The following is a 53,886-nucleotide window of genomic DNA, read 5'->3' on the forward strand; positions in this document are numbered from 1 at the left end:
ATTCGAGGTCTTCGTCGTTGCGGATGGGTCGAATGTTGTCCATCACACCTTCTCCACGTCAATCTTGTCGTAGTCGGCATGTGTGCCGACGAACTTGATCAGCACCCGCTTGAATGTGTAGCTGACATGCAGGACCAGCCGATATTTGTTGCCGGCGATGTCGAAGACGATGCGGTTGTCGGCGACAAAGTCCACACTTGGGCCGAACATTGCCTTGACGTCAGCCGGTCCTGTCCATGCGGAGGCATCGACTGCCTGATACCATGCCGTGAGCGGACGCTGCGCTTGCGGATGCTTCTCCCAGAAGTCGCGCAACGTCTTCTTGCTCAGTATCTGCATGTCTTCATATAGCGCTTTCCCAATTTGGGAACAAGGTCAATTCTCCCAATTTGGGAAATCGATAGCGGGCCACTACCTACCCCTTGGTAAAGTAATAAAAGGCCAAAAACAGGCCGATTGCGACGACGAGCGCGCGAACGATGCCTTGCGGCACGCGGCGGGCGGTCCAGACACCTGCATAGCCGCCGAGTGCCACGCCTGGCACCATGGCGGCCGCGGCCGTCCAGGTCACCACGCCGCCGGAGGCGAAGATGACTATGGCGACGGCGGCGATGACGATCGAGAGCAGGTTCTTGAGCGCGTTGAGGCGGTGGTAGTCGCCGCCCTCGGTGAGACCGAGCGTTGCCAGCATCATCACGCCCATGCCGGCACCAAAGAAGCCGCCATAGATCGAGGTGAAGAACTGGACGATGCGGCCGACGAGCGATGCCGGAGCATCGGGCGCGCGCTCGGCGAGCTTTTTCGGGCGCAGCCACGGGCCGGCGGCGAACAAAGCGGTTGCGGCGAGCAGCAGCCAGGGCACCAGTGCCCCGAAGGCGGCATTATCGAGCGAAAGCAGGATCAGGGCGCCCGCCAGCGCGCCCACCGCCGAGATGATGGCGAAGACGATGGCCCCGCGCCACATCACCCTGATGTCGTCGATATATGCCCATGTCGAGGTGATGTAGCCGGGGAACTGTGCGATGGAGGAGGTGGCGTTGGCCGAGATCGGCGGGACGCCGAGCATGGTCATGGCGCCGAAGGTCAAGAAGGTGCCGCCGCCGGCGATGGCGTTGACGACGCCTGACAGGAAGCCCGCGAGAAAGAGAATGCCGACTGTAATGAGGGACACGGGCTGCCTGCCTTGATCGGTTGCTTGCCCGGTCTGTAGGAAGCAAGGGCGCCGGATGCAAGCCATGGCTTGCCGTTGCCCGTCGCGTGGCCCAAGGTGTCTTTGGCAGCATCGAAAGTTTGCCAGCAAGCCGTCGTTGCAAAAAAGAAGCGGCGAAGGCGTGACAAATGGCCGAAATAGCGCTATGTGCCCGCCCGAACCGGACGAATAATCGACCGGACCCGTCAACAGTGACGGTGTAGTCGCCCCTGCCGGAAGGCCCGCAAGGGAAGAAGGCATACCCAAGCGGTCATTGGAACTGCAAGGCGAGCGTTGGGCGCTCTGGCTGTCGGAAGAACAAGAAGTGGATTTTTGAGATGGATATCATCCGCCAGCTCGAGGCCGAACAGGCCGCCAAGATCGAAGCCAAGCGCACCCTGCCTGAATTCCAGCCCGGCGACACCGTCCGCGTTCAGGTGCGCGTCACCGAAGGTTCGCGTACCCGCGTCCAGGCCTATGAGGGCGTCGTGATCGCCCGTTCGGGTTCGGGCTTCCAGGAAAACTTCACCGTCCGCAAGATCTCCTATGGCGAAGGCGTGGAGCGCGTGTTCCCGGTCTACTCGCCGATGATCGAGGGCGTCGAGATCGTCCGCCGCGGCAAGGTGCGTCGTGCCAAGCTGTACTACCTGCGCGACCGTCGCGGTAAGTCGGCTCGTATCGTCGAGAACACCGGCGTGCGCGCCCGCAAGCTGAACGAAGCCGAGCGCGCGGCGCTGGCTGCCGAGAAGGCGCGCATCGAAGCCGAAAAGGTTGCCGCAGCCCAGGCGCTGGCCGCCGAGAAGGCAGCTCAGGAAGCAGCCGAGAAGAAGGCAGCCGCCGAGGCCGCCAAGGCAGCTGAAGCCGCCGCCGAATAATCTCCGGCGTATTGATTTCGAAAGGGCGGCTTCGGCCGCCCTTTTGCGTTCTGGGAACTACCTGGGGCCTTTGTGGGAGCTCAGCGAAGGGCGGCCAGCATCCAGCTTGCTTCGTTGCCGGAGCCATGGCCGCGAGGATGATCGACGACAGCCGAAGGGCATGCGGCAAGCCGTCTGGTGCCTGGTGCGGTCGCATAGGTTGCCGCGCTGGAGCAGATAACCGGTTCGGACCGGGTCGCCAACTGAAGGCCCCAAAGCGCGAGGATGAACGGCCCGCAGACGGCGACCGCCAGTGCCGACGACAGTAACCTGTTTCGCATCATTGCCCGCAATCCCAATTGCGTCCTTGCCGATGGACGGTCAAACCCGAACATCAAGATAAGGCATCACCGTAACGGCGAGACGCCGTTGACCGAGCCGATTGTCTCCAGCGTGTTTCACGGTCGAAATACCTCCCCACCAGGCAGGTGGCCGAGAGGCACTTTCGTTTCGGCCGGCAAAGGCGCAACTAACAACTGTGGGATGGGGGCACAGTAGAGCAAGCATGCTTGCAACGGCGTGGGGGGAGTCTAAAGTCTGCCGCAAATGGACCGGTGAAGCCGGTCTTGAGTTTTTGGGGAACGCATGATGAAGAATTTCAAGCTGTCATTGGCCGGCGCGCTGGCCGTCGTGCTCATGCCCATTGCCGCCATGGCCCAGAGCTTGCCGGATCTCGGTGGCAAGACCGTGGTCGTGGTGACGGAAAACGCCTACCCGCCGCTGCAATTCGTCGATCCCAAGACCGGCAAGCAGATCGGCTGGGAATATGACGCCATGGACGACATGGCCAAGCGCCTCAACTTCAAGGTCGAGTACCAGAACACCTCGTGGGACGCGATGATCCAGGCAGTGGCCGACGGTCAGTACCAGATCGGCATGACCGGCATCACCATCAAGGACGACCGCAAGGAGAAGGTCGACTTTTCCGATCCCTATATCCATTCGGAAATGCGCATGCTGGTGCGTAGCGATGAAAGCCGCTTCACCGACCACAAGGGCTTTGCAGCGCTGAAGGATGGCCTGATCGCGGCACAGCCGGGCACGACCCCGTTTTTCGTTTCGGTCTACGACGTGCTCGACGGCAACGAGCAGAACCCGCGCATCAAGCTGTTCGAGACTTTCGGCGCGACCGTGCAGGCGCTGAAGACCGGCGACGTGGACCTGGTGCTGACCGACGGCGTGGCAGCGCAAGGTTATGTCGACGCTTCCGAAGGCAAGCTCAAGATCATCGGCGAGCCGCTCGGCGGCGAGGATTTCGGCTTCATCTTCAAGAAGGGCTCGGACCTGGTCCAGCCGATCAACGCGGCGATCGCGGCGATGAAGGCCGACGGCACGATCGACGCGCTGAACAAGAAGTGGTTCCTCGACTACAAGATGGGCCAGTAAGCGGCCGACATGGCTTTGGCGGGCGGCCTAGGCGCCGCGCGCCGCGCCGTAGAGGCTGGCGCCGACATGGTCGACGACATAGAGCCATGTGCCGTCGGCCTGCCTGCGCACGATTTCGGCGGTGAAGCCGGAATAGAGGGTTGTGCCTTCCTCATTGACGATTGCGAAATCGGCGCGCAGCAGCGCCAGGTCGCCATGTTCGACGCAGAAGGTGTTTCTGGACGTCATGGTGCCGGGAATGCGCACCAGCCGTTCGAATTCCTCGGCGATCGCAGCCTTGCCCGTGAAACCAGAACCGCTGGCATCGACCAAAAGCTGGCTGTCTTCCTCGTAAAGCGCCAGCAGGCCTCCGACATCGCCGCTGTTGCGAATGGCGGCGAAGGTTTCGTTCATTTCGGTTGGCCGATAGACTTTTGATGACATTGGCTTTCTCCTGTTTCGGCGACAGAAACATGCCGATTCAGAACTATCCAAACGGGTATCTCGAATGATTGCCGACATGACTACCGAGATCGAGCGCGAAGCGCCCACGCCACGGCGGCCGGAAATTTGCCCCCTCGAGGATTGGCTGGCCTTCCTCGGTCACCGCTGGAATGCGCTAGTGCTGTGGCAGCTCTCGATCGGTGCGAAGCGCCATGGCGAGTTGATGGCGCACCTGCCCGGCGTCACCGCCAAGGTGCTGTCGGAGCGGCTGGACGGATTGCAGCGGCGCGGGCTTGTCGAGCGTGACGCGGTCGCCGCCTTCCCGCGCGGCGTTTTATACGCGCTGACAGACGGCGGACGCCGGGTCGTTGCACTGCTCGATCAGTTCGAAACGCTGCCGTCCAGCTTTGCCGCGCCGCGACAGGATGCGGCTGCGGCATGAGCCAGTATCCGGTCAAGAAGGACGATTTTCCCTGGTGGCTGGTGGCTGCCGCGACGATCGCTGTCGTGGCGGGCGTGGCCATCGCCGCCAACGATCTCTACAGCCAGGTCTTTTCGGTTGTCACCAAGGGCCTCGGCATCACCGTATTCGTCACCATCGTCGGCTTCGCGCTGGCGTCGGCGCTGGGACTCGGCATTGCCCTGATGGGGTTGTCCGGCTCGATCTGGTTGCGCCAGTTCTCGCGCTTCTATGTCGAGATCATTCGTTCGGTACCGATCCTGGTGCTGCTGTTTTGGGTGGCCTTTGTCGGTGCACCAGCCTGGGTGGCATTCTGGAACTGGGCGACTACCCCGTTGCAGGCGGCGGGGCTGGTCGAGCCGATGCAGGTGCGCGACTTTTCGCTGTTGTGGCGGGCGATCATCGCCTTGATGATCGCCTATTCGTCGTTCATCGCCGAAATCTTCCGCGCCGGAATCCAGGCCGTCGACATAGGCCAGATCGAGGCCGCCAAGGCGCTGGGACTGTCGCGCTACCGGCGCTTTCGCCACATCGTGTGGCCGCAGGCGTTCAAGACCATCCTGCCGCCCTACAGCAACGACTTCATAGCCATGGTCAAGGATTCCTCGCTGGTCTCGGTGCTCGGCGTCGCCGACATCACCCAGATGGGCAAGGTTTATGCCTCGGGATCGTTCCGCTTCTTCGAGACCTATTCTATCGTGGCTTATGTCTACCTGATCTTGACGGTCAGCCTGTCGCTGGCGTTGCGTGCGCTGGAAAAGCGCCTGAGGCGGAGTTCCGAGCCGCGCGGATAGAGGAGTGGGGTTGTGGGTTCCAATAGGGCGGAGGCGGCACTTCACGCGGTTTATTCGGCCGAGACGCCACAGGAGCTTGAGGCGGCCTATGCCGCCTGGGCAGCGACCTATGACAGCGAAACCGCCTCGCTCGGATATCTCCTTCCCTTCTTGATCGCGGCCTGGGTGGCGCGCCATGTGCCGGTGGGCGAAGGTCCGCTGCTCGATGCCGGCTGTGGCACTGGCCTGTCGGGCCCCTCGCTCACGGCACTCGGCTACACCGATCTCGCCGGGCTCGACCTGTCGCAGGAGATGCTGGCGGTGGCAAAAAGCCGCCAGAGCTATGGCGAGCTGAAGCAGGCTGAACTGGGTGGGCCGTTGCCGTGGCCGGACGGGCATTTCCGCGCCTTCTTTTCGACAGGCGTGTTCACCATCAGCCATGCTCCGGCATCAGGCCTGCACGAACTGGTGCGCATCACGCGCAAGGGCGGCCACGCCATCTTCACGGTGCGCGACAAGGCGCTCGAAATCGGCGGTTTTCCGGCTGTCTTTGCCGAGCTGGAACGGCAGAAAAAGTGGCGGCCGATCGAGGAAAGTGCGTGGTTCCGCTGCTACGCGGTCGCTGAACCGGAAGCGATGGTGAGGACTTTCGTGTTCGAGATCGTCTGAGGCTTCCGCGACAATCGGCCCTGCGACAGGGTGGACGATTGCGCGCCGTCAAGGCTCTGACAATCTCCAGACATGACACATATCAGCAGATTCCTCACCGACCCCTTGACCCGCTTGCGCTGCGCCGGACTGTTCGAGGGGACGACGCTGCTCTTCCTGCTTTTGATCGCCGTGCCGCTGAAACACCTCGCCGGCTATCCCGGGATCGTCAGTGCCGCGGGGCCGGTTCACGGCCTCGCCTTCGTGCTCTACATCGTTGCCCTGGTCGACAATTTCTCCGGCGGTGGTTGGTCGCGCAAGGAGATGCTGCGCACGGGACTTGCCTGCCTTGTGCCGTTCGGCACCTTCATCAACGACCGCTACCTTGGCGTCAGGGCTGCCGCCCAGGCGGGTGGCCAATGAGCTATCTCGTCATCAAGACACTGCATGTCGTGGCGATGGTGGTTTGGCTGTCGGGCATGATCTTCGTGCCGCTGACCCTGTCGCGCATGGCGGCGGGCGGCGGCGTCGACGCCAAGCAGGTCGCGCACCTGCGGGCTGGCTTTGCCATGCTGGTGACGCCCGCGATGCTGGCGGTCTGGGGGCTCGGCCTCTACCTCGCTTATGACGTCGGACTTTTCGGCGACGCCTGGCTGCATGCCAAGCTCACGCTGGTCGTGGCGATGTCGGGCCTGCATGGCGTGTTGTCGGGCCAGCTCAGGCAGATGTCGGGGGCTAGGCTGGCGAAGCCGGCGCCGCTTGTCCTCAAGCTGCACTGGCTCGTTGGCCTGCTGTTGGTTGGGATCGTCGGCCTGGTGATCGTCAAGCCGTTCTGAACGACATGGGCGTGTTTCGTCGCTTCTCGGCCTAGGACTGCGGGAACCACCTCGGTCATGGCGCGTTGGGGGCCGAACCAGCTTGAGGGCCCCATGGAACAACTCGTCGAAGAATTCGGCCATCCCACCTACACTTCGTTTCCGGTGATCGTCGCCAGGCTCTTGCTGGCAACGATCTTCGGCGCGGTCATCGGTTTCGAGCGCGAATGGCGCAATCGGCCGGCGGGCCTCAGGACACATGTTCTGGTGTGCGTTGCCGCGGCGACCTTCGGCATCCTCACCATAGAGATCGTGCATGCGCCGATGTTCGCGGCGGACGGGATGACAGAGATGATCAAGGTCGATCCGATCCGTGCCGTCGAGGCGGTGACGGCCGGCGTCGCGTTCCTTGCCGCGGGCACCATCTTGTTCGCGCGCGGCGAGTTGCAGGGCCTGACCACCGGTGCCGGCATGTGGCTGGCAGGTGCCATCGGCCTCGCCGCGGGACTCGGTTTCTGGCAGATCGCCGGCTTCGGCACCTTCATGGTGCTTGTCGTCCTGGGGCTGATGCACACGCTCGAGGTCAGGTTCAACCTCAGCGAGGACAAGAAGGACGAAAAACCCGCCGCGCGGAAATCGCAGGCCAGGCCGAGGCGCGGCTAGCTCTCGGCAGATGGGTTGAAAGGGCGCTTCCACTGCAATTGCCGGAAGCTCAAAAGATTGATATGAGCAGGCCATGGAAGAGCTCTTTGGAGATCCGGCCTACAAGGGTTTCGTGCTGCAGGACCACAAGCGCCTGCCGTCGCGCTTCTTTGCCCGGATTTCAGGCGCGTTGACCAGCCGACTTATCTAGTCGTTTTCGCCGAGCCGACGGGCTTTCGGCGCCTCAGCCTTCCCCAGTTCATATCGACGGATCCAAGATCATGAGCGCACCGCGCACCCTCTACGACAAGATTTTCGACGACCACGTTGTCGACCGCCAGGACGACGGCACTTGTCTGCTCTACATCGACCGCCACCTCGTGCACGAAGTGACGAGCCCCCAGGCCTTCGAAGGCCTGCGCATGACGAACCGCAAGGTTCGCCATCCCGAGAAGACGCTGGCCGTTGTCGACCATAACGTGCCGACCTCGCCGGACCGCAAGAACGGCATCAAGAACGAGGAAAGCCGCATCCAGGTCGAGGCGCTGGCCAAGAACTCGGCCGATTTCGGCGTCGAGTACTACTCCGAGAACGACAAGCGCCAGGGCATCGTCCATATCGTCGGCCCCGAGCAGGGCTTCACGCTGCCGGGCATGACCATCGTCTGCGGCGACAGCCACACCTCGACGCATGGCGCGTTCGGCGCGCTGGCGCATGGCATCGGCACCTCTGAAGTGGAACACGTCCTGGCGACCCAGACGCTGATCCAGAAGAAGGCCAAGAACATGCTGGTGCGTGTCGACGGCCAATTGCCGGAAGGCGTGACCGCCAAGGACATCGTGCTGGCCATCATCGGCGAGATCGGCACCGCCGGCGGCACGGGCTACGTCATTGAATATGCCGGCGAGGCGATCCGCGCGCTGTCGATGGAAGGCCGCATGACGATCTGCAACATGTCGATCGAGGGCGGCGCCCGCGCCGGCCTGATTGCGCCTGACGAGACCACCTATGCCTACGTCAAGGACAAGCCGCGCGCGCCCAAGGGCAAGGCGTGGGACATGGCGCTCGACTACTGGAAGACGCTGCACACCGACGAAGGCGCGCATTTCGACAAGGTGATCGTGCTGGACGCCGGCAAGCTGCCGCCGATCGTCACCTGGGGCTCGTCGCCCGAGGACGTGGTCGCCATCACCGGCGTGGTGCCGGATGCCGAAGTGATCGAGGACGAAAACAAACGCAACTCCAAGAAGCGCGCGCTCGACTATATGGGGCTGACAGCGGGCACCAAGATCACCGACATTTCGGTTGATCGCGTCTTCATCGGCTCGTGCACCAACGGCCGCATCGAAGACCTGCGCGCCGTTGCCAAGGTCGTCGAGGGCCGCAAGGTTGCTTCGACGGTCAGCGCGATGATCGTGCCGGGCTCGGGCCTGGTCAAGGAACAGGCGGAAGCCGAGGGTCTGGACAAGATCTTCGTTGCCGCCGGCTTCGACTGGCGCGAGCCGGGCTGCTCGATGTGCCTGGCCATGAATGACGACCGGCTCAAGCCACATGAGCGCTGCGCCTCGACCTCGAACCGCAACTTCGAGGGCCGCCAGGGCTTCAAGGGCCGCACCCATCTGGTGTCGCCGGCGATGGCTGCAGCCGCAGCGATTGCAGGTCATTTCGTCGACATCCGCGACTGGCACTAAAAGCCAAGCCGGTGAGCCGGCCGACTGCAGAGAAGGCGGCGGAGCATTGTTCCGCCGCCTTTGCCATTTGTTGAGGATGACTTGAAACGGGCCGCTGCCACGAGGTCACGTTAACGTCTTTTTCTCGCTGGTGTGTTTTGGTCTCACGAGGGAAGAGACGGCGTCAAACGATGAGCGGTGCAGAGTTCATTCTCACGATCAACGTGTTCGTCGCGGGCCTGCTGGCCAGCGCGTTTATGGCGATTGCGATCTATGACCCCAAGCGCGTCGCGGCGCGCTGGTTTGCGTTCTGCTACGTCATGGGCATCGTCTATATCGGCACGGAATTTTCCATTCCGCTGTTCGAAGACACGCGGCTGATCACGGCGATAAACTTTGCTGCATTCCTGGCGACGCTGCTGGTGATGAATGTCGGGCTGGCGCGCCGTTACGACGCTGCGCCGCCATGGCGGTCGATGACGGCGTTCTTTGTCATGGCGATCGGTGCCGTCTACGTCACGCAAGGGTTCGAGCGCGACTCGCTGCTGCGCATGATGACCTTCCAGACCCCCTATGCCATCGCCCAGGTGATCGGCGCTGTATTGGTCTTGCGGTCGCGCCAGGCGCTCAGCCAGTTCGACTACGTGCTGTCAGGTGTGTTGCTGGCAAGCGCGCTGCAATTCTTCTCAAAACCCTATCTGGCGCTCGCCGTCGGTGGATCCGGTGCCGACCCGCATTATTACCTGCAAAGCACCTATGCGATGGTCTCGCAGGCGCTCGGCACGGTGTTTGCACTGTCGATCGCGCTGTTGCTGCTGGTTATCCTGGTGCGCGACATCCTTGCCGATGTGACGCAGAAATCAGAGACCGACGCATTGTCGGGCCTGCTCAATCGGGGCGGTTTTGAGCGCCGGGCCGAAACGGCGTTGCGCGAAGCCGCGCGGCAGGGACTGCCGGTGACACTGATCATCTCCGATCTCGATCATTTCAAGTCGATCAACGACAATTATGGCCATGCCTCGGGTGATCGTGTCATCGAGGCGTTCGCGCGCTTCATCAGCGAATCCAAGGCTGGGCACCATGTCGCCGGGCGCATCGGCGGCGAGGAATTCGCCATCATGCTACCCGGTGCGCATCTGGCTGCGGCGCGGTTGTTTGCCGAGGGCGCGCGCAGCGCCTTCTCCGGCCTGCCGATCGAGGGTCTGCCGCCACATTGCCGCTTCACGGCAAGCTTCGGAGTCGCCGAGCTCGCAGCAGGCGAGGGCATAGATCACCTGATGATCCGTGCCGATGCAGCACTCTACGAGGCCAAGAAGGACGGGCGCGATCGCGTCAGGGTTTCGGGAACGGCGGCACTGTTCAGCGATTCGACCGTGGTGCCGTTCGGCGTCAAGCCGCCGAACCGGTAGTCGTTGCAGCTGTCGATCAGCGGCAGCGCAGACCGGGTTGCGGAATCACACCCTCCGAAAAGCCGTACATGTAGCCACGGCCTTTCAGCAGCGTCGGCGGACGATAACAATTGCTGACGATGCCTTGGTCCTGCTGGTCGAGATAGACGACCTTGGGTGCGCCAGCGTTCAGGTAATTCGACATCTTGCGGGCCGAGCCGCCCTGGCCGACGAGGATGCGCTTGTAGCCGGCTGCGCCGTCGACGACGAGGTTTCCGAACGAATCAGCATGGACGCGATCGCGGTCCCAGCCACCGGCCGTTGCGGGTGCCGAAAAGCCAATGATTGCGGCGAGCGATGCAGTTGCGGTCAAGGCCAGTGCCAGACGCATGACGCCATCTCCGTGGTTGGTCGAATCGGAGATTAATCGTTTCTTAATCTTTGTTAAGGCTTGGGCGGCAAAGATTAAGAAACATGGTTAATTTTACCTGAAGGATCTGGCTTCTGACCGTGCCAACGGTCGGGTAGGGCGCAATTGCGCTATCGGGGAGGCGTTTGCCGCCGGTTTTGCCTTGTCGATCAGGCGCCGGCATACCCATCCGGGTGGTGGCTTGGGGCTTCAATCGATTGAAGGCGAGCTTGGTCATCGGCTGCGACTAAATAGGTGCGCCAGAACGGTTTTCCGACTTTGACGCGGTGCAAAAAGAGCATTAGAAAGCGCGCAGTCCGACGTCGCAAAACGGTGCGGCGGCGCCGTATTCAAACATAGCCACGCTCGGATGCAGACCGGGGGAGCCATGAGCAAATCACAAGCAACCCAATCAACGGCACGAGCGCGGCCTTTGTCGCCGCATCTGACGATATATCGCCCGCCGATCACCATGACGACGTCGATCCTGCACCGCATTACCGGCGGAGCGCTCTATTTCGGCACGCTCCTGGTCGCCTGGTGGCTGATCGCGGCGGCGACCTCGCAGCATTATTTCGAATTCGTCAGCTGGGTGTTCGGCACCTGGATCGGGCAGCTGGTTCTGCTCGGCTACACCTGGGCGCTGATGCTGCACATGCTGGGCGGCATCCGCCATCTGGTCTGGGACACTGGGGCCGGGCTTGAGAAGCACACGGCATCGAAGGTCGCCTGGACGTCGCTGGTCACATCGGTGGTGCTGACGGCGCTGGTCTGGATCGTCGGCTACATGGTGCGGGGAGCCTGAGATGAGCGGCAGCAACAACAACGACATGCGCACGCCGCTCGGCAAGGTGCGCGGCCTCGGCTCCGCCCGCGAAGGCACCGAACATTTCTGGCGCCAGCGCCTGACTGCGGTCGCCAACATTCCGCTGATGCTGTTTTTCGTCGGGCTCTTGATCGCGCTCAACGGCGCGGATTTCGAGACCGTGCGCGCCTCGCTCGCCAATCCGTTCGTGTCGCTGGTGACGGCACTGATGCTGATTTCTGGCCTGTACCACATGCGGCTCGGCATGCAGGTGGTGATCGAGGACTACATCCATGGCGAGGGTCTCAAGGTGATCCTCATCATGCTCAATACATTCTTTACCGTAGCGGTCGGCGTCGCCTCGCTGTTCGCCCTGCTCAAACTGGCATTTGGAGGCTGACAAGGTGGCCAAGGACGGCAAGACCAGCGGAGCTTCCGCCTATACCTATGTCGATCACAAGTTCGACGTCGTTGTCGTCGGTGCCGGCGGTGCCGGCCTGCGCGCCACGCTCGGCATGGCCGAGCAGGGGCTGAAGACCGCCTGCATCACCAAGGTGTTTCCGACCCGTTCGCACACGGTCGCAGCACAGGGCGGTATCGCCGCCTCGCTGCAGAACATGGGCCCTGATTCCTGGCAGTGGCACATGTTCGACACCGTCAAGGGCTCCGATTGGCTCGGCGATGTCGACGCGATGGAATATCTGGTGCGTGAAGCACCCGCCGCCGTCTACGAGCTTGAGCATTACGGCGTGCCGTTCTCGCGTACCGAAGAAGGCAAGATTTACCAAAGGCCCTTCGGCGGCCACATGATGAACTATGGCGATGGTCCGCCCGTGCAGCGCACTTGTGCTGCGGCCGACCGCACCGGCCACGCCATCCTGCACACGCTGTATGGCCAGTCGCTGAAGCACAACGCGCAGTTCTTCATCGAATATTTCGCCCTCGACCTGATCATGGAGCCGGACGGCACCTGCACGGGCGTGGTTGCCTGGAACCTCGATGACGGTACCATCCACCGCTTCTCGGCGAAGATGGTGGTGCTGGCGACTGGCGGCTATGGCCGCGCCTATTTCTCGGCGACCTCGGCGCATACCTGCACCGGCGACGGCGGCGGCATGGCCTCGCGTGCCGGCCTGCCCCTGCAGGACATGGAGTTCGTGCAGTTCCACCCGACCGGTATCTACGGTTCGGGCTGCCTGATCACCGAAGGCGCACGCGGCGAAGGCGGCTATCTCGTCAATTCCGAGGGCGAGCGCTTCATGGAGCGCTATGCGCCGTCGGCCAAGGACCTGGCCTCGCGCGACGTGGTTTCGCGTTGCATGACGTTGGAGATCCGCGAAGGACGCGGCGTCGGCAAGAACAAGGATCACATCTTCCTGCACCTCGATCACCTCGATCCGGCGGTGCTTCACGAGCGGCTGCCCGGCATTTCGGAATCGGCGAAGATCTTCGCCGGCGTCGACGTGACCCGCGAGCCGATCCCGGTGCTGCCGACGGTCCACTACAACATGGGCGGCATCCCGACCAATTATTGGGGCGAAGTGCTGAACCCGACCAAGGGCAATCCCGACCGCGTGTCGCCCGGCCTGATGGCCGTCGGCGAGGCGGGTTGTGCTTCGGTGCATGGCGCCAACCGCCTCGGCTCCAATTCGCTGATCGACCTGGTGGTGTTTGGCCGTGCAGCGGCGATCCGCGCCGGCGAAGTGGTCGACCGCAACGCGCCGATCCCAGCGCCGAACGCGGCCTCGGTCGAGAAGATCATGGACCGTTTCGATCGCTTGCGTCACGCCAATGGCGGCACGCCGACGGCGGTGTTGCGCGAGAAGATGCAGAAGGCGATGCAGGAAGACGCTGCCGTGTTCCGCACCCAGGACTCGCTCGAACAGGGTTGCAAGCGCATCTCCAAGATCTGGAGCGAGATGAAGGACATCAAGGTCTTCGACCGCTCGATGATCTGGAACTCGGATCTGGTGGAGACGCTGGAACTCGAAAACCTGATGTCGAACGCGATCGCCACCGTCTACGGTGCGGAAGCGCGCAAGGAAAGCCGCGGCGCGCATGCGCGCGAGGACTTCTCCGCCCGCGACGACGAGAACTGGCGCAAGCACACGCTGGCAACCGTCGCCGAGGACGGCAAGGTGACGCTGACCTATCGGCCGGTGCACACCGAGCCGCTGCTCAAGGAAGAAGACGGCGGCATTTCCCTGGCCAAGATCGCACCCAAGGCACGGGTGTACTGAGCCATGGCGCTGGCGGCGGCCGGATATTCGCTTGTGCCGCTTGCGGCCAAGCTCGGCCTCAAGGACGGCCAGAGCGTGGTGTTCGTCGACCTGCCGGAAGAGCTCGGCGAGCTGGCTTCGTCGCGCGATTTCGCGGCGAAGCGGCTGACGGGCTGGCCAGCGCTTGCCGAAGCAGGCGAGGGCCATGACGTGGTTCACGCCTTCACCAAGCGCCGCTCCGATCTCGACGGCAATGTCGAGACATTCAAGAAGATGATCGCGCCCGACGGCGCTGTCTGGATTTCCTGGCCCAAGAAGGCGTCGAAGATCGCCACCGACATCAGCGAGGATGTCATTCGCGACGTCGCGCTGCCGAAGGGGCTGGTGGACGTAAAGGTCTGTGCCGTGGATGCCGTGTGGAGCGGGCTCAAGCTCGTCATCCGCAAGGAACTGCGCCAAGCTGTGAGGAACCGATCGTGGTCGAACTAACACTCCCCAAGAACTCGCAGATCAAGCAGGGCAAGACCTGGCCGAAGCCGGAAGGTGCAACCAACCTGCGCGAATACCGGATCTACCGCTGGTCGCCGGACGATGGCGAAAATCCGAGCATCGACACCTATTTCGTCGACGTTGACGATTGCGGGCCGATGGTGCTGGACGCGCTGCTCTACATCAAGAACAAGATCGACCCGACGCTGACGCTGCGCCGTTCCTGCCGCGAGGGCATTTGCGGTTCCTGCGCGATGAACATCGACGGCTCGAACACGCTGGCCTGCACCAAGGGCTGCGACGACATAACGGGTGCGGTGAAGATCTACCCGCTGCCGCACATGCCTGTCGTGAAGGACCTGGTGCCTGACCTCACCAACTTCTACGCCCAGCACCGCTCGATCGAGCCGTGGCTTAAGACGGTGTCGCCCGAGCCGGCAAAGGAGTGGCTGCAGAGCCATGAGGACCGCCAGAAGCTCGACGGCCTCTACGAGTGCATCCTGTGCGCCTGCTGCTCGACCTCGTGCCCGAGCTACTGGTGGAACGGCGACCGCTATCTTGGACCGGCGACGCTGCTGCAGGCCTATCGCTGGCTGATCGACTCCCGCGACGAAGCCAAGGGCGAACGCCTCGACAATCTCGAGGATCCGTTCCGGCTCTATCGCTGCCATACGATCATGAACTGCGCCCAGACCTGCCCGAAGGGTCTGAACCCGGCCAAGGCGATCGCAGAAATCAAGAAGATGATGGTCGAACGCCGGGTGTGAGGCGAAAGCGGCTGACATGACGGACACAGAACTTCCCCAACTTACCCCGGTCGAAGCGCGTGTGCTCGGCTGCCTGATCGAGAAGAAAGAACTGACGCCCGACGTCTATCCGATGACGTCGAATGCGCTGGTCGCCGCCGCCAACCAGAAGACGTCGCGCGAGCCTGTCATGGCGCTGGAAATGGTCGACGTTACCCGGGCGCTCGCCACGTTGCAGGCGAAGGGGCTGGCGAAGCAGCAGTTCGCCTCGCGAGTCGAGCGCTACGAACACCTGATGGCGCAGAAGTTCTCTCTGACGCGCAACCAGGGTGTGCTGATCGGCCTGCTTCTGCTGCGCGGACCGCAGACGGTCAACGAGTTGCTCGCTCGCTCCGAGCGCATGGCCAACTTCACTGACGCCGACGCGGTACGCGGCGAACTCGACATGCTGATCGGCCGCCGGCCGGCCTTGGTCAAGGAGATCGGCCGCGCCCCCGGCCAGCGCGAGGATCGCTTCGCGCACCTCTTGTCAGGCGATGTCGATGCAGCAGCCATCACGACAAGGGCGCCGAGCGCCCCTGCAGGGTCAGCTGTTGCGGAACTCGAGGAGCGCGTCCGGCTGCTGGAAGAGGAAGTGGCGGCGCTGAAGGCGCGGCTCGACGCCGTCGGCGGATAGGCGCGCGGCAGAACAACAGCCAGCTGTCGGCACAGCAAATGCAGTCATCTCGCCGTAATCGGGATAGCAAAACGGTCCGGTTGCCAAGGCAGCCGGGCCGTTTGTATTTGTTGCCGGGACGCGATCGCCGGTAGTCACAGAGGGAGGCTCTGCCCCTCATCCGCCTGCCGGCACCTTCTCCCCGTAATGACGGGGAGAAGGGACCAAGTGGCCTTACTTCCGTGCGGCTTCGACGATCTCGCGCGCCATGGTTTCGGCGACCGCATCGGTGGTGCGGCCTTCGCGCTCGGCGCGCTGGAAGATCGTGGTCAGCGTGTCGGCGATCTTTTCCACGCGCGGCGTCACTGCCTCGACGCTGTAGCCGCCATCGGCCATCTCGGCCGCGACGTTGATCACCCCGCCGGCGTTGATGACGTAGTCGGGCGCGTAGAGGATGCCGCTCTCGAGGAGCAGCTTGCCGTCGTCGGCAGTGGCGAGCTGGTTATTGGCGGCACCGGCGACGATCTTTGCCTTGAGCTGCGGGATGGTGTCGGCAGACAGTATGCCGCCAAGTGCGCAGGGCGCGAAGATGTCGACGTCAGCTGCAATGATGGCATCGCCTTCAACGACCGTGGTGCCGAACTTGTCGGCAGCACGAGCGGTGCGGCCCGTATCGAGGTCGGAGACGGTGAGGATAGCGCCTTCGGCATGGAGCTTTTCGCATAGCGACCAGCCGACCGAGCCCAGGCCCTGCACGGCGACGCGCACGCCCGCCAGATTGTCGCTGCCCGTGCGGTGCCGAAGGGCTGCTTTAAGGCCAAGGAACGTGCCCTGTGCGGTGAAGGGAGAAGGATTGCCGCTGCCGCCCTTGGTGGTGCCGCTGACATTGGGCGCGCGCTCGGCAAGGAAGTCGGCGTCGGCCAAGCTCATGCCGACGTCCTCGGCGGTGATGTACTGGCCCTGGAGCGTGTTCAGCATCTCGGCATAGGCCTCGAGCATCTGGGGCGTCTTGTCCTTCTTGGCGTCGGCGATGATCACCGCCTTGCCGCCGCCAAGCGGCAGGCCGGCGATGGCCGACTTGAAGGTCATGCCGCGCGACAGGCGCAGCGCGTCGATGACGCCGGCCTCGAAGCTCGCGTGCGGCCAGATGCGTGTGCCGCCCAGGGCAGGGCCGAGCACCGTGGTGTGGATCGAAACAATGGCGGTCAGCCCGCGCGCCGTGTCGCGGCCGAGCCAGACCTGCTCGTGATGGTCGAAACCGTCGAGATGGGCGACGTCGGCGGTAATGTCGGTGATTTCGAGCGTGGTCGTGGGCGACAGTTGCGGGTTGCGCGGTTCAAGGACGTTCAGCATGAGGGTTCCTCCCGGTGAGCTGGTCCCTGGAGGGTAAACATTTCAGGCGATTTTTGGTTTCGAAGTGACCCGGTACCGCGACCGCGCATTGCGCCCGCGGGGCGCGGCGCGCAACAAACGAAAAGATCGCTGGCGAGGAAAAAATGGCCGGACGCTGGTCTGCCCCCCTGCGTCCGGCCTGCTGTGCTGCCGCGCGATGCCACTCCCATGAGCGTCTTGCTGCAGCCAACCTGTCATTTCATGGTGCGTCGCCGACGTGACGGTTCAGGGCTCCGCCTGTCCGGCTCGATCGGCGGCTCCTTCGCCGGCTTGCTGGATGGTTTCGGTTCGTCCGGCTTTGGAAGCCTTTGGCCGAATGCCCTCGGAGCCAGGAAGGCACGCGGGTTGAACCCCGCCGCGGCAAGGGCCGCGAGCGTCTTCAGGAACCGAAGATGGTGCATTCCCAGTTTCCTCGTTTCGCTGTCGGTCGACTTTCGAGCGGCAAACTAAATGGCTTTCTTGCCGCGATCTTGGACCGTGCGGCCCCATGATACGGCCCAGGCGGCACCTCAAATGGGCCTCGGTCGGGGCACCGAGTGCCGTATTGACGGATCGAATAACGCGAACTACAAGGCGCAACTTCACGTCTTGGTTGTGTTGCGTAACATGAGTTGATCCGATGACGAGAGATAACGGACAGTTCGCTTCATTCCGCCTGATGACTGACGACCTGCCTGCGCAGGACCGACTGCCGATGCTGCGCGAGGTCTATGGCCGGACCATCCTCAATGCCGATCTGGAGCAGGTCGACGATTCACCTATCCAGATGGACATGCGGGTGCGGCTGCTTCCGGGCATCGGGATAGCCACCGGATCCGCCTCTCCGATCAGGGTCGGGGTCACGTCGCAAATGGTCGACAATGACGACGTGATCCTGCTCGCGGCGCTTGCAGGCGGCAGCCACATGCAGATCGGCAGGCACGAAGAAAGCGTGCTGCCCGGCTGCGCGATGTTCGTTCCCGGCGGCCAGGTGGGGGCGAATGTGACGCGGCCCGGCTTCACCTATGTCAATCTGCGCCTCGAGCGAAAAGCCCTGCAACCTTTGCTGGGAGACGTCTCCAGGATGATGATGCGGCCGATACCGGTGCATGAAGGGCCGATGCGCCTGCTGTTGAGCTATGCCACCGCTCTTCAGCAGATGGATGAGGCATTACCGGGCAACATGGCACGCATGGTGGCCACGCATCTGCTCGACCTGACGGCGCTGACGCTGGGCGCGACCCGAGACGCTGAGCAGGTGGCGCTGGGGCGCGGCTTGCGCGCCGCGCGGCTGGCGGCGATCAAATCGGATATTGCGGCGCGCGCGGACCTGCACGGCATTTCGGCCGAAGAGATCGCCGCCGAGCACGGACTGTCGCCTCGCTATGTCAGAAAGCTGTTCGAAAGCGAGGGGTTGTCATTCACCGAGTTCGCACTGGGCCAAAGGCTGAAGCGCGCGTATAAGATGCTGGCCGACCCTGTCTGGGCATGCCGCAGCATCACCGATATCGCCTATGAGGCGGGGTTCAACGACCTGTCCTATTTCAACAGGGCGTTTCGCAAGCGCTACGACGCGACACCAACGGATGTCCGTTCCGAAGCGCTGGCGGCTTGAACGGCGCCGCGCGACCACGCGGCGCCCGTGGAAAATCAACTCAGGCGAGCCTGGCGTCGAGCGAGACCTTGATAGCACCGAGCGCCTTTGAGACCGGGCAGCCTTCCTTGGCCTTGGCGGCCAGTTCCTGGAACTTGGCAGCATCGATGCCGGGTACGGTGCCGACAAGCGTGAGCGCGCTTTCGGTGATGCCGGTTCCGGGGACCAGTGTCACCACTGCCTTGGCGTCGAGCTTGTCGGCCGGCGTGCCGTTTTCGGCGAGGAAGTGCGACAGCTGCATGGCAAAGCAGCCGGCGTGGGCGGCGGCGATCAGCTCTTCGGGATTGGTGCCGGACTTGCCGGTTTCATCCTCGAAGCGCGCCTTGAACGAGTAAGGCTGGCCCTTGAGTGCGCCGCTCTGCGTGTCGAGCGTTCCCGAACCTTCTTTCAGATTGCCTTTCCAGACGGCGTTGGCGCTGTGGTTCATGACTTTCTCCTGGTTCAAAGTGAGCGGCGAAGGAAAGACTATAGCGTTGCCGCGCGTGCATGCCACCTTCGCATGAGCGCCGGGCGAGAAAACCGTGGCCTTGGAAAAAACAGTCTCGCGAAAATGTCTGGATAGCTGTCGGCGCATCGTCCTTGGGAGGTCGCGGTCTGGTGCCGCAGCCTGTCGGAGGGTGAGATGCAACTGTTACCACATGGCAATCTCGGAAGAGGAATTGTCGCGGCGAATGCCCAGGGTGGCATTCATGTGCCGTGCGCGGGCGTCGGGCGGGTCCTGCTGGCATTGTGCATCGTCGTCGTGCTGGGGCTGCTTATGGATGCGACGGCAACGCGGCCGGTCGGCAAGTCCGCTACACCGGTGATAGACTTTCCAACGCAGCAAGGGAGAGAGGAATGAAGTATCTTTGCCTGGTTTATCACGAGGAAAAGCAGCTTGGCGCCCTGTCACGGGATGCGGCGGCAAAGCTCGATGCCGATTCGCTTGCCTATGACAGGATGCTGGAAAAGAACGGCACGCTGATTGCGGCGCAAGCGCTGCAGTCGGTGAGGACCGCGAAGACCGTCAAGCGCCGCAATGGCAAGAAGCTGGTCACCGACGGCCCCTTCGCCGAGACCAAGGAGCAACTGATCGGCTTCGTCATGATCGAGGCGGCCGATCAGGAGGAGGCGGTGGAGATCGCCTCGAACATCCCCCTTGCCGCGATGGGTCAGATCGAGGTCAGGGCGGTCTACGACATTCCTGGGGCATAGGTGAGCATTGCCTCCCCATTCAGCGGCTTCGGCCGATCAAAACGGGCCGAGGTGAGGCCTGGTTGTGCGTCCTTCGACAAGCTAAGGATGAGGACCTTCGGTGCTGCCACGCCCACATCGAGAAGTACAACGGGACATAGCGCCAACGGTCCTCATCCTGAGCTTGTCGAAGGACGCGCAGCCGACCAGCCTAGATCGCGTCGCCCTTGAGAAGGCGCGGTGTTTCACCCGTCAGGCCCGAGGCCTGGCGGATGAAATAGTCCTTGAGCCTTGGCACACGGTCGACCAGCCCCAGGCCGATGTCGCGAATGGCACGGATGGGTGCGATGTCGTTGGAGAAGAGCCGGTTGAGCACATCGGTGGTGACGCCCATGCGAACCGTGTCGAAGCGGCGCCACTGCTCGTAGCGCTCCAGCACGTCGAGCGAGCCGATATCCTGTCCCAGACGGTCGGCTTCAACGATGGTCTCGGCAAGAGCTGCGGCATCCTTGAAGCCGAGATTGAGGCCCTGGCCGGAGATCGGATGGATGCCGTGCGCGGCGTCGCCGGCTAGCGCGAAGCGGTTGGCGACGAAGGCGCGGGCCAGCGTCAGGCCGAGCGGCCAGGCGCGCGGCTTGTCTTCGACGCGGATCTCGCCGAGCTGGAGGCCGAAGCGTTGCTCCAGCTCGATCTCGAAGACGAACGGGTCGCCATTGACCAGCTTTTCGGCATCCTCTGTGCGTTCGTTCCAGACGATCGAGGAACGGTTGACGCCATCCTTCGTCGGCTTGAGCGGCAAGGTGGCGAAAGGCCCTGCCGGCAGGAAGTGCTCCTCGGCGCGACCGCCATGGGGGCGTTCGTGCGACACGGTGCAGACGATGCCGGACTGGCCATATTCCCAGCGCACGGTCTTGATGCCGGCCATGTCGCGCAGCTTGGAATTTACCCCATCGGCGGCGATCAAGAGCTTTACGTCGAAGCTGATACCGTCGGCGAGATGGACCTTGGAGCCGGCGACGCCGGCTTCGAAGGCCTGGACCGCGACGCCTTCGATGATGTCGATTCCGAGTTCGGCCGCACGGCGGCGCAGCGATCCGTTGAGCACCTTGTTTTCGACCATGTGGGCGAAGGGTTCGCCCGTGCCGACTTCGCCATCGAAGGTCAGGAAGACCGGGCGGACCGGATCGGACGTCTTGGAATCGGTGATGACCATGCTGGTGATCGCCTGCGCCTCGGGCGCGATCTCTTCCCAGCAGCCGAGCTGGTCGAGCATGCGGCAGGCGGCGGCTGCAATCGCCGAGGCGCGCGCGTCCTTGCGCCAGACTTCGGCGGGGGCGGCATCGACGATGGCGATATGCAGATTGGGCCGCGCCTGCTTGATCGAAACGGCGGTGGCGAGGCCGACATAGCCCGCGCCGGCGACCAGCACGTCGAGCTGCGTCGATTTATTGTCGTCAGATTGGCGCGTGACCATGGCGGCGTCCTTTACGACTAGGCTTCCCGCCTTGACTCGACGGGGGCTTCCTGCTGGAAACCGGGGATACTTCGTCCCGAAAAGGGGAAAGCATGCCGGCCGGAATACAAGAGCTTCTCAGCATTCTCAATCTCGAGAAGCTGGAACACAACCTGTATCGTGGTCGCAGCCCGCAGGTTCAGTGGCAAAGGGTGTTTGGCGGCCAGACCATCGCCCAGGCACTGGTCGCTGCACAGCGCACTGTCGAGCCCGACCGGCACGTGCATTCGCTGCATGGCTATTTCATGCGCCCTGGCGACATCACCGTCCCGATAATCTACGAGGTCGACCGCATTCGCGATGGCGGCAGCTTCACCACCAGGCGTGTAGTGGCGATCCAGCACGGCCATGCGATCTTTTCGCTCGAAGCCTCGTTCCAGGTCGAGGAGCAGGGCCTCGAATACCAGATGCCGATGCCGCTCGACGTGCCGGCGCCGGAAGACTTGAAATCGCAGCGCGAACTTTTGCAGGAAGCAACCCATGTTCCGGAGCAGATCAGGCTGTTCTGGGCCAAGGAGCGGCCGCTGGAACTGCGCCCGGTCTATGCCGAGCACTATTCGAGCCGTGACAAGCTGCCGCCGCTGCAGAAGGTATGGATCCGCCTGACCGGCCCGGTGCCGAACGACCGGGACTTGCGTGCCGCCGTGCTTGCCTATCTCTCCGACATGACGCTGCTCGATACGGCAACATTTGCCCATGGCCGCGGCATCTTCGATCCCGACATCCAGGCGGCAAGCCTGGATCACGCCATGTGGTTCCACCGTGAGCACGCGCTCGACGGCTGGCTGCTCTACACCCAGGACAGCCCCTCGACGAGCGGGTCGCGCGGGTTCACGCGCGGCGCGCTCTACGCCCAGGACGGCACGCTGATTGCTTCGGTGGCACAGGAAGGGCTGATCCGCCTGCGCACAAAGCCTACAAGTTAGGCATTTTAGCATTTCTGCACATTCTGTAGGCAGGTGCATTGCTGCACCTGCGAAGAATGCTGCACGCCTCCAGGTCATTCATATTAAATTTCAATGAGTTAGTTCGTGCCGGCGCAAACTGGCACGGAGCTTGAATCCTTGCTGTCAGTCACTGGTGGCTTTCGGGTCCGCTGGGGATGTCTGCAAACGCGGGGGACCCGCATAAGCAAGGGGTGAAACCTGATGAAAATCGTGATGGCAATCATCAAGCCTTTCAAGCTCGACGAGGTGCGTGAAGCGCTCACCAATGTCGGCATCCAGGGCCTGACCGTCACCGAAGTCAAAGGCTACGGGCGGCAGAAGGGGCATACCGAGATCTATCGCGGCGCCGAATATGCCGTGAGCTTCCTGCCCAAGATCAAGATCGAAGTCGCCGTCTCAACCGAACTCGCCGACAAGGCCGTCGAGGCGATCACCGCCGCGGCCAAGACCGGCCAGATCGGCGACGGCAAGATCTTCGTCTTCGGCATCGACCAGGCCGTGCGCATCCGTACCGGCGAAACCGACACCGACGCGCTCTGAGCTGGCCAACCAATTCTCATGGAGACCTCAATGCAAATTCCTACCTCGTTGAAGACGGCGGCGCGCTCGGCCTTGTTTGGCACGCTCGCACTGACCGCCCTGGGAACGGTCGCGGCCTTTGCCCAGGAAGCCGCCCCCGCAGCCGCCGATGCTGCCGCAGCAGCCCCCGCGCCAGCCGATGTCATGGACAAGGGCGACGTCGCCTGGATGCTGACGTCGTCGCTGCTGGTGCTGTTCATGGCCTTGCCGGGCCTGGCGCTGTTTTACGGCGGTCTAGTGCGCGCCAAGAACATGCTGTCGGTGCTGATGCAGTGCACGATGATCGTCGCGCTGGTGATCGTGATCTGGACGTTCTGGGGCTATTCGATGGCCTTTGGCGACGCGCCAAGCCCGTATTGGGGTGGTCTCGGCAAAGCCTTCCTGATAGGTGTCACGCCCGAAAGCATGGCGGCTACCTTCACCAAGGGCGTGGTCATTCCCGAATATGTCTTCATCGTCTTCCAGATGACCTTTGCCTGCATCACCCCCGCTCTGATCGTCGGCTCGTTCGCCGAACGCATCAAGTTCCCGGCGGTGCTGCTGTTCGTGGCGCTGTGGGTGACCTTCGTCTATTTCCCGATCGCCCACATGGTCTGGGATTCGGACGGCCTGATCTATGGCTGGGGCGCGCTTGACTTCGCAGGCGGCACCGTCGTGCACATCAATGCAGGCATCGCTGCCCTGGTTGGCGCCTTGCTGGTCGGCAAGCGCACGGGCTACGGCAAGGACAACATGGCGCCCCACTCGATGACGCTGACCATGGTCGGCGCCTCGATCCTGTGGGTCGGCTGGTTCGGTTTCAATGCCGGTTCCAACCTTGAAGCCAATGGCGGTGCGGCACTTGCCATGATCAACACCTTCACCGCCACCGCAGGCGCGATCATTGCCTGGGTGGTCATCGAAGTGGTGACCCGCGGCAAGGCCTCGATGCTGGGTGCGGCCTCGGGCATGGTTGCCGGCCTCGTCGCGGTGACGCCGGCTGCCGGCTTCGTCGGCCCGGTCGGCGCCATCGTGCTTGGCGCGATCGCTTCCGCGGTCTGCTACTTCTTCGTGGCGGTGGTGAAGATCAAGCTCGGCTATGACGACTCGCTCGACGTGTTCGGCATCCACGGTGTCGGCGGCATCGTCGGCGCGATCGGCACCGGCATCTTCAACGCCAAGGCGCTTGGCGGCGTCGGCTATGGCGAAATGTCGGTCGGTGGCCAGGTGTGGACGCAGTTCATGGCCGTGTCGGTGACCGTCATCTGGTGCGGCATCGGCTCGCTGGTGCTCTACAAGCTGGTCGACCTGCTCATCGGCCTGCGTCCGACCGTCGAAGCCGAACGCCAGGGCCTCGACCTGACGTCGCATGGCGAGGTGGCCTACCACTCGTAAAACCAGTCGGCGGCGAACGAGAAGTGCGCCGCCGCATCGATCTATCCCGTCGTGGCCGCCGAGAGGCTGCCACGCTTGAGGCCCGGAGCGATCCGGGCCTCCTTTTTCCAGCCATCCCGTGGTTCGGAAATCAGGCGAAGAACGCCTGGATTCGCGGCCACCAGCCAATTGCCGCGCGCACGCGCCGGGCGGCACTGGCACCCCTGACGGCATCGCCGAAATGGCAGTAGCAAACGATATTGTGCAGCTGCCGGTCGGAAAGGTCGAAGAAGCGCTTGGCTTCGCCATAGCTGTCGTCGGCGAGACCGGCTGCCCTGAAGCCCGGGTCCTCGAATGCCACGGTGAGCGGCGAGCCGGCGACCCGCATCATCTGCCGTTCGGCGCGAGGTGCGTACTCGGTGCCCGAAAGCGTTCCAAGGCGCCGTTCGGGCTGGCGTTCGAGCAATTGGGCCCAGCGTTCGAGGCGCTGGGTTCGCGTCATCGCCAGATAGGGCGTTGCGGGTTGGACATCAGCGAATGCCTGCAGTTGCTCGATGGTTTGGTGTTTCATCGTCGCCTCCTGTCTTAGCTTTTGCTAATATTGAAAGGTATGGCGATGCAGACGCGGGGGCAAGCCCGAATAGCGCTGCCCACGGAAAAACCCCGCTCAGCGGAGCCGTCGCTGTTTTCGACCGCGCCTAGCTCGGCCGCTGACAGAATGAACATGGTGGATCGAAGGTTCTAGCCTGCGTTGGGCGCCCGGGCAGGGTGAACAATGGCTTAACCTTAATGCCGCCTTAACCTTCGCCCCGATAGTCTGACGACCGAATCTGCCCGCGATGCGTTCGCATGTGGGCCACGGCATCAATGGACGGGGACGAGGCATGCGTTCTGGGGTTTCCTCACCGCTCGCGCTGACCGAATCGGGGCACGGCATCCAGGCATTCGCGCGACGGCAGGCAGGCCGCGCCGCGGGTCTGGGGCTGTTTGCCTTCGTGGCCTTCGGCCTCGCGGCACTAGGCACCTGGAACGTCGCCGATCCAAGCTTCAGCCATGCCACCGACAATCCCGTCACCAACGCCATGGGTTATCCAGGTGCCGTGTTCGCCGATCTCGCCATGCAGTTCTTCGGCCTCGCATCTGTGGCGGCATTGATGCCGGCGGTGATCTGGGGCGTGCTGTTTGCCACCGCGCGCGGCGTCGACCGCATGCCCAAGCGCGGCCTGGTGTGGTTCGGTTCGGCACTTCTTGCCGCAGCGATCGCCGGTTGCGTTGGCGCACCGCCGACCTGGCCGCTGCCGACCGGGCTGGGCGGCGTGTTCGGCGACATGGTGCTCAAGGTGCCGGGCCTGTTCATCGGCGGCTATCCGACGGGACTTATCGCAACCGTCATCGGCGTGCTGCTGATCGCCCCGGCGATCTGGCTGTTTGCATTCGGCGCCGGCTTGCTGAACCGTGAGAACGGTTTTGCGGTCGTCAATCCCAAGCCCAAGCCCGACATGCGCGAACAGGATTTCGCCAGCTTCGACGACGAGGAAGAAGACGACAACGAAGGTGTTCTGGCACTTGGCGCGATCGCCCATTGGTGGTTGTCGGCCAAGGCGTATCTGCGCCGCCGCGCCGCCAAGCGCCGCGAGCAGGACGACTACGACATGCCGCCTGTGAAGCGCGAAAGCGCCTGGCGGCAGGCGGCCGAGCGTGTTGAATCGGCCGAACGGGCCGAACAACGCGTTACAACAGGTGGCCGCGCACGGGTCGAACCCGAGTTCTTCGCCCAGATGGTGGCGCATGAGCGCTCCGTTTCCATCGATCCCGAGGACCAGGATGTGTTCGGCGACGACGACATGGGCATTCAGGTGTCGCCCGAGCCGCGCCGCGGCGCCAACGCCCAGGTTCAGAATTTCCGCTCGCCGGCGAATGGTTCAGGCGCCGCGCGGGTTGCAGCGCCGGCGCCTCGGCCGGCGCCAGGCGCCCGCGTCCAGCGCGAGGCACAGACCACGCTCATCGGCGCCGACACGTTCGAGATGCCGTCGCTGCATTTCCTGGCCGAACCCAAGAACGTGGTCCGCGATGCCTCCCTTTCAAAGGACGCGCTGGAACAGAACGCGCGCCTGCTCGAAGGCGTGCTCGAGGACTTTGGCGTCAAGGGCGAGATCATCCACGTCCGTCCCGGCCCTGTCGTCACCCTGTACGAGCTTGAGCCCGCACCCGGCATCAAGTCGAGCCGCGTCATCGGCCTCGCCGACGACATCGCGCGTTCGATGAGCGCGATCGCGGCGCGTGTCGCCGTCGTGCCGGGGCGCAACGCGATCGGCATCGAACTGCCCAACGCCAAGCGCGAAACCGTCTATCTCCGGGAGATACTGGCAAGCCGCGACTTCGAGACAACCAAGTCGAAGCTGGCGCTGGCGCTGGGCAAGACCATCAACGGCGAGGCGGTCATCGTCGACATCGCCAAGATGCCGCACGTGCTGGTCGCCGGTACCACCGGCTCGGGCAAGTCGGTAGCGATCAACACCATGATCCTGTCGCTGCTCTACCGCATGACGCCGCAGGAATGCCGCCTGATCATGATCGATCCGAAGATGCTGGAACTGTCGGTCTATGACGGCATTCCGCATCTGCTGACCCCTGTTGTCACCGACCCGAAGAAGGCTGTTGTGGCGCTGAAGTGGACGGTGCGGGAGATGGAGGACCGCTACCGCAAGATGTCCAAGGTCGGCGTGCGCAACATCGACGGCTTCAACGCACGCGTCAGCCAGGCCGAAAAGAAGGGCGAGCAGATCTCGCGCACGGTGCAGACCGGCTTCGACCGCGAGACCGGCGAGGCGATCTACGAGACCGAAAACCTCGATCTGGCGCCGTTGCCCTACATCGTCGTCATCATCGACGAGATGGCCGACCTGATGATGGTGGCCGGCAAGGATATCGAAGGTGCCGTCCAGCGCCTGGCGCAGATGGCGCGCGCGGCCGGCATCCACGTCATCATGGCGACACAACGTCCCTCGGTCGACGTCATCACCGGCACGATCAAGGCCAACTTCCCGACGCGCATCTCCTTCCAGGTGACGTCGAAGATCGACAGCCGAACCATCCTGGGCGAACAAGGTGCCGAGCAGCTGCTCGGCATGGGCGACATGCTCTATATGGCCGGCGGTGGGCGCATCCAGCGCGTCCACGGTCCGTTCGTCGCCGACGAGGAGGTCGAAAAGGTCGTTGCCCACCTGAAGCTGCAGGGCGTGCCGGAGTATCTCGACGCCATCACCGAAGACGACGGCGAAGACGAGGACGAGCCGTCAGGAAAGAGCGGCGGCAATGGCGGTGGCGGCAGCTACGAGGAGTCGGACGACCCCTACGACCAGGCGGTCGCCGTTGTGCTGCGCGATGGCAAGGCCTCGACCAGCTACATCCAGCGTCGCCTCGGCATCGGCTACAACCGTGCCGCCTCGATCATCGAGCGGATGGAGAAGGAAGGCATCGTCGGCGCGGCCAATCATGCCGGCAAGCGCGAAATCCTGGTGCCGACCGAAGACGACAAGATGTGAGAACGGAACCAGCGATCACGTTTTCGCGTTCATGACGTGACGCTGAGATGTGTCAAACTTCAGCCCCACTGGGCGGCGATAGCGTTGCCGAACTGGAATGAGACGAGAGTTATCGGCATGACAGACACACTTCTTGCCACCACGGGTGGCTTTGGCCTGAGCAGGCGCCGCCTGCTTGGTCTGGCTGCGGCGATGGCGCTGAGCGCCGTGCCTGCAATGGGGCTCAATTCGCCGGCGCAGGCGCAGGCCTCGGATGCCGCCCAGCGTATCGCCGACCACTTTTCCAGCGTGCGCGCCATGTCGGGCGAGTTCGTGCAGTTCGGCCCGCGCGGCGAACAGACGGGTGGAAAGTTTTTCCTCGAGCGGCCGGGCAGGATCCGTTTCAACTACGAGGCGCCGTCCAACTTCAAGGTCATCTCCGATGGCCAGTCGGTGGTTATCTTGAACCCGAAGATGCGGACCTCCGACCTTTATCCGCTGTCGAAGACGCCGCTGAAGCTTCTGCTTGACGATCGCATCGATCTGTCGGGCAGCAAGGTCAAGAGCGTCACCGAAGAAGACGACCTGACCACCATCAAGCTTTCGGACAGGCAGGTGTTCGGCAACTCGACCATCACCATGATGTTCGACCCCAAGACCTACGAGCTCAGGCAGTGGACGATCACCGATGCGCAGGGCAAGGACACCACCGTGATGGTATTCAACGTAAAGCAGGGCGGCTCGTTCCCCCCCGACACGTTCAAGATCGACTACAAGCTCAACCGCGAGCTGAACACCAAGAAGAAGAACGATTGACGTCTTCCTCCCCGGCTTGGTTGTGGACAGCGGTGCCAGTGACGCCGCGCCTGTCTTCTAGCCTTGTCATTGCAGGGTCGGGCTGGCAGGTTCCGCCGCAACATCTTGCCGGAACCTGCCATGTCCTTTTCCATTGCTACCTGGAACATCAATTCCGTGCGCCTGCGCATGCCGCTGGTCGAGCGGCTCTTGAGCGAGCATGCGCCCGACGTCCTGTGCCTGCAGGAAACCAAGTGCCCGGACGACCAGTTTCCGTCAGCCGCGTTCCGCAAGGCAGGCTACGAGCACATCGCGATCCACGGCCAGAAGGGCTATCACGGCGTCGCCACGGTGGCGCGGCGGCCACTGGAGATTGTGGAAAAGCGCCGCTTCTGCGAGATCGATGACAGCCGTCATTTGTCGGTGCGTTTCGATGCCGGCGGCAAGAAGGTGACGCTGCACAATTTCTATGTTCCCGCCGGCGGCGACGAGCCTGATGTCGAAATCAATCCGAAGTTCCGCCACAAGCTCGACTTCGTCTCCGAGATGAACGCGATCCGCGCCGACCATGACGAGACATCGGCATCGGTGCTGGTCGGCGACCTCAACATCGCGCCGCTGGAGCACGACGTGTGGTCGCACAAGCAACTGCTCAACGTCGTCAGCCACACGCCGGTGGAGACCGAGAATTTCGAGGCGATGCGCAAGGCCGGCGAATGGGTCGACCTGATGCGGCTCAATGTGCCGGACGACCAAAAGATCTACACGTGGTGGAGCTATCGGGCGAAGGACTGGGAGACGTCCAATCGTGGCCGCAGGCTCGACCATGTCTGGTCTTCCGCCAACCTTGCGCCTCAGCTTGCCGGTATCGACATACTGAGTGCCGCGCGCGGCTGGGAGCGGCCGTCGGATCACGTGCCGGTCATAGCGCGATTCGATCTCGGCTGAGGTCCAGGTGAGGCCGGCCTGCAAATGGCGGCTTTCAGTGCTTCCGGTGGTGACGTTGCGTGCTTGGACCTGAATTCAAGTCGAGCCGCCCCTCATCCCCCTGCCGGGACCCCGTATAGGGACGGGGAGAAGGAGGCTGGCCGCAACGTTCACGTCCCCCTCTCCCCGTTCTTCACGGGGAGAGGGCAAGGGTGAGGGGCGCTTGGTAGTGCGACAAGCTTTGAATTGTGCCCGGCGGCTACTTGCCGAACCGCGGGGCCATGCCTTCGATGCGGGCAAGCATGTCCTGAAGGTCTTCGAGGATGTGCTGGTGCAACCGGGCCGCGGCCTCGGGATACTCCTCGAGAATGCGGTGGAACATTTTCCGGTTGAGCCGGATGATTTCCGAATCGATTGCCGCTGCCGCACTGGTCAGCCGCTTGGTGTCGGCGATCAGCGCGAGTTCGCCGAGCATCGAACCAGGTCCGGCAGAACCGAGTTCGGCGCGCACGCCGTCAACCTCGCGGTAAAGCGCTATTCGCCCCGAGATGACGACATAGGCCGAATCGGCCTCGTCGTCCTCGCGATAGAGCTTGCGATCGGCGGGAAGGTGCACATTCTCCGCGCCAAAGGCCAGCAAACGCAGCTGTTCTTGTGTGAAGCCCTCAAACAGCCTCACGCCGGACAGGATGCGGATGTCGTCATCCAGCGCCATTATGTCCCCGACTTCTCAGACCGGCTCCCCTCCCTGTCTTCAGCCGGCGGCCCCACTCGCCGGGTAAACCAGTCAGGGGACCAGCTTGTATCCGCCGCTTTCTGTCACAAGAATTTCCGCATTGGAAGGATCGCGCTCAATCTTCTGTCGCAGTCGATACACATGCGTTTCAAGCGTATGCGTCGTAACGCCCGAATTGTAGCCCCAAACCTCTTCGAGAAGTACGTCGCGGGTGACCACCTTTTGGTCCGCTCGGTAGAGATATTTGATGATCGAGGCCTCCTTCTCGGTAAGCCTGACCTTGCCGCCGCGCGCGTCGATGAGAAGTTTCTGGCTCGGCTTGAAGGTGTAGGGCCCGACTGAGAAGGTGGCGTCCTCGCTCTGCTCGTGCTGGCGCAGCTGGGCGCGGATACGCGCCAGCAGCACGGCGAAGCGGAACGGCTTGGTGACGTAGTCGTTGGCGCCGGCTTCGAGACCGAGGATCGTGTCCGAATCGGTGTCGTGGCCGGTGAGCATGATGATGGGCGCCTTGTAGCCGCCCTTGCGCAGGATCTTCACCGCCTCGCGGCCATCCATGTCAGGCAGGCCGACATCCATGATGAGCAGATCGATGAGGCCGGCGCGCGCCGTGTTGACGCCCTTGGCGGCCGAGGCCTCTTCGAGGACTTCGAACTCCTCATAGAGCGCGAGCTGCTCGACAAGCGTGCCGCGCAGATCGTCGTCGTCGTCAACGATGAGGATGGTGCGTGAGGTCATGGAGCAATCCGTTGTTTTAAAATCAAAATTCTGTTGACCACAGACTATGGATGCGGAAGCTGACTGCGACAACCGTCGAGGGGGTGATTTGTTCCGCGACGCGATCATACAAGAAAAATCAAAGGCGTAATTGGGGCGGATGAACTTTTGCGAAACGGCATTTCCACAATCGTCGTAAGAGCGAAGCCCGGCGACCGGACCAAAGGCCTGCTGCAGGTGGGCGCAACGGTGTTTCCTTGTGCGCTGGGAGGAGGCGGCATCTCCGCCGGCAAACGCGAAGGCGACGGGGCAACGCCGCTCGCGACGATGCGTGTTTTGTCGGGCTATTTCAGGCGGGATCATTTTGCTGCGGGGCAAACGCGGCTGGCGATGCGCCCGATCAGGGCTGATCTTGGCTGGTGCGAAGTGCCTGATGACCGCAACTACAACAGGCCGGTGAAGATGCCTTATGGCGCGAGCCATGAGCGGATGAAGCGCGACGACCGGCTCTACGATGCCTGCATCGTGCTCGACTGGAACATCCGGCCGCGACGGCGAGGACGCGGCAGCGCCATCTTCTTCCACCTGGCGCGGCCGGGTTTCACTCCGACGCAAGGCTGCGTGGCGGTGACGGCACGCGTGATGGCGCGGCTATTGCCGTATCTTTCGAACCGCACGGTGCTGAAAGTGGTGCGCTAAAGAAAAGCGGCCCGAAGATGGGAGACTATCTTCGGGCCGAGTGTGCTCCCAGAGTGAGCTTGGGAGATCAGTTCAACGGTGGTCGTGGCGGCGCGGCCGTTGCCAGCCGATATCGAGCAGGCCGAGCCGGCCAAGATCGGCGTCGACTGCCTTCGCGATATCCTGGCAAGGGATGCCGGTGTCGCGGCGATAGTGTTCGGTCAGGCAGCCGAAATCCTGGGCGGGCACGTTGAGGGCTGCCTTCATCTGGCGGAACCAATCGATGACCGGCTGCAGCCGGGCCGGCTGGACAAATGGGGTTTTCAGGATATCGGTCGACATGGTCTTGTCCGTTTCGCCCGGATAACAAATCCGGTTTGACATTGCTCTAACTGGTCCCATGATGTGACTTTGAAAGACAAAAGAGAAACGAGTAGTTCTTTCTCGATCGTCAAATCCAGTTTGAAGATCCAACGATGCGCTTCGTACCCGGGACACGTGCACTGCGGACGCTGGAAGCTGCCGGCAGGCACCTGAATTTCACACGTGCTGCCGACGAACTTGGCCTGACTCCGGCTGCCGTCAGCCATCAGATCAAGGAAATCGAGGACCAGCTCGGCGTGGTCTTGTTCACCCGCACGAGCAGGAGCATCAGGCTGACCGAGGCGGGGGCGGCGCTGTGCGATGCCTCGTCGGACGCCATCGAACTGCTCAACCGCGCCGTCTCCAGGGCGCGCAAGCTGACACGCGGGACCGCGCAACTGAAGGTGACGCTCGACGCGCAGTTCGCCGGCAAGTGGCTGATGCGGCGTGTCGATGGTTTCCGCAAGCTGCATCCCGACATCGAGCTGAGGTTCGACATCAGCTACGATGTGCGCGATTTCGATCTCGACGACGTGGATGTCGGCATCCGGTTCGGAATGGGCAAGTATCCCGGGCTCTCCGCCGACCGGCTGTTCGACAACATGATCATTCCGGTATGCAGCCCAAAGCTCCTGGCGTCGGGGCCGCCATTGCGTGTGCCGCGCGACCTGTTCAATCACACGCTCGTTCACATCGAATGGTCGCAGCAAGGCGTGACCTGGCCGAATTGGCGGATGTGGATGGCGGCTGCCGGTGTCGACGATTTCGACGACAGCCGCTCGATCGTGTTCACCAGCTCGTCGGACGCCGTGCAGGCGGCGATCGACGGCAGTGCCGTGGCGCTCGCGGATTTTGCCATGGTCGCCAACGACCTCTCGGAGGGGCGGCTGGTACGCCCGTTCGACCTCGGCATCAGGGTATCGCGCGAGTTCGCCTATTTCCTGGTCTATCCCAAGGCCACTGCGGACGATCCGCGTATCGTTGCCTTCCGGGAGTGGATCCTGGAGGAGGCTGCGCAGACACAGACGTGATGCCTGAGCCCAAAGGATTTGGAGCGCGCTTTATGCGTCCAGTCGGCGCACGCGCCCTAGACGAATCGCCAGACGGTGGTGCGCTTGACCTCGGCATCTTCGAGCGCGCGGGTGACCGGGACCTCGTAGGTGGCGAGCTTTTCAAGCCGCTCCCTGGGGAGATAGGAGCGGCCGGGGTCGCCGACCAGAACCTCGGTGCCACGCTGGCGCAGGGCGGAAAACCACGGCACCAGCCGGTCGGCAAATGGTTTTTCGTAGAAGACATCGCCGGCAAGAACGGCATCCCAGCCGTCATCGTGGCCAACTAGGTCCGAGCCGGCAAAGCTTACGGTTACATCGTTGGCATCGGCGTTGAGCCGAATCGCCGCTTCGCAGAACGGGTCGATGTCAGCACCCACAATCTCGGCGGCACCTGCTTTCATGGCGGCGATGGCAACGAGGCCGGAGCCGGAGGCGAAGTCGAGCACGCGCTTGCCGGCGACCGTATCAGGGTGATCCAAGACATAGCGTGCCAACCCCTGTCCGCCTGCCCAGGCAAAGGCCCAGAAGGGCGGCGGCAGGCCAATCTCGGCCAGCTGTTCTTCGGTGCGGTGCCAGAGATCGTGCGCCTCGTCGGCGAGATGGAGCGTGACTTCGGGCACATGCGGGGGGCGCATCAGCGCCGTATTGGCGCGGATGAAGCCGGCCGCGGTTTCAGGCGAAAGCGGTTTCACGGCGCCTTCTTTAGACCGGCCATGCGGCAGACTTCCTGCCATTCGTCAGGGGTGACCGGCTGGACGGAAAGGCGCATCGAGGTGACAAGCGCCATCTTCTCGAGGGCAGGATTGGCCTTGACGTCTGCAAGCGTGACTGCCTGCGGAATCTCGCTGTGATAGCGGATGTCGACGCATTCCCAACGCGGGTCGTCGGTTGTCGTGTCGTGATGAGCCAGCGCGCAGACCTCGGCGATGCCGACGACCTCCAGCCCCTCATTGGAGTGATAGAAGAAGCCGAGATCGCCGATCTGCATGGCGCGCATGTTGTTGCGCGCGAGGTAGTTGCGCACGCCGTCCCATTGGGTGCCTTCCTTGCCCTTGGCCTTCAGCATCTCCCAGGAGAATTTGAACGGCTCGGATTTGAACAGCCAATACTTCTTGTCGCTCATTCGTTGCGTCCCCTCGATCTGCCCGGCTGGAATCAGGCGCTTGCCGGATTGTTGAACACCCAGTTCCACGGCCGGATCTGGACGCTGTCGAACAAGCCGGCCTTGGCGTAGGGGTCGGCGTCGGCGACTGCCTGGGCGGCGGATGCGTCAGCTGCCTCGATGACCACCAGCGAGCCGTCCGGCTTGCTGTCTGCGTCGAGGAAGGGGCCGGCGAATTTGAGGGCGCCCTTGGCGTTCAGGTCGTTGAGAAAGGCAACGTGATCGGGGCGCGCGTCGAGGCGAACCTGGAGATGGCCCGGCTTGTCCTTGCAGATCAGGGCGAAAAGCATGTTGTCAGTATCCTCTCAGGTTCAGGAATTCAGTCGGCTTCGGCGCGCAGCGGCCGGTTCATCAGGCCGGCGATCGCCTCGTTGATGGTGATGGCCTTGTCGAGCAGGGCTGCGACCGCCTCGACGATCGGCGCGTCGATACCACGCTCGCGGGTCAGGCGCGCGGCGATGTAGGCGGTGGCCACGCCTTCAGCGAGCGGCCGGCCCGACAGCTCCTCGCCTTTGCCCAGCGCCACGCCGTAAGCGAAGTTGCGTGACTGCACCGACGAACAGGTGAGCATCAGGTCGCCAAGGCCGGAAAGACCCATCAGCGTTTCGGGCCGTGCGCCGAAGGCAGCGCCAATGCGGCGCAGTTCGACGAAACCGCGCGTTACCAGCGCTGCCTGAGCGCTGGCGCCGAGACCGGCACCGGTGACGGCTCCTGCCGCGATGGCAAAGACGTTCTTCAGCGCGCCGCCAAGCTCGACGCCGATGAGGTCGTCGGTCGAGTAGCAGCGCAGATTGGCGGCGGAAAAGCGCAATGCAAGCGCAGATGCCCGGGCTTCATCTTCCGACGCGACGACAACGGCGGTCGGCAGGCCCCGCGCCACGTCGGTAGCGAAGCTTGGGCCCGACAGGGCGGCGACGGGGTTCTCGGGAAGGACCTCCGTGGCGATGGCCGACAAAAGCGTACCGGTGTCGCGTTCGATGCCCTTGGCGCAAAGCACCAGGGGCACGTGGGCGGCGACATGCGGCTTGACCTGGGTCAGAACGGCGCGCAGCGCCTGCGCCGGGGTGACAAGGAGCACGCAATCGGTGCCGGCAAGGCTTGCTGCGAGATCGGTGGTGGTGGCGATGCCGGTTTCGAAGCTGATGCCGGGGAGATAGCGCGGGTTCTGGCCTTTGCGGATCGCCGCGACGCTTTCCCCGTCGCGGGCCCACAGCGTGACGGCGTGGCCCGCGCGCAGCATGGCGAGTGCCAAGGCTGTTCCCCAGGCACCGCCGCCGAGAACCGTGACCTTGTATGCGCTCATGCCTTGGCTCCCCGCCTGCCGGAGCCGACGACCGGCGCTGACACACTGTCCAGCGGCCAGCGCGAGCGCGGCACAAAATCGAATGCGCCTGGTTCAACGAGATTGGCGCGCAGCCGCTCGATGCCGGCCCAGGCGATCATGGCGGCATTGTCGGTGCACAGCGCCATGGGCGGTGCGACAAAGCCGAAGCCGTGGTCGGCGCAGAGCTTTTCCAGCAGGGCACGGATCTGGCGGTTGGCGGCGACACCTCCGGCGACGACCAGGGAGGGCGCCTTGCTCTCGGGGAATTCGTCCCGGAAGCGGGCAAGAGCGCGCTTAACGCGGTCGCCGAGCGCGTCGGCGACGGCTGCCTGGAACGAAGCGCAGATGTCGGCGACATCCTGGTCGCTCAGAGGTGCCACGGCCGTCGCGGCCTGTCGCACCGATGTCTTGAGGCCGGAGAAGGAGAAGTCGGGCTGGGCCGAGCCCTTCATCGGGCGTGGGAAGACAAAGCGGGTGGCGTCGCCCGACTGTGCCGCCTTCTCGACATTGGGGCCGCCGGGATAAGGCAGGGCCAGCATCTTGGCGGTCTTGTCGAAGGCTTCGCCCAGTGCGTCATCTATGGTGGTGGCCCAGCGTTGGTAATCGCCGACGCCCTTGACCAGAACGATCTGGGTGTGGCCGCCTGATACCAGCAGAAGCAAATAGGGGAAATCGAGACCGTCGGTGAGCCGAGCGGTAAGCGCATGGCCTTCAAGGTGGTTGATGGCGATCAGCGGCTTGCCGGCGGCGGCGGCGATCGCCTTGGCCGTCATCAGGCCGACGATCAGCCCGCCAACAAGGCCCGGACCGGCGGTCGCGGCAACCGCGTCGATGTCGGCAAGCGACAGACCAGAGTCTTCAAGCGCTGCCTCGACAATGCCGTCGAGGGCTTCCACATGGGCGCGCGCTGCGATCTCCGGAACGACGCCGCCGAAGGCCGCGTGTTCCTCGATCTGGCTGAACACCGTGCTCGACAGAATACGCGGCGCTGCGCCTGCTTCGAGTGCAACGACGCTCGCCGCGGTTTCGTCGCAGCTCGTCTCGATGCCCAGAACACGTATCAATTGGTCGCTACCCTGCATGATTGCCCGGTGGTAAATTCCTAGATAGGAGGTACGGGACCGCCCCGCCAGCGCGGGGTTATCACGGACCAAGCGCTATGCAAACTAGAGCCATGAGAATCGGAACCCGCGGCAGCCTGCTGGCGCTCGCGCAGGCGCATGAGACGCGTGCGCGGCTGATGGCGGCGCACGGCCTGCCGGAAGAGGCGTTCGAGATCGTGACGATTTCGACCAGCGGCGACCGCATCCAGGACCGGCCGCTGTCGCTGGCCGGGGGCAAGGGGCTGTTCACCAAGGAGCTGGAAGAAGCGCTGTATTCGGGCGAGATCGATTTCGCCGTGCATTCGTCCAAGGACATGCCGACGCAGCTGCCGGACGGGCTGGAACTGTCGGCCTTCTTGCCACGCGAAGACCCGCGAGATGCGTTCATCGGCCGCACGGCCGCCAAGATCATGGACCTGCCTGAAGGCGCAGTCGTCGGATCGTCGTCGCTGAGGCGCCAGGCGCTGATCCGGCGCATGCGCCCCGACCTGGACGTGGTGATGTTCCGCGGCAACGTGCAGACGCGGTTGCGCAAGCTCGACGAGGGTGTTGCCGAGGGCACGATCCTGGCCAATGCCGGGTTGCGGCGGCTCGGGCTCGCCGAGATCATCACCGACCTGATGCCGCTGGAGGTTTTCCCGCCAGCACCGGGGCAGGGCGCAATCTGCATCGAAAGCCGCATCGGCGACAACGCAGTTACCGAGAAGCTTTCGGCAATCGATCACAAGCCGACCGGCCAGGCGCTGGCTTGCGAACGGGCATTTCTCGCCGCGCTCGACGGATCATGCCGGACGCCGATTGCCGGATATGCCATGATCGACGGCGACAGACTGTCATTCTCAGGCCTGATCCTGACGCCAGACGGCAACTTGTGGCACGAGGCCAAGGCCGAGGGTGCTGCCGCCGATGCCGCAACGATTGGCCGGAAGGCTGGCGAAGACGTCAGGGCGCGAGCCGGCGAAAAGTTCTTCGAGGGGTGGAGCTAGATGGCACAGCGTGTGCTGGTGACGAGGCCGGATCCCGGCGCCACCCGCACCGCGCGGCGCCTTGAGGCGCTTGGCTTCGAGCCCGTACTTCTCCCGCTATCGGAAACACGGGCCTTGCCGGTGGTCCGCGAGAGCGTTCCGAGCGATGCGACGGCAGTGGCTGTCACCAGCGCCAATGCGTTGCGCCATGCGCCGAGCGGGCTGATCGATCGCCTCCGGCGGCTGCCATGCCATGCCGTGGGCGCACGTACCGCAGAGAGTGCGCGCAAGGCGGGCTTTTTCTCCGTCAATGAAGGTCCGGGCGATGCAGCGGCGCTTGCCGACATGATCGCCATCGAGCTTGGCAAGGCGACGCTCGCCTATCTGTGCGGTCGGGTGCGCATGCCGGAGTTCGAACGCCGCCTCGGCATGAACGGCACCAAGGTGGTGCCGATCGAGACCTACGACACGATCGCTCTGGCACCTGATCCGACTTTCGTTCGTCATCAACTCGGCGGGCAACCCATCGATGCGGTCTTGATCTATTCGGCGCGGTCGGCCGCAGCGTTCAGCACCTTGATGGAAATGCACGCGGAGGCTGATTTGCTGATGCGGGGCGCAACATGTTTTTGCCTGTCCGGGCGCATCGCCTCGGCACTGGTCGACGGGCTCCGCGTCGCGGTTGCGCCTGATCCAAACGAGGACGCCTTGCTCGAACTTCTCGGGGCGCCGGATTGATGTTGGATTGACTGCGCCATCACGCGGCCTTTTTTCGCGGGACGGTGGGTGTTACTGATTTTGACCTTCGACCCCGCATTCCCCGCGGGACCTGTGCCAACGAAATCGCGGAGCCCCAAGCATGGTCAAGACGCCGAAGACGCGCCATTCGAAGTCGCATCGTGAGCCAGTGACAATCGAGCTGGAGCCAGGTGCTGTGTCGCGCGTCGAGGAGGCCGACAAGGCGGACGCCATGCAGGACGCCGTTTCGGCGACCGTGGGCGAGGAGGCGACGGCGGAAAATACGGTGAAACCGGCGCCCAGCGAGACGGACGCCAAGACCGATACGCAATACGCATCCTACGATTACAGCTTCGACAACGCGCAGCCGACACGGCCCGAGGCACAGGCGCCGAAAGATGCAGCTTCGTCGAGCACCGGCAGTTCGCACGCTTCCAGCGCGACCGCACCGGCACCGGCGCAGCGCCAGGTCACATCAGGCATGTTGCCCGGATTGGCGGGCGGTCTGATCGCGCTTCTGGTGGCAGGGGGGCTGCAATATGCCGGCGTGCTCGGTGCGCCCGGTGGCCCGGCTGGCGGCGATGCGCAGATGCAAAGCGAAATCGCCTCGTTGAAGTCCGAGCTAGCCGATCTCAGTGCTTCGAATGATGGCAGCGGGCTCAAGGGGGAACTCGACGGGCTCAAGACTGAAGTCGGCCAGGTGAAATCCGAAGTCGATGCGCTGAAATCGACCACAGGACAGGCTGGGTCGAGCGAAGCGCTCGCCGTGCTCGACCAGCGCATCAACCAGATCGAAACCGCTGTCTCGTCGCTGAGCCAGGGTGGAGCGACGTCTTCAGAGCTTACGGCGCTGAACGAGCGCATTGCCGCGCTCGACGCGGCCATCAAGGCGACAGGCGAGGCAACGACGGCGGACGACGGCAAGATCGCGACGCTGGAGCAGTCGGTTTCCTCACTGACCTCAAAGGTCGACGCGCAAGCATCGCAGCCCAAGATCGCGATGGCTATCGCGGCGTCCGCACTCAAGGCGGCGGTTGACCGTGGGGCGGGCTTTGGTGCGGAACTCGAAACCTTCGCTGCCATTTCGCCCGATGCGCCGGAACTGGCGGCACTCAGGGCGCAAGCCGAAAAGGGCGTGCCGACACGTGCCGAGATCGTGGCCGCGACCGATGCGGCCGCCAATGCGATGATCGTGGCGGCCAAGCCGGTCAATGACAACGCCGGCATCTTCGAACGGCTGGTTTCTAGCGCGGAGCAGCTTGTCCAGGTGCGGCCGATCGGTGCCGTCGAGGGCGCTGGCGTGCCGGAAACAGTGGCGCGCATGGAAGTGGCGGTGACCCAGGGTGATTTCGCCAAGGCGCTTGCCGAATATGACACGCTGCCCGAAGCTGCCAAGGCGGCCGGTGCGGACTTCATTGCCAAGCTCAAGGCACGGCTGGATGTCGAAACGCTGGTCGACAAGCTCGTCGCCGGCGCGATGAAGGCATGAGGGGCACCCGATGATCCGCATTCTGTTCTTCCTTGCCGTCGTCTTCGCGCTTGGACTTGGCTTTGCCTGGCTGGCCGACCGTCCGGGCGACATGGTCGTGACGTTCAGCGGCTATCAATACAAGGTCAGCCTGATGGTGGCCGCGGTGACGGTCACCGCCATCGTCGTAGCCGTCATGCTGTTGTGGTGGCTGACCAAGTCGATATGGAACAGCCCCTACACGATTGCCCGGCATTTCCGCGCCCGCAGGCGCGACCGGGGCTATCAGGCGCTGTCGACCGGCATGATCGCGGCCGGCGCCGGCGATGCTGCCCTCGCGCGCAAGAAGAACAAGGAAGCCGCCAAGCTGATCCGGTCCGACCAGGAGCCGCTGATCCACCTGCTCGACGCGCAGGCCTCGCTGCTCGAGGGCGACCATGACGGCGCGCGGCAAAAATTCGAGGCGATGCTCGACGACCCGGAAATGCGCTTGCTCGGCTTGCGCGGGCTTTATCTCGAAGCCGAAAGGCTAGGCGACCGGGCCGCGGCGCGCCACTATGCCGGTCGCGCCACCGGAATTGCGCCGCAACTCGGATGGGCGGCGGATTCGACGCTCGAGGAAAAGACCGAGCGCGGCGACTGGGACGGTGCGCTGGCGCTTGTAGATGCCCAGAAATCGACACGCCAGATCGAGCGCGACGTGGCCAACAACAAGCGCTCGGTGCTGCTGACCGCCAAGGCGATGTCGCTTCTCGACAGCGACTTCAACACCGCGCGCACCGCAGCGCTCGAGGCCAATCGCCTGCGGCCGGATTTTGGTCCGGCGGCGATCGTCGCCGCCAAGGCGCTGTTTCGCCAGAACGACGTGCGCAAGGGCTCGAAGGTGCTGGAAGCAGCATGGAAGGCCGAACCGCAGCCTGATATCGCCGAGCTCTATGTCCATGGCCGTCCGGGCGATGCCGTGCTCGACCGGCTGGCGCGCGCGAAGAAGCTGCAGTCGCTGAAGCAGAATCATCCCGAATCCTCGCTCGCAGTGGCACGCGCCGCATTGGAAGCGCAGGACTATGCGCTGGCCCGCAGCGAGGCCGAGGCTGCGGCCAGGATGCAGCCGCGCGAGGGTGCTTATCTGTTGCTAGCCGACATCGAGGAAGCGCAGACCGGCGACCAGGGCAAGGTGCGGCAGTGGCTTTCACGGGCGGTGCGTGCGCCGCGCGACCCGGCATGGGTTGCCGACGGTGTGGTTTCCGAGCGGTGGGCGCCGTTCTCGCCTGTCACCGGCAGGCTCGATGCCTTCGAGTGGCGCGCACCGGAGGAACGGCTCGGCCATCTGATCGAACAGCACGACGAGGAACCGGAGCCACGCGTCGCGATCCCAGCGATCCGGGCCGCGCAGCCCGCCGGGGACGATATCGTTGATGTGACGATGGACGATGCCGAGCCGGAAAAGGCCGATGGTATGTCGAAGGCGGTGCCACCCGCGCCCGACGCAGATGTCGTGGACGATGAGAAGGCCGATCCGATCCGCCTGCCGGACGATCCGGGCGTCGATCCCGATGCGGAACGGGAAAACGCGCAGAAGCGGTTTCGTTTGTTTTGATATCGCGCCGTGCCTAGATCTACAGCGCCGCGTGTCCGCTATGAGACAACGCTGCAGCAGCATTTGAAGCTGTGCATGGTCCCTTTCGGAAATCGATTCCGGTTTTCGGGATCATGCACTAGGCTTGGCTCAAACAGGATTCGGCGATGTTCGAACGCATGATCTCATTCTTGAAGGACTTGCCGGTGGCAGGTGGCAGACCGTCCCGCGAGGATGATCCGCGCGTCGCCGCGGCGGCGTTGATGTATCACGTGATGAATGCCGATGGCGACCGGCAGGACGTCGAGTGGGAACGCGTCAAGCAGCTTCTGGCCCAAAGCTACGGCGTTTCGGGCGCTGAACTCGATCGGCTGATCAAGGCTGGCGAACAGGCCGACAACGAGGCGATCGACCTCTACGCCTTCACCAGCGTGTTGAAGCGCGGCCTCGACGAGGAGGCGCGCAAGGACTTCATCGGCATGATGTGGGAGATCGTCTATGCCGATGGCGAACTGCACGAGATGGAGGACAACACCATTTGGCGCATCGCCGAATTGATCGGCGTCGACAGCCGGGACCGCATCGAGGCCAAGCGCAAGGCGGCGCGGATGGCGACGCGCTCGGACGAGTAGGCGCTCAATGCCGGGGAAGGCGAGCCCGAAGATTCTGGTCGTGCTGCATCAGGAGCATTCCAGCGCTGGTCGCGTCGGCCATGTGCTGGTCGAAAACGGTTTCGATCTGGACATACGCCGACCGCCGCTTGGCGATCATCTCCCCGAGACGCTCGACGGTCATGCCGGTGCGGTAGTGTTCGGCGGCCCAATGAGCGCGAACGACCGCGACGAGTTCGTGCGCCGCGAGACAGACTGGCTGGCCGTTCCACTCAGGGAGAACCGCCCGTTTCTCGGCATTTGCCTGGGCGCGCAGATGCTGGTCAACCATCTCGGCGGCAAGGTCGAGGGGCATGGCGAGGGGCTGGTCGAGATCGGCTGGTATCCGATCAAGGCGACCGAAGAGGGCCGCAAGCTGATGCACTGGCCAGACATGGTCTACCAGTTCCACCGCGAGGGTTTTTCGCTGCCTAGCGACGCCATATTGCTCGCCTCTTCCGACAGCTACCCCAACCAGGCCTTCCGCTACGGCGAAAACGCCTGGGGCATCCAGTTTCATGCGGAACTGACGCGCGTGATGATGCAGCGCTGGGTGGTGCGCGGGGCCGAGCGTTTCATTTTGCCTGGTGCCCAGCCCGGCCGCGATCACCTCGGGGGTCGGCTGATCTGGGACATGCATCTCAAGCGATGGCTCGACGAATTCCTGGCCAGGATCTTCGGCGAGCCGAGCCATGGGTAAGGCAGTAGGGGAGTAGGGCAGTACGCGAAACCCGTACTACTGCCTTACTGCCCTATTGCCCTGCTCCCCTAACTTCACACCCGCCCGTCCAGACGCCTGACCTTGCGCAAGGCGGGAAACGCCCAGGCCCAGACGCCCGCGACAGCCACGGCACCTATGCCTCCGAAGACGACGGCGGGTGCCGTGCCGATGAGCGCGGCCATGGTGCCGGCGCGGAACTCGCCGAGTTCGTTGGAGGCGCCGACGAAGACACCGTTGACCGCGTTGACGCGGCCACGGACATGGTCGGGTGTCCACAGCTGGATCAGGGTCTCGCGGATGTAGACGCTGACCATGTCGGTGGCGCCGATGAAGGCGAGGCAAACGATCGAAAGCCACGGGATGGTCGAAAAGCCGAAAATCGCGGTGAAGACGCCGAACAAGGCAACGAAGAAAAACATGACCAGGCCGGCATGATCGCGGATCGGATGGCCCGCGAGCCAGACGGCAACCATGATGGCGCCAACGCCAGGGGCCGCGCGCAACAGGCCTAGGCCCCATGGTCCAAGCTCGAGGATATCGCGGGCATAGACGGGCAGCAGGGCAACGGCGCCTGACAGGAGCACCGCAAACAGGTCGAGCGAGATGGCGCCGAGTACGATCTTTTCACCCCAGATGTAGCGGAAGCCGGCGAACAGCGTCTCGACCGAGGGCTTGGTGGTCTCGCTGCGTTGCCTGGGCTTGGGGATAGAGAAGATCAGGACCGCCGAGGCGAGCATCAAGCAAGTGGCCGCGCCATAGGCGGCAGAAGGCGAGATGCCGTAGAGCAGGCCTCCCGCGACCGGTCCAACAATGGTGGCGGTCTGCCAGGCCGATGAGTTCCAGGCAACCGCATTGGCGAAATCCTCAGGCGGCACAAGGTTGGCAACCAGCGAGGCCGAGGCCGGGCCAAAGAAGGCGCGCGCAATGCCGAACACAGCAAGCACGCCGAAAATCGGCAGCGGACTGGCGAGGCCGTGGAAGATCAAGGCAAGCAGAGCGGCAGCGCAGGCGGTTTCGACAAGGGCCGACAGACCCATGATGAGCCTGCGTCCGAAACGGTCGGCGACAACGCCGGTGACAAGCACCAGAAGCAGCGCTGGCGCGAACTGGATGACGCCGACGAGACCGAGATCGAAAGGGTTGCGGGTGAGGTCATAGACCTGCCAGCCGACACCCACGGAGATGATCTGGGTCGAGAAGGTGGCCAGGAAACGTGCGATCCAGAAACGCGAGAACGCGCCATGGCGAAACGCGGCGAAGCGCTGTTCAGGTGCTGTGACGGTCTGGGATGTCATCTGGTTCGGTGGATTGCCTATTGCGACGCCAGCCCGGGCCGTTTCGCGCCGACCGCGCTGCCATAGCGCAGTTTCCCGCCTGGCGGGCCGATTTTGCGCGGCTGGATCAACGCTTTTGCCGGATTGCCAGCCCGGCTCAAGCAGCCGGGCCGCCTGCCGTCATGAACTGTCTACTTCACGAAGACCGTCACTGCGCCGTCGGCCTCGATGTTGGCGGCAACGATGGCGGAGGTATCGATCGTTGCCTTGTCCAGCTCTGTCTTCAAGGCGCTATTGGCCATGATGGCTGCTTGCAGGCCGGTAATATCTGGCTCGTTGTCGGCGATTATCCTTTCCAGGGCCTGCTTGTCATCGCCTGCGACCTCGGAAATCTTGACGATGTTGACGGTGCCGACAGTGGTCATTGCCTGGATGGCGATGGCGCTGGTCCTGCTTGCCATGATGGCCGAAGTGACCGTGCCGAGGTCGGCCTTTGTACCGGTACTCGCAGTGACCCCCGGATCGACTGGTTTCGCAGCATCGGCTAGCACCGGGACGACAGCGCAAGCGGCCAGGAGTGCCGCGATGGCGAGTAGGCGTTTCATTGTTTTTCCTCTCGGTTTTCGCTGTTTCGCGTCGGTTAACCGATCACGGTGGCATCGGTTCCAAGTGGAATTGCGCCGGATGGAGAAAATTTCCGGCCTTCCGTTACGGCTTGAGGCGTGCGCAACGCCCCAGTTTCCAAGGGGCCGCGTCTCCTGGCGGGCCGGAATGGATGTTGCATCGCAACATAGTTTGAATTGCCCCGCGGTCCCCAGTCGCCGAACTTGCCGGCATGTCCAACAGGCTCAGCCCGGTGAATGCATGAATGCATCTGCGTCGACGTCGTTCAGGCCCGATATCGAGGGCTTGCGCGCCATCGCCGTAGGGGGCGTGGTTGCCTTCCATTTCGGCATGTCGGATCTCCCGGGCGGCTTCATCGGCGTCGACATCTTCTTTGTCATCTCCGGCTACCTGATCACCAGGCACCTGATGCAGGAGATCGGCCGAAGCGGCACGGTCGACCTGTGGCGTTTCTATGGCCGCCGGGCGCGCCGCCTGCTGCCGGCATCGCTGCTGGTAATCGTTGCCACCTTGGTTGCCGGCTACTTCATCCTCGCCCCATCGGAGCAGCAGCTTTATGCCAAGGGTGCACTGTTTGCTTCCAGCTACGTCATCAATCTCTGGCTGCTGCGGTGGTCGTTCGACTACTTCGCCGCCGACACGGCCAATAATCCGTTCCTGCATTTCTGGTCGCTGTCGGTAGAGGAGCAGTTCTACCTGCTGTGGCCGGCTTTCCTGCTTCTGGTCGTGCGGTTCCGGCCGGGCGAGAAAGGTATCGCGTTGTTCCTGGCCGTGGCGGCTGTGGCCTCCTTTGCCGCCTGTGCCTGGATGACAGCGGTGTCGCAGCCCTGGGCGTTCTATTTCTCGCCGCTGCGCGCCTGGGAGTTCGCGGTAGGCGGCCTTGTCTCGCTCGCGGTCGCCGAGCGATGGGCAGCGGGTTTTCGCTTTTCGCCTGTCATTGGCTGGGCCGGCATCGGGCTGATCGCTACCGCCTACCTGACGGTTTCGGAAACCGATCCCTTTCCAGGGCTCATTGCGCTGATGCCTGTTGCCGGCACCGCCATGCTCCTGCTTTCAGGCGCCCGCCGCAGTGTTGCAGCGCCAGCCGCGCTGCTGTCGCTGCCGCCTTTCCAATGGACAGGCAAGCTCTCCTACTCGCTCTATCTGTGGCATTGGCCGGTGATCGTCTTTGCCACCATCCTTGTGCCCGACCTATCATTCGGCGGTCGGCTGGTTTGCCTAGCCGCCACCATCGCGCTGTCGATGCTGAGCTATCATTTCGTCGAGAACCCCGTAAGGCTGAACGGCTGGCTCTCAACGAGTTCGGCACGATCCCTTGGGCTTGCGGCGCTCCTCACGTCGTTGGGCGTCACGCTTTCCTATGGCAGTTCGCAGCTGGCGGCGCGGGGGCTCGATCGGGACCAGCGGTTCATCATGGAAAGTGCCGCCCGCAGCTCTGCGGCGCGCGAACTGAACGCCGGGTGCGTGCTTGAACGCGAGCGCGTGGTTCCGCACCCTTGTGTGCTCGGTTCAGACAACTCGGACCGAACCATCGTGCTTTTTGGCGATTCTCATGCCGATCATTGGTCGACGCCTCTGGCCGGGATCGCGCGCGAGCGCGGCTTCAAGCTGGTCACCTACATGAAGTCGTCCTGCCCCGCGGCGAATGTCGAGGCGTGGAATGTGGTGATGGCGAGGGAGTATGCCGAATGTGACGAATGGCGCCAACGCGCCCTGGCCGAGATCGCTTCGCTCAAGCCCGACCTCGTTGTCGTCTCCCAATATTCCTACAGCTATGTCGACAACCGGGTAAACGATACGCTCGAACACACTGTCGACCGGCGAAGCTGGGCCGATGGCATCCGGGGCTCGGTCGAAAAACTGCGCCGGTCAGGTTCAGAAGTCGTTTTGCTCAGGGGTGTCCCGGTGCACAAATCATATCTCGACAAATGCGTGGCCCGCGCGCTTTGGCAAGGACGCAGTCCCTCGGTCTGCGACACGCCGCGCAACGAAGCTGTCGACGAGCGAGTCTACGAGACCGAGCAGGCGGCCATAGCCGGACTGACAGGCGTGCGCTATGTCGATCTGACCGGCCTGTTCTGCGATCAGGCGACCTGCCCGGCGATGATCGATGGCAAGCTGGCCTTTCGCGACCGCCACCATATCGCGACGCCTTTCGCGGCTTCGCTGGCCGCGCCGCTTGAGGGCGCCCTGTTCGGCGAACAGGTTGCAGCCCAAACTGAAGGCCGCCACGCGCCCTAGCCGCTCAGAGCTGGATGCCGGACGTCCCGAGCCCGCGCGTGATGCTGCCGGTGGTCGGCAAAAGCGGGATCAGGCAGGCCTGCAGCGCATGGTAGATGTCGGGCTTGCCGTAGAACGGGCCCGCATTGGGCTTGAGTTCATTGTCGAGCTGGGCGTGCCAGCCGCCATTGGTGCGATCGACGAAGCGGCTGGCGCAGAAGCTCCAGATGCGCCGATACCATTCCTCGTAGGCTTGATCGCCGTCGATGGCATTGAGGAAGCTGGCCGCGCCGATCGCTTCGCAGCATGGCCACCAGTAGCGGTCCTTGATGCGGGCCGAGCCGTCCCATTCGAGCGTGTAATAGAAACCGCCCCTGGCTGCGTCCCAGCCATCGGCTGTCGCCTGGCCGAACAGGTTTTTTGCGGCGTCGGGCAACCAGGCGAGCTTGCGGCCGCCGAGTTCCCAAAGCTGCAGCAACAGCCGCGCCCATTCGAGTGAATGGCCGGGTGTGGTGCCGTATGGGCGGAACATCGGGTCGCCGGAATAGTCGCGGTCGACCTTCCAATCGGCGCTGAAATGCTCGGGCAAGCGCCAGCCGGCGGCTGCCGAATGGCGGCGAATGATCAGGTCGGCGATGCGTTCGGCCATCGACAGATAGGTGCTGTCGCCTGTGGCTTCGAAGGCGGCCATCAGCGCTTCTGTCAGGTGCATGTTGGAGTTCTGGCCGCGATAGCTGTCGAAAGGTTTCCAATCGCGGGTGAATTCTTCCGCCACTGCGCCATGTCCCTCTTCCCAGAACTTCTCGGAGAGTATGGTGGAGATGTCGGTCAGCAGGCGGTCGGCGTCGGGATGGCCGGCCACCTTGGCGCTCGATGCGGCGAGCAGCACGAAGGCATGGCCATAGGCCTGCTTGGTGTCATTGGTAGGGCCCTCATACCCGACGCCCCAGAAATAGCCGCCATCGACCGCGTCGCGATGGCCGTTCCACAGGAACTCCATGCCGTGGTCGACGAGGGTATCGGCACCGGGCCGGCCAAGCAGATGGGCGATGGAAAAGCAGTGCACCATGCGGGTGGTGACGTGGATCTCGCGGCCGGCGAACTTGCCGGGGATGGCACCCGCCGCGTAGGGCCGGCCCTGATCGTCGAGCTCGTAAAACCCACCTAGCGGATTGAGACTCTCACGCTCAAAGAATGAAAACAGCGCGTCGGCCTGCTGCAGAAGCCACAGGCGATGGCTCGGGAGCTTGGTCCATTTGGATGCGCCGGCAGTAATTTCCAAAGAAGCCATGGCTACAAGTCCCCCGCGCTTTGAGGCGTCATCCTGACGTATGCCGACGACCTAAGACTTATTAGTTGCTTCACTCAACAGGAAAACGCCACGATTTGCATGCAGCGGTGCATAGATGCTGGATACAGCGAATATGCCACGGTCGTGCCACTAGCCATGGCGCTTGCCGCGCTTTATGGACAAATGGCGCGCTTGACCGAGTTGGCAGCGAGATTTCGGGGACTAAATGACGAAATTGATGTCGTCCAAGGCGGACGGCCTGCCCACTGGGTCTGCCCAGACTGCAGATCATGTCGCGGAAAAGGCGCTCGTTCGCCGGCTTGCGTCGCATTGCAACCGCTTTCGCGATCCTGACGACCGCCGCGCGGCGTTCGAGCTGGCGGTAACGCTTGTGCCATTCCTTCTGATGGGGGCAGCGCTGGTTTGGCTCGCTGCCTATGCCGAGCCAGTGCTTGGCGGCTGGCGCTGGCTTTTGCTGGCGCTTCTTTCGCCGGTCTGTGCTGCGTTTCTGGTCAGGCTGTTTGCGATCCAGCACGATTGCGGCCATGGCTCTTTCACCAGTTCGCGCGAGGCCAACCGCATGATCGGCCGGGTGCTGAGCGTCTTCACCTTCACGCCCTACACGCTTTGGCAGAAGGCGCATGCCGTGCATCACGGCTCGTCGGGAAATCTCGACAAGCGCGGCATCGGCGACATCGATACGCGCACTGTCGCCGAGTATGAGGCGATGACCACCAGCCAGCGGCTGATGTATCGTATCTACCGCAATCCGTTCATCCTGATCGTCATCGGCGTGCCGATCTACTTCCTGATCATGCACCGGCTGCCCTACAACGATGCCATTCCGCGCGTCGAGGCCTGGCGCAGTGCCGGCGGGCTCAACGCGGCGCTGGTCGTCGTCTATGGCGGGCTTGTCTTGCTGGCCGGCTGGGCGGTGATGCTGGCGGTGCTGCCCGTTGTGGTGATGGGAGCCTGGGTCGGCGGCTGGCTGTTTTATGTCCAGCATCAGTTCGAAGAGACGCGCTGGGATGCCGGCGACGCCTGGGATCTGCATGTCGCGGCCTTCGGTGGCAGCTCGTGGTATGACTTGCCCGCTGTGGCCCAGTGGCTTACCGGGTCGATCGGCCTGCACCACATTCATCATCTGTGCAGCCGCGTGCCGTTCTACCGCCTGCAGGCCTGCTTCGACAGCAATGCGGAACTGCGCGATGCGAGCCAGACCGTCAAGCTGACCTTCTGGAAGAGCGTGGGCTGCATCAATCTCGCGCTTTGGTGCGAGAACCGCCGACGCCTCGTCACATTCGCCGAAGCGCGGGTGTAGGGGCCAGCCGCCCGCGCCAGAATTCGGCGGCCTGGCGACGGGCGTCGCCGAAAGCAAGCATCGGGTTCAGCGTCACAAAAGCGGCAGCGGCGGTGTCGACGACGATCCGCTCCGCCGCTTCGTCCCTGGCTTTTCCGAACCATACCGCCCGCCAATATTCGAAACTTGTCAGGCCCGTCGGCAGCTCGGGCTTTGGTCGTGGCTGCGAGGGTATGATCAGCTCACCGGATTTGCCGCCGTCGAGCGTAAACATGGTAGTCGCCCGAAACGGGGTGGCCTGTGCCACATCGCGGCTGTTGCCCAAGACACAGAGCCTTGGCCAGTCTAGCAACATGGCGGCATCCCGGTGCAGATCGCGGTAGTTGGGCCGGAATGCCGCGAGCAGGCTTGCAGCGGCATTGAGCGGGTTGAGCAGGTGCACCACGGCGCTGAGCGGCGAGCGCATCTCCAGAAGACTGTATATGCCGAGAAGGCCATGAAGCTGCGGCGACATCGCCGCGAGCGGCATATAGCCGATGCGGTGCGCCTGTAGCGACTTCTTCGCCTCGGCGATGCTCGTCGTGACGGGGATGCCGATGGCGCCCGCGGCGAGCTCGAGCGCGCCGCTGGCTGCCCCGCCGCCGCTGTTGCCATGCAGCAGCACGCGATAGCCGGCATCCGCCACGAGCCGGGCTGACTGAAGAAACCATGGCGCCGATCTCGATTTCGGCGACACGTAGGCCGGCCAGTCGAGATCGGCAAACGTCGTCGGGTTCTGGGACGGGGCGAGGTGGCGCCGGCTTGCCCTTGTCAGGCCCGCCAGTTCGACAGCCGTCAATCCGCGGTATTGCAGGACCACCAGCAAGGCACCAAGCTGGATGGGGTCCGCCTCGCCCTCGAGCAGCAGCGAGAACGCCTCGTCGGCTTCCTCCAGGGATAGCGGCCGGGCGCCTCCTGCGCCGACACCGACGGTTGCGATATGCTTGGCCAGCCTTTGGCGTGGGGTGGCATCCGCACCGATCGATGCCAGTTTGCGTGCCAAGTCGGCAGGAAGCGGCTCTCCTTCGAGATAAAGGCTTGGGCGCATGGCGAGCGGAGGCGCATCGATGATCGTGGGGTGGTTCCAGCCGGAAATGCTCGAAGCCGCTACGCTTGTACCCACTCCTCGCTCTGGGTCGAGCAGCTGTTCGGTCTCCGCCGCCACCGCGCGCAAGCGCAGGCGCAACGTTTCGGCGAAGGGTGTGGGAACCATGCCGCGTGCGCTCCTGACCAGGATCGGATCGCCGTAGAGCTCGCGAATCTGTTTCAGCAGCCGGCTCATGGCCGGAGCGCCAAGGCCGATCCTTGCGGCGGCCTTGCTGACGCTGCCTTCAACCAATAACGCATCCAGCGCCACCAACAGCCGGAGCTGGCCAAGGCGTGGCTCGGGCGCCTTGGCGTTCAGGTTGGCCGCCATGTGCGGCAGATGCTTACACACTTCAGTTGTATCCATGCCCACTCGTCATCGAACGCGAAGCAAATCCCGGCGAGACGCGCCACCGGTCCAAATTGCGTTTTCCTGAATTTGGAATCGCTCGCAAACACCAAGGTTGACCGTCCCTATTCGATAAATAAGAAGACTTTTACACTCAAGTTTAAGTGATGGGGCGATTTCATGAATTGTTTCAACCGTCTGGATGCGGACCGGCCAAGCTGCAGGGGTTCCAGTCGAGAGCGCGTCAGGCCGGCCGGGTTGCCTCGGGTCAACATGCTGCTTGCTTGCACCTGCCTGTCAGGCCTGGCGCTGCTTGTGTCTTCGGCTGCATTCGCACAGTCCTCGCAAAAGCCGGCGCCTGCCAACAGGGACAGCACGGTCCTGCAACAGCTCGTGGTGACGGCGTCCGGCTTCGAGCAGAACGTCAAGGATGCCCCGGCGAGCATTACGGTTGTGTCGCGCGAGCAGCTGGAGAAGGGCACGTTTCGCGATCTGACGGATGCCCTGCGCGACGTCCAGGGTGTCACGGTGACCGGTCCGGCCAACGAAAAGGACATCTTCATCCGGGGATTGCCCGGCCAGTACACGCTGATCCTCGTTGACGGCAAGCGCCAGAGCACGCGCGAGGCGCGTGTCAACGGCAATGCCGGGTTCGAGCAGAATTTCCTGCCGCCGCTTTCGGCAATCGAGCGGATCGAGGTCGTGCGCGGGCCGATGTCGTCGCTTTACGGCTCGGATGCGATGGGTGGTGTCATCAACATCATCACGCGCAAGGTCGGCGAGACGTGGTCCGGCTCGTTCACCGCCGACGGGACAGTGCAGCAGCACGACGAGTTCGGCAGCTCCGGCCAGGGAACATTCTACCTGAACGGGCCTGTCCTCCAGGAGACGCTGGGCCTGCAGGTCTGGGGCCAGGGCCTGAAGCGCGGTGAGGATTCGCTGCTCGGGGGCATCACTGGCGCCAAGGAAGGAACACTGGGCGGGCGGCTGACTTTCGTTCCGAACGAAAATCACGAGTTCCGGCTCGAAGGAGGCCTGGCACGGATCAAGCGCGATGCCAGCGCCGGCCAGACAATCGCTGCAAACGGCGTTTCGACCTACAACACCAATGATCGCGACCACTGGTCGCTGACGCATATCGGTGACTGGGGCTGGACGACCTCCGAGTTCTCGTTCCAGCAGGAATGGGCCGAGCGCACGAATTTCAACTGGGACAAGAAGCGTCGCGACTTCGTGGAAAACCCCCGCTCGCCCGAAATCCGCAATTCGGTACTTGACGGCAAGTTCACCACACCGTTCGAGTTTCTCGGCTCGCACACGCTGGTGACCGGCGGGCAGGTGTTCGACGCAATGCTGACCGACCAGAACCCCGGTCGCCGGACAGGCCGCGACGAGCAGTTCCAGATCCTGCAGTGGGCGCTGTTTGCCGAAGACGAATGGCAGATCTCCGACAGCTTTGCCCTGACAAGCGGGCTCAGGATGGACAATCACCAGGAATATGGCTCGCATTTCAGCCCAAGGCTTTACGGTGTCTGGAACCCGACGGATCAATGGACGGTCAAAGGCGGTGTTTCGACCGGCTTCCGCGCGCCCGACGTGCGGGCGATCGCGCCCGGCTATGCCTACACGACCGGCGGCGGCAGCTGCACCTACGGACCGAACGGCACATGTGGGGTCATCATCGCCGACCCGAACCTAAGGGCCGAGACCAGCACCAGCTATGAATTGGGCGCGCTGTGGGACAGCCTCGGCGGCTTCACCGCCGGCGCGACCTACTTCTATACCGACTTCAAGGACAAGCTTGCCAACGCCATGGTCCTCGATGCAGCGGGAAAACCGGTGCGCTGGAGCGAAGACCCCAAGTACCGGCTCTGGTACAACTACAATATCGACGACGCCATCATACAAGGCCTGGAACTGACAGCGAGTTGGGAGGCGACCGATGCACTCTCGATCCGCGGCAGCTACACCTATACCCACTCGGAACAGCAGACAGGTACCTTTGCCGGCTTCCCGCTGGCCCGCACGCCCAAGCACATGGCCAATGTGCGGCTAGACTGGATAACGCCGATGGAGGGGCTTTCGGCCTGGGCGGCGGCGAATTATCACGGCTCGGAAATCAACGCTGGCCCTCGAATCGGAACAATCGGCAAGCCAGTGGTGCGCAACGGCGCGATCGGGCGCAAGTATGATGGCTATGCCACTGTCGATGTCGGCGCGACCTACGCGTTCACCGAAAACTTCGTCATGAACGCGGCCGTCTACAATCTGTTCGACGAGCGGGTCGAGACCGCCGAGAACAACGCGGTGATGGAAGGCAGGCGCGTGTGGGTGAGCCTGACCTCAAGCTTCTGAACCGTGCTCCCTTGTCCGCTTACTGAGCCTGGACAGGGGAGGGAACGCCGATGCGGATGAGCCGTGAAAAATCAGGGCCCAGCCCGGCTGCCCGCGCCTGCTCGTCGATATGGGCGCGGGCGCGCAGTTCCTGCATCGACAGCTGGCTGTCGAGCGCGCCGCGATCATAGGCGTATTCGGGAAGGTAGCCGTTGACGATGAGGCGCCAGTCGAGCGGGATGAGGTCGCCGACCGCTCGTATCATCTTGACGATGACGGTGGTGCAGTTGGTGGTGATGGAATTGTAAAAACGCGGCGTCTTTGCCAAGGCATTGGCATCGGCGACATATTCGAGCAGCAGCACCCTGGCGGCTTCTGGAGATACGTTGAGCCGGTAGAGCTGGACGTCCTCGCCGCGGATGTTCGAGCGAACGCCGACCACGTCGCGTTCTTCGGCGGCGACGATAACCAGCGCATTGCTCTTGAACAGATCGGCGAGCGGGGAGAATTTGCCGCCGTTGCGCCGCCGCACCTCGATCGACCACGCAATCTGCTCGCCGCCTTCAAAACCGAAACTCATGATGACATGGGCCATTTCCGGCCCGGCCCAATAGGACATGAACAGGTCGAGTGTCCGGACCTTGGTCAGGTC

Annotated in this window: 59 protein-coding genes (2 of these 59 running past the window's edge); 36 read left to right on the top strand and 23 right to left on the bottom strand. The window is 63.4% G+C overall.

Going from position 1 to position 53,886, the window contains the following annotated elements; genetic code table 11:
- From C8K44_RS02700 to C8K44_RS02710, 3 genes are all read right to left on the bottom strand, one after another.
- On the bottom strand, positions 1-43 hold the start of the coding sequence (locus C8K44_RS02700; protein ID WP_109574217.1) for an XRE family transcriptional regulator. Its footprint begins 401 nt before the window's first position; only the first 43 of its 444 coding nucleotides appear in the window; the start codon lies at positions 41-43; its stop codon lies beyond the left edge, outside the window.
- Positions 43-339, bottom strand: a complete 297-nt coding sequence (locus C8K44_RS02705) for a type II toxin-antitoxin system HigB family toxin (RefSeq protein ID WP_109574218.1) — start codon at positions 337-339, stop codon at positions 43-45. The genes C8K44_RS02700 and C8K44_RS02705 overlap by 1 nt, the downstream gene beginning before the upstream one ends.
- Before the next feature lie 76 nt (positions 340-415).
- The gene (locus C8K44_RS02710) at positions 416-1,171 is read right to left on the bottom strand and encodes a sulfite exporter TauE/SafE family protein (RefSeq protein WP_109574219.1); all 756 of its coding nucleotides are present in this window, start codon (positions 1,169-1,171) and stop codon (positions 416-418) included.
- A 356-nt stretch (positions 1,172-1,527) separates the two neighbouring features.
- On the opposite strand from C8K44_RS02710, the gene rplS reads away from it, so the two are divergent.
- Positions 1,528-2,064, top strand: a complete 537-nt coding sequence (gene rplS / locus C8K44_RS02715; RefSeq protein WP_109574220.1) for a 50S ribosomal protein L19 — start codon at positions 1,528-1,530, stop codon at positions 2,062-2,064.
- A gap of 80 nt (positions 2,065-2,144) precedes the next feature.
- On the opposite strand, the gene C8K44_RS02720 is transcribed toward rplS, so the two are convergent.
- Entirely contained in the window at positions 2,145-2,387 is a 243-nt protein-coding gene (locus C8K44_RS02720) for a hypothetical protein (RefSeq protein ID WP_109574221.1), read from the bottom strand.
- A gap of 352 nt (positions 2,388-2,739) precedes the next feature.
- On the opposite strand from C8K44_RS02720, the gene C8K44_RS02725 reads away from it, so the two are divergent.
- A complete protein-coding gene (locus tag C8K44_RS02725; protein ID WP_245417352.1) occupies positions 2,740-3,489 on the top strand; it encodes a transporter substrate-binding domain-containing protein in 750 nt (249 codons plus the stop codon).
- Positions 3,490-3,516: 27 nt separating this feature from the next.
- Here the strand turns inward: C8K44_RS02725 and C8K44_RS02730 are convergent, their stop codons facing one another.
- A complete protein-coding gene (locus C8K44_RS02730; RefSeq protein WP_245417335.1) occupies positions 3,517-3,912 on the bottom strand; it encodes a nuclear transport factor 2 family protein in 396 nt (131 codons plus the stop codon).
- A 76-nt stretch (positions 3,913-3,988) separates the two neighbouring features.
- Here C8K44_RS02730 and C8K44_RS02735 point away from each other — a divergent pair, with 76 nt between their 5' ends.
- The 8 genes from C8K44_RS02735 (at position 3,989) to C8K44_RS02775 (ending at position 10,329) form a co-directional block, all read left to right on the top strand.
- The gene (locus C8K44_RS02735; RefSeq protein ID WP_245417336.1) at positions 3,989-4,354 is read left to right on the top strand and encodes a helix-turn-helix domain-containing protein; all 366 of its coding nucleotides are present in this window, start codon (positions 3,989-3,991) and stop codon (positions 4,352-4,354) included.
- A complete protein-coding gene (locus tag C8K44_RS02740) occupies positions 4,351-5,166 on the top strand; it encodes an amino acid ABC transporter permease (RefSeq protein ID WP_109574224.1) in 816 nt (271 codons plus the stop codon). The genes C8K44_RS02735 and C8K44_RS02740 overlap by 4 nt, the downstream gene beginning before the upstream one ends.
- 12 nt (positions 5,167-5,178) lie before the next feature.
- Positions 5,179-5,814, top strand: coding sequence for a class I SAM-dependent methyltransferase (locus tag C8K44_RS02745; protein ID WP_109574225.1), 636 nt, complete (start codon positions 5,179-5,181; stop codon positions 5,812-5,814).
- 72 nt (positions 5,815-5,886) lie between these two features.
- Entirely contained in the window at positions 5,887-6,216 is a 330-nt protein-coding gene (locus C8K44_RS02750) for a DUF3817 domain-containing protein (RefSeq protein WP_109574226.1), read from the top strand.
- The gene (locus tag C8K44_RS02755) at positions 6,213-6,629 is read left to right on the top strand and encodes a CopD family protein (RefSeq protein ID WP_109574227.1); all 417 of its coding nucleotides are present in this window, start codon (positions 6,213-6,215) and stop codon (positions 6,627-6,629) included. Before C8K44_RS02750 ends, C8K44_RS02755 begins: the two co-directional genes overlap by 4 nt.
- A 93-nt stretch (positions 6,630-6,722) precedes the next feature.
- On the top strand, positions 6,723-7,271 hold the full coding sequence (locus C8K44_RS02760; protein WP_109574228.1) for an MgtC/SapB family protein: 549 nt from the start codon (positions 6,723-6,725) through the stop codon (positions 7,269-7,271).
- Positions 7,272-7,531: 260 nt separating this feature from the next.
- Positions 7,532-8,941, top strand: coding sequence for a 3-isopropylmalate dehydratase large subunit (leuC, locus tag C8K44_RS02770; RefSeq protein WP_109574229.1), 1,410 nt, complete (start codon positions 7,532-7,534; stop codon positions 8,939-8,941).
- A 170-nt stretch (positions 8,942-9,111) separates the two neighbouring features.
- Positions 9,112-10,329, top strand: coding sequence for a GGDEF domain-containing protein (locus tag C8K44_RS02775; protein WP_109574230.1), 1,218 nt, complete (start codon positions 9,112-9,114; stop codon positions 10,327-10,329).
- Positions 10,330-10,345: 16 nt separating this feature from the next.
- On the opposite strand, the gene C8K44_RS02780 is transcribed toward C8K44_RS02775, so the two are convergent.
- The gene (locus C8K44_RS02780; protein ID WP_109574231.1) at positions 10,346-10,699 is read right to left on the bottom strand and encodes a hypothetical protein; all 354 of its coding nucleotides are present in this window, start codon (positions 10,697-10,699) and stop codon (positions 10,346-10,348) included.
- A 406-nt stretch (positions 10,700-11,105) separates the two neighbouring features.
- On the opposite strand from C8K44_RS02780, the gene sdhC reads away from it, so the two are divergent.
- The 6 genes from sdhC to C8K44_RS02810 are packed head-to-tail and all read left to right on the top strand — an operon-like array spanning position 11,106 to position 15,652.
- Entirely contained in the window at positions 11,106-11,522 is a 417-nt protein-coding gene (gene sdhC / locus C8K44_RS02785; RefSeq protein ID WP_109574232.1) for a succinate dehydrogenase, cytochrome b556 subunit, read from the top strand.
- 1 nt (position 11,523) lies between these two features.
- Entirely contained in the window at positions 11,524-11,922 is a 399-nt protein-coding gene (gene sdhD / locus C8K44_RS02790) for a succinate dehydrogenase, hydrophobic membrane anchor protein (protein ID WP_109574233.1), read from the top strand.
- 4 nt (positions 11,923-11,926) lie between these two features.
- A complete protein-coding gene (sdhA, locus tag C8K44_RS02795; protein ID WP_109574431.1) occupies positions 11,927-13,762 on the top strand; it encodes a succinate dehydrogenase flavoprotein subunit in 1,836 nt (611 codons plus the stop codon).
- Positions 13,763-13,765: 3 nt separating this feature from the next.
- Positions 13,766-14,230: a DUF3052 family protein gene (locus C8K44_RS02800; protein WP_109574234.1), complete on the top strand. Its 465-nt coding sequence runs from the start codon at positions 13,766-13,768 to the stop codon at positions 14,228-14,230.
- Positions 14,218-14,997 (top strand): succinate dehydrogenase iron-sulfur subunit, encoded by a 780-nt coding sequence (locus C8K44_RS02805; protein WP_109574235.1) that lies wholly within the window; start codon positions 14,218-14,220, stop codon positions 14,995-14,997. The genes C8K44_RS02800 and C8K44_RS02805 overlap by 13 nt, the downstream gene beginning before the upstream one ends.
- A 16-nt stretch (positions 14,998-15,013) precedes the next feature.
- Positions 15,014-15,652, top strand: coding sequence for a DUF480 domain-containing protein (locus C8K44_RS02810; protein ID WP_109574236.1), 639 nt, complete (start codon positions 15,014-15,016; stop codon positions 15,650-15,652).
- Between the two features lie 213 nt (positions 15,653-15,865).
- On the opposite strand, the gene C8K44_RS02815 is transcribed toward C8K44_RS02810, so the two are convergent.
- Positions 15,866-16,984 carry a Glu/Leu/Phe/Val dehydrogenase gene (locus C8K44_RS02815; protein WP_109574237.1) on the bottom strand — a complete coding sequence of 373 codons (1,119 nt, stop codon included), beginning with the start codon at positions 16,982-16,984 and terminating at the stop codon, positions 15,866-15,868.
- 697 nt (positions 16,985-17,681) lie between these two features.
- On the opposite strand from C8K44_RS02815, the gene C8K44_RS02825 reads away from it, so the two are divergent.
- Positions 17,682-18,617 (top strand): AraC family transcriptional regulator, encoded by a 936-nt coding sequence (locus tag C8K44_RS02825; RefSeq protein ID WP_245417337.1) that lies wholly within the window; start codon positions 17,682-17,684, stop codon positions 18,615-18,617.
- A gap of 40 nt (positions 18,618-18,657) precedes the next feature.
- On the opposite strand, the gene C8K44_RS02830 is transcribed toward C8K44_RS02825, so the two are convergent.
- Entirely contained in the window at positions 18,658-19,083 is a 426-nt protein-coding gene (locus tag C8K44_RS02830) for an OsmC family protein (RefSeq protein ID WP_109574432.1), read from the bottom strand.
- Positions 19,084-19,278: 195 nt separating this feature from the next.
- On the opposite strand from C8K44_RS02830, the gene C8K44_RS27245 reads away from it, so the two are divergent.
- A complete protein-coding gene (locus C8K44_RS27245; protein WP_146203902.1) occupies positions 19,279-19,497 on the top strand; it encodes a hypothetical protein in 219 nt (72 codons plus the stop codon).
- Positions 19,494-19,850 carry a YciI family protein gene (locus C8K44_RS02835; RefSeq protein ID WP_109574240.1) on the top strand — a complete coding sequence of 119 codons (357 nt, stop codon included), beginning with the start codon at positions 19,494-19,496 and terminating at the stop codon, positions 19,848-19,850. Before C8K44_RS27245 ends, C8K44_RS02835 begins: the two co-directional genes overlap by 4 nt.
- 190 nt (positions 19,851-20,040) lie before the next feature.
- Here the strand turns inward: C8K44_RS02835 and C8K44_RS02840 are convergent, their stop codons facing one another.
- Positions 20,041-21,303, bottom strand: a complete 1,263-nt coding sequence (locus C8K44_RS02840; RefSeq protein ID WP_109574241.1) for a ubiquinone biosynthesis hydroxylase — start codon at positions 21,301-21,303, stop codon at positions 20,041-20,043.
- A gap of 92 nt (positions 21,304-21,395) precedes the next feature.
- Between C8K44_RS02840 and tesB the strand changes: the two genes are divergently transcribed.
- The 3 genes from tesB (at position 21,396) to C8K44_RS02855 (ending at position 24,242) form a co-directional block, all read left to right on the top strand.
- Positions 21,396-22,268 (top strand): acyl-CoA thioesterase II, encoded by an 873-nt coding sequence (tesB, locus tag C8K44_RS02845; RefSeq protein WP_109574242.1) that lies wholly within the window; start codon positions 21,396-21,398, stop codon positions 22,266-22,268.
- Between the two features lie 222 nt (positions 22,269-22,490).
- On the top strand, positions 22,491-22,829 hold the full coding sequence (locus C8K44_RS02850) for a P-II family nitrogen regulator (RefSeq protein ID WP_109574243.1): 339 nt from the start codon (positions 22,491-22,493) through the stop codon (positions 22,827-22,829).
- Positions 22,830-22,859: 30 nt separating this feature from the next.
- On the top strand, positions 22,860-24,242 hold the full coding sequence (locus C8K44_RS02855; protein ID WP_109574433.1) for an ammonium transporter: 1,383 nt from the start codon (positions 22,860-22,862) through the stop codon (positions 24,240-24,242).
- A 130-nt stretch (positions 24,243-24,372) separates the two neighbouring features.
- On the opposite strand, the gene C8K44_RS02860 is transcribed toward C8K44_RS02855, so the two are convergent.
- Positions 24,373-24,792, bottom strand: a complete 420-nt coding sequence (locus C8K44_RS02860; protein ID WP_109574244.1) for a hypothetical protein — start codon at positions 24,790-24,792, stop codon at positions 24,373-24,375.
- Between the two features lie 313 nt (positions 24,793-25,105).
- On the opposite strand from C8K44_RS02860, the gene C8K44_RS02865 reads away from it, so the two are divergent.
- From C8K44_RS02865 to C8K44_RS02875, 3 genes are all read left to right on the top strand, one after another.
- A complete protein-coding gene (locus C8K44_RS02865; RefSeq protein WP_109574245.1) occupies positions 25,106-27,766 on the top strand; it encodes a DNA translocase FtsK in 2,661 nt (886 codons plus the stop codon).
- 117 nt (positions 27,767-27,883) lie between these two features.
- Positions 27,884-28,561 carry an outer membrane lipoprotein carrier protein LolA gene (locus C8K44_RS02870; protein ID WP_109574246.1) on the top strand — a complete coding sequence of 226 codons (678 nt, stop codon included), beginning with the start codon at positions 27,884-27,886 and terminating at the stop codon, positions 28,559-28,561.
- 120 nt (positions 28,562-28,681) lie between these two features.
- The gene (locus tag C8K44_RS02875) at positions 28,682-29,488 is read left to right on the top strand and encodes an exodeoxyribonuclease III (protein ID WP_109574247.1); all 807 of its coding nucleotides are present in this window, start codon (positions 28,682-28,684) and stop codon (positions 29,486-29,488) included.
- Between the two features lie 238 nt (positions 29,489-29,726).
- On the opposite strand, the gene C8K44_RS02880 is transcribed toward C8K44_RS02875, so the two are convergent.
- Together C8K44_RS02880 and C8K44_RS02885 are read right to left on the bottom strand one after the other, a co-directional pair.
- Complete coding sequence (locus C8K44_RS02880) at positions 29,727-30,182, bottom strand: cyclic nucleotide-binding domain-containing protein (RefSeq protein WP_109574248.1); 456 nt, start codon at positions 30,180-30,182, stop codon at positions 29,727-29,729.
- 72 nt (positions 30,183-30,254) lie between these two features.
- The gene (locus tag C8K44_RS02885) at positions 30,255-30,938 is read right to left on the bottom strand and encodes a response regulator transcription factor (protein ID WP_109574249.1); all 684 of its coding nucleotides are present in this window, start codon (positions 30,936-30,938) and stop codon (positions 30,255-30,257) included.
- Positions 30,939-31,085: 147 nt separating this feature from the next.
- On the opposite strand from C8K44_RS02885, the gene C8K44_RS02890 reads away from it, so the two are divergent.
- Positions 31,086-31,616: a L,D-transpeptidase gene (locus C8K44_RS02890; RefSeq protein WP_245417338.1), complete on the top strand. Its 531-nt coding sequence runs from the start codon at positions 31,086-31,088 to the stop codon at positions 31,614-31,616.
- A 72-nt stretch (positions 31,617-31,688) separates the two neighbouring features.
- On the opposite strand, the gene C8K44_RS02895 is transcribed toward C8K44_RS02890, so the two are convergent.
- Complete coding sequence (locus C8K44_RS02895) at positions 31,689-31,937, bottom strand: hypothetical protein (RefSeq protein ID WP_245417339.1); 249 nt, start codon at positions 31,935-31,937, stop codon at positions 31,689-31,691.
- A 134-nt stretch (positions 31,938-32,071) separates the two neighbouring features.
- On the opposite strand from C8K44_RS02895, the gene gcvA reads away from it, so the two are divergent.
- A complete protein-coding gene (gene gcvA, locus C8K44_RS02900; RefSeq protein ID WP_109574251.1) occupies positions 32,072-32,989 on the top strand; it encodes a transcriptional regulator GcvA in 918 nt (305 codons plus the stop codon).
- 56 nt (positions 32,990-33,045) lie between these two features.
- On the opposite strand, the gene C8K44_RS02905 is transcribed toward gcvA, so the two are convergent.
- Genes C8K44_RS02905 through tsaD form a run of 5 tightly spaced genes read right to left on the bottom strand, consistent with a single transcriptional unit; the run spans position 33,046 to position 36,557 of the window.
- Positions 33,046-33,744: a methyltransferase gene (locus tag C8K44_RS02905; RefSeq protein WP_109574252.1), complete on the bottom strand. Its 699-nt coding sequence runs from the start codon at positions 33,742-33,744 to the stop codon at positions 33,046-33,048.
- Positions 33,699-34,133 carry an EVE domain-containing protein gene (locus tag C8K44_RS02910; protein WP_109574253.1) on the bottom strand — a complete coding sequence of 145 codons (435 nt, stop codon included), beginning with the start codon at positions 34,131-34,133 and terminating at the stop codon, positions 33,699-33,701. The genes C8K44_RS02905 and C8K44_RS02910 overlap by 46 nt, the downstream gene beginning before the upstream one ends.
- A gap of 32 nt (positions 34,134-34,165) precedes the next feature.
- Positions 34,166-34,462 carry a YciI-like protein gene (locus C8K44_RS02915; protein ID WP_109574254.1) on the bottom strand — a complete coding sequence of 99 codons (297 nt, stop codon included), beginning with the start codon at positions 34,460-34,462 and terminating at the stop codon, positions 34,166-34,168.
- A gap of 29 nt (positions 34,463-34,491) precedes the next feature.
- Positions 34,492-35,475 (bottom strand): NAD(P)H-dependent glycerol-3-phosphate dehydrogenase, encoded by a 984-nt coding sequence (locus C8K44_RS02920; protein ID WP_109574255.1) that lies wholly within the window; start codon positions 35,473-35,475, stop codon positions 34,492-34,494.
- On the bottom strand, positions 35,472-36,557 hold the full coding sequence (gene tsaD, locus C8K44_RS02925) for a tRNA (adenosine(37)-N6)-threonylcarbamoyltransferase complex transferase subunit TsaD (protein WP_199227002.1): 1,086 nt from the start codon (positions 36,555-36,557) through the stop codon (positions 35,472-35,474). The genes C8K44_RS02920 and tsaD overlap by 4 nt, the downstream gene beginning before the upstream one ends.
- Before the next feature lie 98 nt (positions 36,558-36,655).
- Here tsaD and hemC point away from each other — a divergent pair, with 98 nt between their 5' ends.
- The 6 genes from hemC (at position 36,656) to C8K44_RS02955 (ending at position 42,696) form a co-directional block, all read left to right on the top strand.
- The gene (gene hemC, locus C8K44_RS02930) at positions 36,656-37,585 is read left to right on the top strand and encodes a hydroxymethylbilane synthase (RefSeq protein WP_109574256.1); all 930 of its coding nucleotides are present in this window, start codon (positions 36,656-36,658) and stop codon (positions 37,583-37,585) included.
- Positions 37,586-38,302 (top strand): uroporphyrinogen-III synthase, encoded by a 717-nt coding sequence (locus C8K44_RS02935; RefSeq protein ID WP_109574257.1) that lies wholly within the window; start codon positions 37,586-37,588, stop codon positions 38,300-38,302.
- A 121-nt stretch (positions 38,303-38,423) separates the two neighbouring features.
- Positions 38,424-39,791 carry a phage tail protein gene (locus C8K44_RS02940; protein WP_109574258.1) on the top strand — a complete coding sequence of 456 codons (1,368 nt, stop codon included), beginning with the start codon at positions 38,424-38,426 and terminating at the stop codon, positions 39,789-39,791.
- Between the two features lie 10 nt (positions 39,792-39,801).
- A complete protein-coding gene (locus C8K44_RS02945; RefSeq protein WP_109574259.1) occupies positions 39,802-41,367 on the top strand; it encodes a heme biosynthesis protein HemY in 1,566 nt (521 codons plus the stop codon).
- A 146-nt stretch (positions 41,368-41,513) separates the two neighbouring features.
- Positions 41,514-41,978 carry a TerB family tellurite resistance protein gene (locus tag C8K44_RS02950; protein WP_109574260.1) on the top strand — a complete coding sequence of 155 codons (465 nt, stop codon included), beginning with the start codon at positions 41,514-41,516 and terminating at the stop codon, positions 41,976-41,978.
- A 7-nt stretch (positions 41,979-41,985) separates the two neighbouring features.
- Positions 41,986-42,696, top strand: coding sequence for a glutamine amidotransferase (locus tag C8K44_RS02955; RefSeq protein ID WP_109574261.1), 711 nt, complete (start codon positions 41,986-41,988; stop codon positions 42,694-42,696).
- A gap of 74 nt (positions 42,697-42,770) precedes the next feature.
- Here the strand turns inward: C8K44_RS02955 and C8K44_RS02960 are convergent, their stop codons facing one another.
- The gene (locus tag C8K44_RS02960) at positions 42,771-44,012 is read right to left on the bottom strand and encodes an MFS transporter (protein ID WP_109574262.1); all 1,242 of its coding nucleotides are present in this window, start codon (positions 44,010-44,012) and stop codon (positions 42,771-42,773) included.
- 170 nt (positions 44,013-44,182) lie between these two features.
- On the bottom strand, positions 44,183-44,596 hold the full coding sequence (locus tag C8K44_RS02965; RefSeq protein ID WP_109574263.1) for a hypothetical protein: 414 nt from the start codon (positions 44,594-44,596) through the stop codon (positions 44,183-44,185).
- 259 nt (positions 44,597-44,855) lie between these two features.
- On the opposite strand from C8K44_RS02965, the gene C8K44_RS02970 reads away from it, so the two are divergent.
- On the top strand, positions 44,856-46,856 hold the full coding sequence (locus tag C8K44_RS02970; RefSeq protein ID WP_109574264.1) for an acyltransferase family protein: 2,001 nt from the start codon (positions 44,856-44,858) through the stop codon (positions 46,854-46,856).
- 4 nt (positions 46,857-46,860) lie between these two features.
- Here C8K44_RS02970 and C8K44_RS02975 read toward each other — a convergent pair whose 3' ends face one another.
- Positions 46,861-48,126, bottom strand: a complete 1,266-nt coding sequence (locus C8K44_RS02975; protein ID WP_109574265.1) for an AGE family epimerase/isomerase — start codon at positions 48,124-48,126, stop codon at positions 46,861-46,863.
- Between the two features lie 226 nt (positions 48,127-48,352).
- On the opposite strand from C8K44_RS02975, the gene C8K44_RS02980 reads away from it, so the two are divergent.
- Positions 48,353-49,447, top strand: a complete 1,095-nt coding sequence (locus C8K44_RS02980) for a fatty acid desaturase (protein WP_109574266.1) — start codon at positions 48,353-48,355, stop codon at positions 49,445-49,447.
- Here C8K44_RS02980 and C8K44_RS02985 read toward each other — a convergent pair.
- Entirely contained in the window at positions 49,422-50,882 is a 1,461-nt protein-coding gene (locus C8K44_RS02985) for a glycosyl transferase family protein (protein WP_109574267.1), read from the bottom strand. The genes C8K44_RS02980 and C8K44_RS02985 overlap by 26 nt on opposite strands.
- Before the next feature lie 291 nt (positions 50,883-51,173).
- Here C8K44_RS02985 and C8K44_RS02990 point away from each other — a divergent pair, with 291 nt between their 5' ends.
- A complete protein-coding gene (locus C8K44_RS02990) occupies positions 51,174-53,255 on the top strand; it encodes a TonB-dependent receptor (protein ID WP_109574268.1) in 2,082 nt (693 codons plus the stop codon).
- A 19-nt stretch (positions 53,256-53,274) separates the two neighbouring features.
- Here C8K44_RS02990 and C8K44_RS02995 read toward each other — a convergent pair whose 3' ends face one another.
- A protein-coding gene (locus C8K44_RS02995; protein ID WP_109574436.1) for a DUF4105 domain-containing protein crosses the window boundary here: on the bottom strand, positions 53,275-53,886 show its 3' portion. Its footprint extends 360 nt past the window's final position; only the last 612 of its 972 coding nucleotides appear in the window; the start codon falls outside the window, past its right edge; it ends in the stop codon at positions 53,275-53,277.

This window comes from Aminobacter sp. AP02, from assembly GCF_003148805.1.
GTDB lineage: Bacteria > Pseudomonadota > Alphaproteobacteria > Rhizobiales > Rhizobiaceae > Aminobacter.

Bases quoted from the DNA above. Each gene is read 5' to 3' on its own strand.
- C8K44_RS02810 (WP_109574236.1), top strand. From the start codon at position 15,014: ATGACGGACACAGAACTTCCCCAACTTACCCCGGTCGAAGCGCGTGTG.
- C8K44_RS02885 (WP_109574249.1), bottom strand. From the start codon at position 30,938: ATGACCTCACGCACCATCCTCATCGTTGACGACGACGACGATCTGCGC.
- C8K44_RS02870 (WP_109574246.1), top strand. From the start codon at position 27,884: ATGACAGACACACTTCTTGCCACCACGGGTGGCTTTGGCCTGAGCAGG.
- C8K44_RS02800 (WP_109574234.1), top strand. From the start codon at position 13,766: ATGGCGCTGGCGGCGGCCGGATATTCGCTTGTGCCGCTTGCGGCCAAG.
- C8K44_RS02860 (WP_109574244.1), bottom strand. From the start codon at position 24,792: ATGAAACACCAAACCATCGAGCAACTGCAGGCATTCGCTGATGTCCAA.
- C8K44_RS02910 (WP_109574253.1), bottom strand. From the start codon at position 34,133: ATGAGCGACAAGAAGTATTGGCTGTTCAAATCCGAGCCGTTCAAATTC.
- C8K44_RS02740 (WP_109574224.1), top strand. From the start codon at position 4,351: ATGAGCCAGTATCCGGTCAAGAAGGACGATTTTCCCTGGTGGCTGGTG.
- C8K44_RS02935 (WP_109574257.1), top strand. From the start codon at position 37,586: ATGGCACAGCGTGTGCTGGTGACGAGGCCGGATCCCGGCGCCACCCGC.
- C8K44_RS02720 (WP_109574221.1), bottom strand. From the start codon at position 2,387: ATGATGCGAAACAGGTTACTGTCGTCGGCACTGGCGGTCGCCGTCTGC.
- sdhD (WP_109574233.1), top strand. From the start codon at position 11,524: ATGAGCGGCAGCAACAACAACGACATGCGCACGCCGCTCGGCAAGGTG.
- C8K44_RS02840 (WP_109574241.1), bottom strand. From the start codon at position 21,303: ATGGTCACGCGCCAATCTGACGACAATAAATCGACGCAGCTCGACGTG.
- C8K44_RS02780 (WP_109574231.1), bottom strand. From the start codon at position 10,699: ATGCGTCTGGCACTGGCCTTGACCGCAACTGCATCGCTCGCCGCAATC.
- C8K44_RS02730 (WP_245417335.1), bottom strand. From the start codon at position 3,912: ATGTCATCAAAAGTCTATCGGCCAACCGAAATGAACGAAACCTTCGCC.
- C8K44_RS02980 (WP_109574266.1), top strand. From the start codon at position 48,353: ATGACGAAATTGATGTCGTCCAAGGCGGACGGCCTGCCCACTGGGTCT.
- C8K44_RS02940 (WP_109574258.1), top strand. From the start codon at position 38,424: ATGGTCAAGACGCCGAAGACGCGCCATTCGAAGTCGCATCGTGAGCCA.
- C8K44_RS02945 (WP_109574259.1), top strand. From the start codon at position 39,802: ATGATCCGCATTCTGTTCTTCCTTGCCGTCGTCTTCGCGCTTGGACTT.
- C8K44_RS02830 (WP_109574432.1), bottom strand. From the start codon at position 19,083: ATGAACCACAGCGCCAACGCCGTCTGGAAAGGCAATCTGAAAGAAGGT.
- C8K44_RS02955 (WP_109574261.1), top strand. From the start codon at position 41,986: ATGCCGGGGAAGGCGAGCCCGAAGATTCTGGTCGTGCTGCATCAGGAG.
- C8K44_RS02755 (WP_109574227.1), top strand. From the start codon at position 6,213: ATGAGCTATCTCGTCATCAAGACACTGCATGTCGTGGCGATGGTGGTT.
- C8K44_RS02905 (WP_109574252.1), bottom strand. From the start codon at position 33,744: ATGGCAGGAAGTCTGCCGCATGGCCGGTCTAAAGAAGGCGCCGTGAAA.
- C8K44_RS02895 (WP_245417339.1), bottom strand. From the start codon at position 31,937: ATGTCGACCGATATCCTGAAAACCCCATTTGTCCAGCCGGCCCGGCTG.
- C8K44_RS02920 (WP_109574255.1), bottom strand. From the start codon at position 35,475: ATGAGCGCATACAAGGTCACGGTTCTCGGCGGCGGTGCCTGGGGAACA.
- C8K44_RS02855 (WP_109574433.1), top strand. From the start codon at position 22,860: ATGCAAATTCCTACCTCGTTGAAGACGGCGGCGCGCTCGGCCTTGTTT.
- C8K44_RS02705 (WP_109574218.1), bottom strand. From the start codon at position 339: ATGCAGATACTGAGCAAGAAGACGTTGCGCGACTTCTGGGAGAAGCAT.
- C8K44_RS02960 (WP_109574262.1), bottom strand. From the start codon at position 44,012: ATGACATCCCAGACCGTCACAGCACCTGAACAGCGCTTCGCCGCGTTT.
- sdhC (WP_109574232.1), top strand. From the start codon at position 11,106: ATGAGCAAATCACAAGCAACCCAATCAACGGCACGAGCGCGGCCTTTG.
- C8K44_RS02760 (WP_109574228.1), top strand. From the start codon at position 6,723: ATGGAACAACTCGTCGAAGAATTCGGCCATCCCACCTACACTTCGTTT.
- C8K44_RS02985 (WP_109574267.1), bottom strand. From the start codon at position 50,882: ATGGCGGCCAACCTGAACGCCAAGGCGCCCGAGCCACGCCTTGGCCAG.
- C8K44_RS02850 (WP_109574243.1), top strand. From the start codon at position 22,491: ATGAAAATCGTGATGGCAATCATCAAGCCTTTCAAGCTCGACGAGGTG.
- C8K44_RS02750 (WP_109574226.1), top strand. From the start codon at position 5,887: ATGACACATATCAGCAGATTCCTCACCGACCCCTTGACCCGCTTGCGC.
- C8K44_RS02915 (WP_109574254.1), bottom strand. From the start codon at position 34,462: ATGCTTTTCGCCCTGATCTGCAAGGACAAGCCGGGCCATCTCCAGGTT.
- rplS (WP_109574220.1), top strand. From the start codon at position 1,528: ATGGATATCATCCGCCAGCTCGAGGCCGAACAGGCCGCCAAGATCGAA.
- C8K44_RS02825 (WP_245417337.1), top strand. From the start codon at position 17,682: ATGACTGACGACCTGCCTGCGCAGGACCGACTGCCGATGCTGCGCGAG.
- C8K44_RS02950 (WP_109574260.1), top strand. From the start codon at position 41,514: ATGTTCGAACGCATGATCTCATTCTTGAAGGACTTGCCGGTGGCAGGT.
- C8K44_RS02775 (WP_109574230.1), top strand. From the start codon at position 9,112: ATGAGCGGTGCAGAGTTCATTCTCACGATCAACGTGTTCGTCGCGGGC.
- C8K44_RS02970 (WP_109574264.1), top strand. From the start codon at position 44,856: ATGAATGCATCTGCGTCGACGTCGTTCAGGCCCGATATCGAGGGCTTG.
- C8K44_RS02990 (WP_109574268.1), top strand. From the start codon at position 51,174: ATGCTGCTTGCTTGCACCTGCCTGTCAGGCCTGGCGCTGCTTGTGTCT.
- C8K44_RS02875 (WP_109574247.1), top strand. From the start codon at position 28,682: ATGTCCTTTTCCATTGCTACCTGGAACATCAATTCCGTGCGCCTGCGC.
- C8K44_RS02735 (WP_245417336.1), top strand. From the start codon at position 3,989: ATGACTACCGAGATCGAGCGCGAAGCGCCCACGCCACGGCGGCCGGAA.
- C8K44_RS02975 (WP_109574265.1), bottom strand. From the start codon at position 48,126: ATGGCTTCTTTGGAAATTACTGCCGGCGCATCCAAATGGACCAAGCTC.
- C8K44_RS02835 (WP_109574240.1), top strand. From the start codon at position 19,494: ATGAAGTATCTTTGCCTGGTTTATCACGAGGAAAAGCAGCTTGGCGCC.
- C8K44_RS02865 (WP_109574245.1), top strand. From the start codon at position 25,106: ATGCGTTCTGGGGTTTCCTCACCGCTCGCGCTGACCGAATCGGGGCAC.
- tesB (WP_109574242.1), top strand. From the start codon at position 21,396: ATGCCGGCCGGAATACAAGAGCTTCTCAGCATTCTCAATCTCGAGAAG.
- C8K44_RS02880 (WP_109574248.1), bottom strand. From the start codon at position 30,182: ATGGCGCTGGATGACGACATCCGCATCCTGTCCGGCGTGAGGCTGTTT.
- C8K44_RS27245 (WP_146203902.1), top strand. From the start codon at position 19,279: ATGCAACTGTTACCACATGGCAATCTCGGAAGAGGAATTGTCGCGGCG.
- gcvA (WP_109574251.1), top strand. From the start codon at position 32,072: ATGCGCTTCGTACCCGGGACACGTGCACTGCGGACGCTGGAAGCTGCC.
- C8K44_RS02815 (WP_109574237.1), bottom strand. From the start codon at position 16,984: ATGCTGAACGTCCTTGAACCGCGCAACCCGCAACTGTCGCCCACGACC.
- leuC (WP_109574229.1), top strand. From the start codon at position 7,532: ATGAGCGCACCGCGCACCCTCTACGACAAGATTTTCGACGACCACGTT.
- C8K44_RS02725 (WP_245417352.1), top strand. From the start codon at position 2,740: ATGCCCATTGCCGCCATGGCCCAGAGCTTGCCGGATCTCGGTGGCAAG.
- hemC (WP_109574256.1), top strand. From the start codon at position 36,656: ATGCAAACTAGAGCCATGAGAATCGGAACCCGCGGCAGCCTGCTGGCG.
- C8K44_RS02965 (WP_109574263.1), bottom strand. From the start codon at position 44,596: ATGAAACGCCTACTCGCCATCGCGGCACTCCTGGCCGCTTGCGCTGTC.